This window comes from Sphingomonas sp. S6, assembly GCF_043498045.1.
In the GTDB taxonomy this organism is placed as follows: domain Bacteria; phylum Pseudomonadota; class Alphaproteobacteria; order Sphingomonadales; family Sphingomonadaceae; genus Sphingomonas.
Genome location: NZ_JBIEOE010000001.1, coordinates 226,061 through 282,061, shown reverse-complemented (window position 1 = coordinate 282,061; position 56,001 = coordinate 226,061). Strand labels below are relative to the sequence as shown.

The window sequence follows — 56,001 nt, the reverse complement described above, 5'->3', positions numbered from 1 at the left end:
GATAACCGTTCCATAGCGTTCGGAGAGCGGGTCCACGCGGTCACGCTCACCGATTTCATCGTGGATACGGATCGGCTGTAACGGACATCATCGCGTCTGCCAGTATCGGAAAGCCTCTGCCTGCCGTTCCTCCGCAAACGTCAACGCGTCAGGCCCCACCCATTCACCCGTATACCCTGCCTCCGCAGCGGTGCCGATCCACCAGCCCTGCCCCGGCAAGCCATCTGACTGCCGGACGACCAGCACCGCAAGGCCCGGTTCGCCGGCCGCCTCGCCATCAATGTCGATCCGGTCGAGCGTGGCGCACAGCGCGCGCATCTTAGGCCGGGTGAAGCGGTGGCCCAGCGCACTCAGCATTTCGCTGTAGGTCAGCGCCCGGCCCTCACGCGCCGCCGCCACCAGCAGCGCGCGGACCCGCGCGACATCGGCGATGCCGCCCGGCCCGTCCGGCGCGTCGAGACCGTTCGCCACCAGCCAGCCGCCAAGGGTATCCCCCGGCGACTGGCGGCCCGGCATCAGCGCGTCAGCTTCTTGTAGGCGAGGCGCGTCGGACGATCGGCGGCATCGCCCATGCGACGGCGCTTGTCTTCCTCGTAGCTCTCGTAATTGCCCTCGAACCATTCGACATGGCTGTCGCCCTCGAACGCGAGAATGTGCGTGCACAGGCGATCGAGGAAGAAGCGATCGTGGCTGATCACCACGGCGCAGCCCGCGAACGTCTCCAGCGCCTCTTCGAGCGCGCGCAGCGTCTCGACGTCGAGGTCGTTGGTCGGTTCGTCGAACAGCAGGACGTTGCCGCCCTCCTTCAGCATCTTGGCCATATGGACGCGGTTACGCTCACCGCCCGACAGCTGGCCGACCTTCTTCTGCTGGTCGGGACCGCGGAAGTTGAACGCGCCGACATAGGCGCGCGTGCCCAGCTCCTGCTTGCCGAAGCGGAAGACCTCCAGCTCGTCGGAGATTTCCTGCCAGACGTTCTTGTTGGGATCGAGGTCGTCGCGGCTCTGGTCGACATAGCCGAGCTTGACCGTCGATCCGACGCTGATCTCGCCCGCGTCAGGCTGTTCCTGACCGGTGATCAGCTTGAACAGCGTCGACTTGCCGGCGCCGTTCGGGCCGATCACGCCGACGATGCCGCCCGGCGGCAGCGTGAAGTCGAGGTTCTCGAACAGCAGCTTGTCGCCATACGACTTGGTCAGGCCCTTGGCTTCGATCACCTTGCCGCCGAGACGCTCGGGCAGCTGGATCAGGATCTGCGCCTTGCCGGCGACGCGATTTTCCTGCTTCGCCATCAGCTCGTCGAACGCGCGGATACGTGCCTTGGACTTGGTCTGACGCGCCTTGGGGGTCTGACGCATCCAGGCGAGCTCGTCCGCAATCGCCTTCTGCTTGCCGGCCTCTTCGCGCTCTTCCTGTTCGAGGCGCTTGGCCTTCTTTTCCAGATAGCCAGAGTAGTTCGATTCGTAGGTGTAGTAACGGCCGCGATCGAGTTCGAGCACCCAGTTGACGACGTTGTCCAGGAAGTAGCGGTCGTGCGTCACGAGGATGACGTTGCCGGTATATTCCTTGAGGTAGTTTTCCAGCCACGACACGCTTTCGGCGTCGAGGTGGTTGGTCGGTTCGTCGAGCAGCAGGATATCGGGCTTTTCGAGCAGCAGCTTGCAGAGCGCGACGCGGCGCTTTTCACCGCCCGAGAGCTTGGTGACATCGGCGTCGCCCGGCGGGCAGCGCAGCGCCTCCATGGCGACTTCGAGCTGGTTGTCGAGCGTCCAGCCGTCGACCGCGTCGATCTTGCCCTGCAGCTCGCCCATCTCTTCCATCAGCGCGTCGAAGTCGGTGTCGTCCTTCGGATCGCCCATTTCGGCCGAGATGGCGTTGAAGCGATCGACCAGGTCCGCGACCGGGCGCACGCCGTCCTTGACGTTGCCCATGACGTCCTTGGTCGGATCGAGCTGCGGTTCCTGCGCCAGATAGCCGACGCGCACGCCTTCGGCCGCCCAGGCCTCGCCGCTGAAATCGGTGTCCATGCCGGCCATGACCTTCATCAGGGTCGACTTGCCGGCGCCGTTCGGGCCGATGATCGCGATCTTCGCGCCCGGGATGAACTGCAGGTGGATGTTGTTGAGCACGGGCTTGTTGGCGCCCGGGAAGGTCTTGGTCAGACCCTTCATGACGTAGGTATACTGGACGGCCATGTGCCGACGGCTCCTGAAGGCTGGAAAGGGTTGGGAGATTTGCTCCGCCATGTAGCGATTGGCCGGCGCGCGTGCAAATGCCAGCCGCCGAGGCCCGTCGACGCTACCATCTACTGACCCGCTTGTGTGCCGGCGCCGGTTCGGGCACGCGTGAACCAGACCATAAAAACGACAAGGGGATTTACCGAATATGACGCGCGTCGCCCTCGCCCTGCTCTCCCTCGCCGCGACCACGGCCCTGCCCGGCCTCGCGCTCGCGCAGCGGACCGCCCCGCCCGTCCCCGCCCCCGTCGATCCCAAGGTCGCCGCGCTGCGCGATGCGGCGCTGACCGACACGCTGGCGTATGACATCGTCGAGGGGCTGACGACCGAGGTCGGCCAGCGGCTGGCCGCAACCGATGCCGAGGCGCGGGCGCGCACCTGGGCGGTCGCGAAACTCAAGTCGCTCGGCTTCAAGAACGTGCATGTCGAAGAATATCAGATGCCCGTGTGGCTGCGCGGGGCCGAAACGGCGGAGGTTCTCGCCCCCTTCCCACAACAGCTGAAGCTGGTGGCGCTGGGCAATTCGGGCGCAACGCCGGCGAACGACCTCACCGCGCCGCTCGTCGTATTCAAGACTTATGGCGAACTCGCCAATGCCGAGCCCGACAGCGTGCGCGGCAAGATCGTCTACGTCGGCAATGCGATGGAGTCGACGCAGGACGGGTCGAGCTATGGCGCCTATGGCCCGGCGCGCTTCGTCGGGCCGGCGCTGGCAGCGAAAATGGGCGCCGCGGCGATCGTGATCAAATCGATCGGCACCGATCCCCATCGCAATCCGCACACCGGCGGCACCAACTTCCCGGCCGGCACCGCGCCTATCCCCGCTGCGGCGCTCTCCGTATCCGACGGCGATCAGATCGAGCGGATCGCCGCCCGCGGCAAGCCGATCACGCTGAAGCTGACGCTCACCCCGCGCTTCGCCGGAACCGGCACCTCGGGCAACGTCATCGCCGAAGTACCGGGCAGCGACCCGAAGGCGGGCGTGGTGCTGGTGGGCGGGCATCTCGACAGCTGGGATCTCGGCACCGGTGCGATCGATGATGCCAGCGGCGTCGCGATCACCACTGCGGCGGCCAAGCGCCTGCTCGACGGTCCGCGGCCCCGCCGCACGATCCGCGTCGTCTGGTTCGGTGCCGAAGAGCCGGGCGGCTACGGCGGCAAGGAATATGCGCGCGTCCATGGGCAGGAACGCCACGCCATCGCCAGCGAGAGCGATTTCGGCGCCGACCGCGTCTGGCGGTTCGAGGTGAACCTGCCCGACAGTGCGAAGCCGGTGGCGGACCGCTTGCAGAGCGCGCTCGCGCCGCTGGGCATCGCACGTGGGGCCGGTGTTGGCGGCGACGGCACCGATGTCGGCCCGACGCTCGCGCTGGGTGTCGCGGCGGTCGACCTCAACCAGGACGGCACGCGCTATTTCGATACGCATCACACGCCCGACGACACGCTGGAGCGGATCGACCCCGTGCAGCTACGCCAGAACGTCGCCGCTTGGACGACGATGCTGGGCGTGGTCGCCAACGCGCCGGAGGAGATCGGGGCCGTCACGCCGCGTCGCTGATCCGCCGTCGCGGCCCGTCCTAACCCGCGGAGAAGGCCCATTTGCTTTCATTTCGATGAATTTCATGATTGACCGCGGGGAGTCGTGCGGTATTTGGGCTGCCTCGCGACGGCGATCGGGCCGGCCGCGATTTTTGCTTTGCTTGGGAGCATTCGAATGAAGAAGATCGCTTTCGTTCTCGCTGCCGCCGGCCTGATGTCCGTCGCTGCCTGCTCGAAGTCGCCTGAAGCCGCCGCCGTTGAGAACAACGCGGACATGCTGGCGGACAACATGGAAATGCAGGCCGACAACCTGGACGCCATGGCCGACAACACCTCGAACGCGACTGCCGAAGCGGTTCTCGAGAACAAGGCCGACAACATCAACGCCGCTGCGGACAACGTCCGTGACGCCGCTGAAGCCAAGGCGGACAACATGTAATCGCGCTGCGTCGGGCATTCGCTCGACGCGCCGATCTGCTGTTGCACGATCGAAAGGGGCGTTTCCCATGCGGGAGGCGCCCCTTTTCTATTGCCGTTTCTGTTGGGATCACGCGGTTCCCATCTTTCGCTTCCCGCGAAGCTGGGCTAGCGCACGGCCCAGCATCATGGCGGGGCCTGTAGCTCAATGGTTAGAGCTGGCCGCTCATAACGGCTAGGTTGCGGGTTCGAGTCCTGCCGGGCCCACCAAATGCTTGCGTCCACGGCATCCACCGCCTAGGCGCATTCCACGTCGGGGAGTGGCGCAGTCCGGTAGCGCGCCTGCTTTGGGAGCAGGATGTCGCAGGTTCGAATCCTGTCTCCCCGACCATCACCTTCGCGGTCTCACCGGAAGACCACAGGCTGCGGCATGCGACAGATGCCTCGCCGCTGCAGCATCCAGGAAAAACGGTTCGTACAGAACTGCGACCCTGCATTAAGCTCGGCTCGACCGTCGACGTCGTCCCCTTCCTCCCCGCGCTGGTGTATCCCGTTTCGGCGGCACGGCTGTGCATTATCGCACCCGATCTCGCGCCATCCCATAGCGATACTTGACTCCGTCAACTATTTCGAGGCAGCTTGGCAGCCAATGGAAGACGCAGACGTCACCGCCATCCGCCGGTTCAACCGCTTCTACACCCAGACGATCGGCGCGCTCGACGCCCGGTTCCTCGGCACCGAGGCGACTCTGCCCGAGGCTCGGCTGCTGTTCGAGATCGCGACGCGCGAGCCCGTCACCGCAACCGTGTTGCAGGATGCGCTCGGCATGGACGCGGGGTATCTGAGCCGCCTGGTCGCGCGGTTTGCAGCACGCGGCTGGATCGCGCGCGTACGGCGGGACGACGATGCCCGCGCGCGCGATCTCCGGCTGACCGAGGCGGGCCGCGAGGCGTTCGAAGTCGTCGACCATCGCCAGCGCGATGCGGTCAGCGATCTGCTGGCCGCAGTGGACGGACTGGCGCGGCGCGATCTGGTCGAGGCGTTAACGCGCGCTCGGTTGCTACTTGATCCGGCTTCGGGTGGCGCGTTCGTCATCCGCCCCTTCCGTACCGGCGAACCCGCCATGATCGCCGCGCGCCAGTCACTGCTCTACGCCGAGAGCCATGGTTGGGGTCGCGAACTGGAAACGCTCGAGAGCGAGGTGACCGCGGCCTTCCTGCGCGACTTCAATCCGGCGCGCGAGCAATGCTGGGTTGCGGAGATGGACGGGGTCATGGCGGGCGCCGTGTTCGTCACCGATGAAGGCGATGGCGTCGCTCGACTGCGTCTGTTGCATGTCGAGCCCTTTGCCCGTCGCCGTGGCATCGGCGATGCGCTGGTCGCCCGCTGTGTCGGCTTCGCACGGGACACAGGCTACCACACGCTCATGCTGTGGACGCACACGGTGTTGGAATCGGCCCGCCGTATCTATGCGGCGCAGGGCTTCGTGTGTGTCGAAACGGCGATGCACGAGGAGTTCGGCGTACCGCTGCAGGGTGAAACGTGGCGACTGGAGCTGGCAGCATGAGCGGCACCCTGACCATCCGCATCGCCACCGAAGCCGACCTAGGCACGCTGCGCAACCTAATGACGCTGTCGATCGATCGGGGTCAGGCAGAGGTGCTGACCCCGGCGCAGATCGTTGCCAGTCGGGCGGTGATGGGGCTCGACACGCAATTGGTGCGCGACGGCACCTATTTCGTCGTCGAGGACCATGGCGTGCCGGTCGGCTGCGGCGGATGGAGCCGGCGCGCGACACTGTATGGCGGCGACCATAGCAGCGAATTGCGCGACCCGGCGCTGCTCGATCCAGCGAAGGACGCCGCCCGCATCCGCGCCATGTACACCCACCCGGATCATGTCCGGCGCGGCATTGGCCGGCTAATCCTCGACCATTGCGAACAGGCGGCGCGGGCGGCGGGGTTCGCCGCCGTCGAACTGATGGGCACGGCGGGCGGCGTGCCGCTGTATGCCGCCAGCGGCTATAAGCCGATTGAGCGGGCCGATACGCACGTCGAGGGCGTCGTCGTGCCGTTAACGCGGATGCGCAAGCGGCTGTGACTCGAGGCTGGCAGGGCTGCGCGTCAGGCCGGACACACCCCGGCGTGCGGCCGACGGCGGAACGCCAGCAGCATCGCCAGCGCCATCGCCGCCATCGCCGCGCCCGCGAGCGATACCGCGGGTAGCCCCACCCCTGCCCCGATCACGCCGCCGCCCAGCGCAGCGCCGATCGCATTGCCGAGGTTGAACGCGCCGATGTTCATCGCGGAAGCGAGGTTCGGCGCGTCCGAGGCGGCGTCCATCACCCGCATCTGCAAGGGCGGTACGATTGCGAAGCTGGCGATGCCCCAGATCAGGATCGCGGCGGCAGCGGTTGCCGGCCATTGCATCAGCACGGTGAAGGCCAGCAGCGTGGCGGCCAGTGCCACCAGCATCATCGTCAGCGCCCGGTCCACCGAGCGGTCGGCAAGCCGCCCACCCCATGCGTTACCGATCGTCGCCCCCACGCCGAACAGCATCAGCATCGCGGTGACGTAGCCAGTGGAGCCGTGCGTCACGTCGCGCAGGATCGGCACGATATAGGTGAATACGGTGAACACGCCGCCAAAGCCGATCGTGGTCAGGGCCAGCGCCATCACCACCGGCCCGCGCGTCAGCACACGCAGTTCGGCGCGCATGTCGCCGCCCTCCGCAGCCGGCAGCGGCGGCAGCGCGAGGCGGAGCGACAGCATCGCGATCGCGCCGACGCCTGCGATCCCGGCAAAGGCGGTGCGCCAGCCGATCGCTTCGCTGACCCAGGTCGCCGCCGGCACGCCGCCGATGGTGGCGACGGTCAGCCCGGTGAACATCGCCGCCACCGCGCCCGCACGCTTGTCCGGCGGCACCAGGCTCGCTGCCACCACTGATCCGACGCCGAAGAATGCGCCATGGTTGAACGAGGTGACGACCCGCGCCGCCATCAGCATCCAATAGCCGCCAGCCATCGCCGACAGCGCATTGCCGAGCGTGAAGATGCCCATCAACGCGATCAGCAGCGTGCGCCGGTCAATCCGGCCGGTGGTGAGCGTCATCAGCGGCGCGCCGATTAGCACGCCCATCGCATAGGCGCTGACCAGCAGCCCGGCGGCGGGGATCGACACGTGCAGGTCGCCGGCGATCACCGGCAACATGCCCATCGGCGCGAACTCGGTCACGCCGATGCCGAAGGCACCGACCGCCAATGCGAGCAATCCGAGGTTGAACTTCATGATCGTGGCTCCCTCAAACCATCGGCGGCGCGAGGCGGGCGAAACCCTCCTGCTGCCGGTATGGCGTGTGTGGATAGGGCGGCAGCACGTCGCTCGCCGCATCCAGCGCGGCCACCTGCTCGGGCGTCAGCGCCCAGCCGACCGCGGCCAGATTGTCGCGCAACTGCGCCTCGTCGCGCGCGCCGATGATGACCGACGCCACGGTCGGCCGCCGCAGCAGCCAGTTGATCGCGACCTGGGGCACCGTTTTGCCCACCTCGGCCGCCACCGCCTCCAGCGCGTCGACGACGCGGTAGAGATGCTCGTCCTCGACCGGTGGCGCGAACTGGGCCGTCTCGTGGAGGCGACTGCCCGCCGGGATCGGCCGTCCCCGCCCGATCTTGCCGGTCAGCCGCCCCCAGCCGAGCGGGCTCCACACCAGCGCGCCGACGCCCTGATCCGCCGCCAGTGGCATGAGTTCCCATTCGTAGGCGCGGCCGATCAGCGAGTAATAGACCTGATGCGCGACTAGGCGCGGCCAGCCATGACGATCGGCCAGGCTTTGCGCCTTCATGATCTGCCAGCCGGGATAGTTGGAGACGCCGGCATAACGCACCTTGCCGTCCGCGATCAGCCGGTCGAGCGTGCCCATCACCTCCTCGGTCGGCGTTGACGCGTCGAAGGCGTGAAGCTGGAGCAGGTCGATCCGGTCAGTGCCGAGCCGCCGCAACGCCGCCTCGACCGCGCCGATCAGCCGCGCCCGCGACGCGCCCCAATCCTGCGGGCCGTCACCCATCGGGAGGCCGGTCTTGGTAGATATCAGGACGGCATCGCGCCGCCCCTTGATCGCCTCGCCCAGCACCTGTTCGGACGCGCCGTCCGAATAGACGTCGGCGGTGTCAAACAGCGTGACGCCGGCGTCGAGGCAGATGTCGACCAGCCGCCGCGCCTCGGCGGCGTCGCTTGTGCCCCAGGCGCTGAACAGCGGCCCTTTGCCGCCGAAGGTCCCCGCGCCGAACGACAAGGCCGGAACGCGCAGGCCGGATGATCCTAGTTGTCGATATTCCATGACACCTCCTTTGCGAATGTCATTCTCAGGCGCATAGATGGCCGTGGAAGAAGCGTGGCGGAACTGCCCGCCGGTGCAAAGGATCTATGCCTTGGATGCAAAGGTAACCGGCAACGACGATCGCGCCCGCTCGCTCGCCTTGTTCGCGAGCGTGGTGGAGCAAGGCAGCTTCTCCGCAGCCGGCCGGACGCTCGGGCTGACGCCGTCGGCGGTGGCGCGGGCGATCGACCGGATCGAGGTGCGGCTGGGCGTCCGGCTGCTGCTCCGCTCCACCCGCGCGCTGACGCTCACCGCCGAGGGGCAAGCCTATCTGCTCGCCGCCCGCCGCATCCTCGCCGATCTCGACGATGCCGAGCAGCAGATCGCCGACCAGGGCGCACCGCGTGGACGGCTGCGGATCAGTGCAGCGCTGGCGCATGGCCGGTTGTGCGTCGTGCCGCTGCTTGGCGACTTCGCGCGCGCCTATCCGCATATCCTGATCGATATCGCGTTGACCGACACGCTCGTCGATGTCGCCGCGGGTCAGGCTGATGTCGCGATCCGCTTCGGCCCGCTTGCCGACAGCGGACTCACCGCGCGGAAACTGTCCGAGGCGCGGCGGGTGATCGTGGCGTCGCCCGATTATCTGGCGCGCGCTGGCACGCCCCGGGTGCCGGAGGACCTGCACGCCCACAATTGCCTCAATTTCAACTTCCGCCGCGCCGAACCGATCTGGCCGTTCCGCCGCGACGGCCGGGATTTCGCACTGTCTGTTGACGGCGGCATCGTCGCCAACAATGGCGAGACGCTGGGCCAGCTCGCCGCCGCCGGGGTTGGCATCACCCGCGTCGGTCGCTTCAGCGTCGCGGCCGAGATCGCGGACGGGCGGCTCGTGCCGCTGCTGGAAGAGTACAATCCCGGGGACGTCGAGCTGATCCACGCGGTCTTCGTCGGCGGCACCGCCACGCCTGCGCGCGTGCGGGTGTTCGTCGACTTTCTCGTCGAGCGGCTTGCCAGCCGCTTCGAATAGCGGGCGCGACGCAGCCGAAGGGTATGGCCCGCCTCGAGCAGCCGGCCGTTGACGCGACACGCGTAGGCGGGTTCAAGCGGGGCATGACCGACACGCTTCTGTTCCGCCCATCCCGCCGTGCCTTCGTCGGCGGCGCGCTTGCGATGGGGTTGCTGCCGCGCAGCGGCATCGCGGTCCCCATCTCAGGGCTGTTCGCAGGCACCTACGCGCAAGAAGGCGGTGCAGGGCTTGTGTCGTTGGCGGCGGACCAGGGCGGCTGGACCGCCGGCGCCGCTCATCCCGCGATCCGCAACGCCTCCTTCGGCGTCGTGTCGCGACGTCACGGGCTGCGCTATCTGCTGGACGAGCAGCAAAAGGGCATGATGGGCGTCTATGACGCATCGCTGCGGCAGGTCGCCGTGTGGTCCACCATGGGCGCAGACCCATGCCACATCGCCCTGTCGCAGGACGGCAAGCTGCTGGCGGCGGCGAATTATTCGAGTGGCAGCGTCGCGCTATGGACGCTGAATCCGGCGACCGGGCTTCCGACGGACCGCCCGGCGATGGCGCAGCACCAGGGCAGCGGGCCAGATGCCAAGCGACAGGCCGATCCGCATGCGCATTGGGTGGGCTTCGATCGCACCGGCGACATCCTCCATTCGGTCGACCTTGGTGCCGACGCCGTCTTCTCGCATCATATCGATCGCGCGGCTGGCAGGATCGCGCAGACCAGCATCGCCTATCGTGCCGCCGCAGGATCGGGGCCGCGGCATCTGGCGCGACACCCTCGCCTGCCGATCGCCTATCTCGTCGCCGAGCTGGCCAACACGGTCACCGTATTGCGTGCCGAAACGGACGGCACCTTTGCCAAGCGAGCGGAGGTATCGACCCTGCCCGCCGGCTTCAACGGCGCGTCGTATGCGGCCCACATCGCGGTGAATGCAGCCGGAACGCGCCTTTACGTCTCCAACCGTGGCCACGACAGCATCGCGGTCTTCGCCATAGGCGCCGCCGGTGATCTTAGCCTGCTGCAGCTTGTCGGATGCGGGGGTCACTGGCCACGCTTCTTCCTGCTGCTGGAAGACCGGAACGCCATGCTCGTCGCCAATGAGCGATCGGGCGGCATCGCTCGCCTGCCGCTGGAGCGGGACGGTCGCCTGCGAGCCGCGGTCGGCACCACCCCAGTGCCGGGCGTCGTGTTTCTCACCGAATAAGATCGTCCGCTCTTGGGTGGAGACCTTCGGCGCCGACCGCGCGTTGATGCGATATGGCGCGCAAGCTGAAGGTATTCCGCACACCGATCGGGTTTCACGACGCCTATGTCGCGGCGCCGAGCCAGAAGGCCGCATTGCAGGCCTGGGGTACGGATACCGATCTGTTCGCCCGCGGCGTCGCAGAACAGGTGACGGACGCCGCGCTGATGGAAGAGCCGTGAGCGCACCCGGGCAAGGTGATCCGCAAGACGCGCGGCAGCGTGGACGACCATATGGCCGCCTTACCGGCCAACCCGAAGCGCAAGCCAGCGGATACTATGGATGTGCCCCCGGCCAAGCCCCGCCGCACGAAGCCCAAGCCCCGCCCGTCTCGCTCGAAGCTCGATCAGGCCGAACAGGCGATCGATGAGGCGGAGCAGCGATACGATGCGGCGCGGCGCGATCTCGCCGCGCGCGAGGCGGCGCTGCGCAAGGAACGGCAGGCGCTGGAGAACGACCGGGATCGCGAGCGCGACAGGCTGGAAACGGCGCGCGCAGACCAGGAACGACACTATCGCGAGGCCATGGCTGCGTGGCGTGATGGCGAGGGCGACTGACGGCCGCGGGACAGATCAAATGACGTTGAGATCCGTCACGAACTCGTAGCGATCCCCCCGATAGACCGAGCGGGTGAATTCGACGATGCGGCCATCGGGAATCCGCGTGCGGCGCTCGATCCGCAAGACCTCGGAATGCTGGCGGACGCTGAGAATACCCGCCTCGGTTTCGGTCGCGAGCGACGCGCGGATGCGCTGCGTGCCCGATGTCGGTCGAAAGCCATGGACGTCCAGCGCCTGATAGAGCGAATCGCCCAGCGCATCGAGATCAGGCATGAACGTCGCCGGGATCACCGCATGTTCGATCGCCAGCGGCTCATCGCCGGCCAGCCGTACGCGGCCCAGGCGTGCGACGCGGACATCCGGCGACACTTCCAGAACGGCGGCTTCCTCCTCGGTCGCCAGGGCATAGGATCTGTAGATCCAGACCACCCCCGGATCCTGTCCGCGCAAGCGCGTGTCGTCGCTGAAGCTGTTGAGCTTGGCGCCCGCCGCCTCGATCCGCCGCGCGACGAACGTGCCCGACCCATGTTTGCTGACCACCACGCCTTCGTCGATCAGCTGCTTGATGCCCTTGCGCACGGTGACGCGCGACAGGCCTGCCATTTCGCTGAGCTCGCGTTCGGAGGGCAGCGCGCTGCCGGGATCGATGCCGCCGCCGTCGATATGCTCGCGCAGCCGTTGGGCGAGTTGCATGTACAAGGGCGTCGCTTCGTCGCTGCGCGTCCAGGCGATATCGCGCACCGTTACGCCTCCCGCTTGCCGATGGCTTGCAGGACGTCGCGCAGGCTGCCGCGGTGGGCGTCGAGCAGCTGCGCCGCCGCCTCGACCGGAATCCCCATGGCGACGACGATGCCCAGCCGAATGTCGTTGTCCGCCAGCTCCAGCGAGCGCGCCGCGACCTCGGCATCCACGCCGGCGATATCCTGCACCATGCGGCGTGCCCGTACCAAGAGCTTCGCATTGGAGACGCGCATCGCCACCATGCGCCCGCGATAGACGAGGCCGAGCCGCAGCATCACCGCGGTCGACAGCAGGTTCAGGACCGCCTTTTGCGCGGTTCCCGCCTTCATCCGCGTCGATCCGGCCAAAACTTCGCTACCGGTGTCGGCGACGATCACGTGCTCGGCCCGCTCGGCCAGTGGCATGTCGGGGTTGTTGGTGATGCCGATCGTCAACGCGGCAAGTGCCCGCGCGCGTTCGATCACGGCGACGGTATAGGGCGTCCGCCCGCTGGCGGCGACGCCGATGACGACGTCGGATGCGGTGAGGCCGCAGGCGTCGATGTCGCGTCGCGCGGCCTCGACATCGTCCTCCGCCCCTTCTCGCGCTTCCGTCAGTGCACCCATGCCGCCCGCCATCAGGAAGACGAGGCGATCCATCGGCCAGCCGAAGGTCGGGTGAAGCTCGGTCCCGTCCTGAACCGCCAGCCGGCCCGATGTGCCCGCTCCGACGAAGATCAGCCGCCCGTCGTGCTCCAGCCGCGCCGCGGCCGCTTCCGCCGCCTCCGCGATCGCGGCGACCTGCGACTGGAGCGCCGCGATCGCCGCCATTTGCCCCTCCAGCATCGCCTCTACGGCGGACTGGGTCGGCCACAGGTCGAGTTCGAGGAACCGGGGATCGAGCGCTTCGGTGTTCATCATATCAACGACCTCGATGCGATGCCGGGCCGGCAGGCGCGGCGCAGACCAGGAAGGCGACGGCCGTTCCCAGACACAGCTGAAACGGAAAGGACAGACCGGTGAAGACCAGCGGCAGACCGATCGCCTTGGCGATAGCGGGTTGCAGCAACACGATCGTGACAAAGCCAATCAGCAGCGCGGCGATCGCCGATCCGGTCGTCCCGCGGGTGGTGAAAATCGCGGTGAAATAGACGCCAAGCAGCCCCGCATAGCTGAACACCATGACCTGCAACGCGAACTCGAGCAGGCCCATCGAACTATGCCGCTGCCAATAATAAGACACGACCGCCATCACGAACATCGCAAAGCCGATCACCCCCATGCCCGCGCGCCCGGCCTGGACGAAGTGATGTTCCTCCACCGGCCCGCGCCGGTCGCGCCAGGGACGATAGAAGTCCTGCACCAGCACCGACGACATGGCGTTGAGCGCGGAATTGGTCGTTGCGACCGCTGCGGCACAGATCCCGATCGTCACCAAACCGCGCAGGCCGCCGGGTAGCTCCGTCAGGATATAATGCATGAAGATGCTGATCTTCTCGCCGCCGAACTGGCTGGCCGCGACGGCACCGGTGCCGCCCATCAGGTCGGGGCGGTTGTAAAAAATATAGAGCAGCAGGCCGATGACGATGAACATGCCGACCGTCGGCACTGTCGCCAGGACGGACAGGTACAGGCTGCGCGCGCCCGTCTTGGCGTCCTTGCACGACAGCAGCCGCTGCGTGGTGTCCTGGTCCATGCCCGCATTCGCGATGTAGAGCAGCGCGATGCCGGTAACGATCGCCAGCATCGAAAACGGCCGGGATAGATCGAACGAGAAATCGAACAGCCGCAGCTTGTCGACTCCTTCCGGCGTGTGCGCCAGCGCATGCAGGATCTGGGCGTTGGACGCCGGGATCGACAGGCGCAGGAACACGATCACCGCCACCGCCGAGCCGATATACACGATGAACTGGATGAGGTCGTTCCACAGTACCGACTTCAGTCCGCCGACAAAGGTGAACGCAACGCTCGCGACGATCAGCGCGGCCGCCGCCATCATAATGCCCAGCGCCCCGACGCTCCCCGTGACGACCATCGCCAGAGCGATCGCGGCAAGATAGACCCGCGCCCCCCCGGCAAAGACCCGCCCGATCAGGAACATGCCGCCTGCCCAGCGCGTCGCCCGTTCGCTGAAACGCATCGTCAGCAATTCATAGGCGGTGGTGGCGCGGATCGCGTAGAAGCGCGGGATCAGCACATGGGCGACGAAGATCGCGCCGATCAGCGCACCGATATTGCCCGTCAGATAGGTCAGGTCGCCGCGATAGCCGTAATCCGGCCCGCCCAGGAACGTCGCGGCCGACTGGGTCGCCGACAGGACCGATAGCGCCGCTAGCCACGCAGGAACGTTGCCGCCGGCCAGGAAATAATCGTGGGCGGACTCGGTCTTGCGGGGCGTGAAAATCCATCCGCCCGCCACCAACAACAGCAGATAGGCCGCGATGACGAGCCAGTCGGCAACAAAAAAGGGCAACATCATCGAGCCATGCTCCGCTTACATTGGACCGGATGTCCGCGACCGATGAACGGCCCGCCCGCCCCTTCGATCGGGCGGGTGCGATCGCGACGCCGGGCGATCACAGATGCGCAGTCAGCGAAAAGCCGATCGTCCGCCCCAGAATGTCGTAGGTGTCGGGGAAGGTGTTGAAGACGCCACCGGACGACACGCGCGGCGGGTTGCGATCGAACAGATTGTAGACCCCGGCGCTCATCGTCACGGTATCGGTGAAGTCATAGGAGGCCGACAGGTCGAACGTGTCCTGTGCCTTGATCACCTCCGTCGATCCGACCGTGCTCGACCGAACCTTGCCGATGCGCTGCCAGTCGAACTGGATCACGCCCTTGTCGAGCAGCACGCCGATCCCGGCGGTGTGCCGATAGGCAGGCTGGACCAGCGTGGTCCCGTCGCTCGAGCAGGTGGCACCGAACGTGCCCTTGCACTGCACCGCCGACACGGTCGGGTTCGCCTGTATCAGATAGGAGGTGACGATATTGCCCTGGTAGCTGGCGCGCAGCCCCCTGCCCGGCAGCCAGTCCCCCCGCAGCGTATAGGCCGCCGAAATGTCGAAGCCGCGTTGCAGCAGCCGGCCGAGATTTTGGTTGTTGACGAAGGCGTCGGCGAAGCTGCCGTTCGGATTGCGCGTGACGAGCCCGCACAGCGGATTACCCGCGGTCGGATTGGTGATGTAGCAGCTGGTGATCGCCGCGATGGGCTGGATCACGCCCACCGCGCCGCGCAGGTCGAGATTGTAATAGTCGACCGTGACGGTCAACCCCGGGAGGAAGGTCGGCGTGAACACCGCGCCCGCGGTCGTCGTATAGCCCGTCTCCGGCTGGATCGCGGGGTTGCCGCCATAATAATAATTGCCGGTCAGATAGCTGGCGGCATTCGAATTGGTCGAGCCCACCGCCGGCGCGCCGAACCGCTTGCACTGCGCCGCATCGCCCGTGCCGATCACGCATGGGTCACCGCCGTAGCGCGGCTTCAGCCGATCGACGGTGACGAGGCTGCTGAACGGCAGCGACGAGGTGGTGGCGGCGAACTCGCCGAAATTCGGCGTGCGGAGCACGCGCTGATAGGTGCCGCGCAGCCGCAGATTGCGATCCACCTCCCAATTGCCTTCGACCTTCCACGTGCCGTGCGTGCCGAACAGATTATAGTCCGACAGACGATAGGCGCCGCCCACGGAGAGCTTGCGGATCAACGGCGTGTCGTGGATCAGCGGCACCAGCACTTCGCCGTACAGTTCGCGCACGTCGAACGCGCCGCTGTATGCCGCCTGCACGCCCTGGCGATAGGTGTTGCCGGTTAGCAGCGCGCTATCCTGCGTGATGCCCGCTGTTTCGCGGCGATACTCGACGCCGACGGCAAAGCCGATCGGTCCGGCGGGCAGCGCGAACAGGTCGGCAAGGCTGCCGCTGATCGTCGCGGCGGTGACGAACTGGTCGCGCTTGCGGTCGAAGCCATTGATCGGGCTGCCGAGCGCTGCGGCGAGGCCCGGCTGGCGCGGGCCGAAGATGTTCACTGTGTTGACGATCGAGGCGAAATTGTTCGCGCCCGCGGCATTGGTGACGAGCCCGTCGCCGGAGATCAGCGACGATTCGGTCGAGCGGCCATATTGCGCATAGACGTTCCACCGGATCGCATCGGTCAGCGGCCCGCGCAGGCCCGACTGGAACTGCAGCGTGTTGCGCTCGGTCGCATAGGTGATGAGGCCCAGCTCGGCGAGCGAGCGCGACACGTTCACCTGCGCAACACCATTGACGAAGGTCAGCTGGCTGCGAATCGCGTCGGTCAGGAACGGGTTGGTGGCGTTGATCCCGACGGTGCGGCTGACCGAGGCGGGCGCCGCGCCGGGCGTGCCCGTCTCTTCGGTGCGCGCGTTGGTGAACATGGCACGGCCGTACAGTTCGATCTGCGGCGAAATCGCATATTTGTAGAGCGCGGCGACATTGATCCGCTTCAGCGGCGAGATCAGCGGATAGCTGGCCGAGATGTTCGAGGTGGCGGATGGGCTGGTCGTGAACGTGCCATCGTCGGTGAAGCCGAAGCGCCGGCCGCTCGCGACGTCGGTGAAGACGCCACCGACGCTGGGGATGGTCTGATTGGGCGTCGCCGCCCAGTCGCGCTGTCCGGCGCGCACGCCATCGCGTTGCGTATAGTCCGCCGCGATCACCAGATTGCCGGCATCGCCGATCCCGGTGCCCATCATCAGCGAGGCGCCATATTGCGCGCCGCCATGGACCGACAAGCGGCTGGTCGCCGTTCCGCGGAGGCCCTTGTAATCGTCGTTGAGGATGAAGTTCACGACGCCCGCGACCGCATCCGCGCCATAGACCGCAGCGGCACCGCCGGTGAGCACGTCGACGCGTTTGATAAGCGAGGCGGGAATGGCGTTGACGTCGACCGAGTTGCGGAAGCTGAACGGTGCCGCACGCGTGCCGTCGATCAGCACCAGCGACCGGCTCTGGCCGAAGTTGCGCAGCTCCAGCACCTGCGCCCCGAACGCATCGCTCCCCTGCGAGCCCTGCCGCACGCCGCCCGACAGCTGCGGGATCTTGGTCGAGAAATCCTCGATCGTCAGCGCGGATTGCAGCTTGATCTGCTCCTCGCCGGTCGATGCGACGGGGCTGCTGCTGGTCAGGCCGGGTATTGCAATGCGCGTACCCGTCACCACGATGTCGTCGCCTGTGACAGGCGCGCCCGGGTCCGCCGTCGCGGGAGCGGTCTGCGCATGCGCCAAACCGGGCGCCTGCGCGAGGGCGATGGCCAGAGCCGCGACGGCTACGGTATGTCGGTACGACGTCACCATGATGGAGTCCCTCCCTTGAACCCGAACCCGGCGTAGCCGCCCGGTCACGACGTGACCCGACGAGACGCTGGCAAGGCGAGGATAATGCATACCTGTCTTATGCCTGTAAAGATGTGGTATGGCCTATTGGTATTATGACAGCGAACGGGGCTGCTTGCGCCAGCGTCAGTTCGGCATGTCCCAAGTGCAGACGATCAGGCTGGCGTCGTCGTGCCGCTTGACCCGCGTGTGACGGCGCAGGGAGTCTGGCTCGCGCTCGATGTCCCGCAATCGTGCCAGCCACGCCTGCGCGTCTTCCGGCGTACCGATCGCCAGCAGGTCTGCGGGCGTCGCGATGCCGAACAGTTCGACGAGGCGCAGGAAGCCGTCGCTGGCGATCGCGAAGCGCTGCCCGGGCTGCAAGGGAAGCCTTGCCTGCCAGACATGGTCCGCCGCCGTGGCCTCTGGCCCGATGACCCAATAACCGCCTTCGCAATTCTTCAGGCAGCGATTGGCGCGCAATCCGGGCAGGAGTCGCAACTTTAGAGCATCCGGGTCGATCGTCGGCTCCGCGTCATGGATCGCCTTCACTGCCGCCAATGTCCGCGCCTCGACGACATCGAGGTCGGAGGCGCCATACAATCGCGCCTCGCCTGTCTCATCGACCGCCGCCACGCGGCAATCGGCGAAGCTGGTGATTTCGACGGCGTCGTCGATGATGCGAACCATGGCGAAGGCGGCTGAGGGGAGATCGCAGGGATCGACATCGGCGCGCAATTGAACCCGCGCCTGCGCTTCGGCACACCCCGTCATGACGATGCGCAGCAGTTCGATCGTCGGACGGTCCGGATCTTCGACAAATGCTTCGGCGAGCAGCCGATTGGCGGTCCGCGCCAGCCAGGCCGCATCGCTCGGCGCGTCCAATATCGATGGGCCGATACCGGTGGCGCCATCGATCACCCAGGCGGCGTTGCCATGATGGCCGATCGCGTCCTCGTTCACATGGCCCTGCCCGTCGGACAGTGCGACGTCGATCCTTAGCATGACATGCTCCCAATCGTGCGTGTGGGAGGCTACCAACCTCACAGCCGGGGCGCAAACCAATATGATGCCACTTGCACGCCCTATCGGACTGGTATCTAGTGGATGGTGGCAGTTATGCCCTAACGCGCTCACGTGCGTTGACACCATTGGTCGAGTGACAGCGCTGGCAAAATGGCGCCATCGCGCATGCGACAGCGCACGAGATCATCGGCCGGCTGGACGGAGGGAATGTGATGACCGACCAAGAGGCGCAGACGCAATGACCCCGGTGCCACGGCCGTGACCGGCACCACGACGCTGCTGGCAACGCTGCGTGCCATCGTGGGCAGGCGCCATCTTCTCACCAGCCCGCGCGCCACGGCGCGGTTCCGCAAGGGGTACAGGACCGGCGACGGACCGGCGATTGCGGTCGTACAGCCGGCAAGTTTGGTCGAGCTGTGGCGCGTCGCGCAGGCCTGCGTCGCCGCAGATGTCTCGATCATCATGCAGGCGTCGAATACCGGGTTGACCGGCGGCTCGACACCCGATGGCGACGATTATCCGGGCGGCCTCGTCATCATCAGCACCACCCGGCTATCCCGGCTGCGCGTGATCCGGGGTGGCGAGCAGGTGGTGTGCCTGCCGGGTACGACGTTGCACGACCTTGAACAGACGCTGCGACCCTATGGGCGGGAACCGCATTCGGTGATCGGATCGTCCTGCTTCGGCGCGTCGGTCGTCGGCGGCGTCTGCAACAATTCGGGGGGATCGCTGATCCGGCGCGGCCCCGCCTATACGCAGCTCGCCCTGTTCGCCGCCGTGCAACCGGACGGCGGCCTGACGCTGGTCAATCATCTGGGCATCTCACTGGGCGACGACCCGGACACGATCCTGTCGCGGCTCGATGCCGGCGATTTCACCGAGGCGGACGTGGAGGCCACTACCGACCGCTGGGCGCACGATCACAGCTATGCCGACCATGTCCGGGCGATCGACAGCGACATGCCCGCCCGTTTCAACGCCGACCCGCGGTGCCTGTTCGAAGCGTCCGGCAGCGCGGGAAAACTGATCGTATTCGCGGCACGCCTCGACACCTTTGCGCGCGAAGAGGACAGCGCGACCTTCTATATCGGCACCAACGATCCCGATCGGCTGACCGACCTGCGCCGCACGATGTTGCGCCATTTCGACCGCTTGCCGATCGCGGGCGAATATATCCACCGGACCGCCTTCGACGTCGCAGATCGCTATGGGCGCGACACGTTTCTCGCCATCGAGCGACTCGGCACGCATCGGCTCCCTGCCCTCTTTGCCGCCAAGGCCCGGTTCGATGCGGCCGCGGATCGCGTGTCGAAGGGGTTGGGCGACCGCCTGATGCAATGGTCGTCGCGGATCATGCCCGATCATCTGCCCGGCTGGATGCGCGCCTATCGCGATCGCTTTGCGCATCACCTGATCCTGAAGGTGTCGGCCGATCAGCGCGCCGAGACCCGAGCGTTGTTGGCACGGCTGTTCCCCGACGATGCCGTCGGCGACCATAGGGAATGCAGCGCGGCGGACAGCGCCAAGGCCTTTCTCCACCGGTTCGTGGTAGCGGGAGCGGCCGTCCGATATCGGGCGGTGCATGCCGGCGAGGTCGCGGACATCGTCGCGCTCGACGTCGCACTGCCGCGCAATGCGCAGGCCTGGGTCGAGGACCTGCCGTCAGGGCTGGGTGACCAGGTGATCCACGCGCTCTATTATGGCCATTTCTTCTGCCACGTCTTCCATCAGGATTATATCGTCCGAAGTGGCAATGATCCCCTCGCCTTCGAACACGCGCTCTGGGCGCTGCTCGACGCGCGCGGAGCCCAATATCCGGCCGAGCATAATGTCGGCCACCTCTATGTCGCGCCACCTCAACTGGCGGATTTCTATCGCAATATAGACCCCCGGAATCAGCTCAATCCGGGGATCGGCCAGACTCCCCGCGCGCGTCACTGGGCCGGCAGTGACAGCAGTGATCACAAACGCGCCAACCTATAGGATCGATTTGGACAGGTCATGACAGCCCGTCGCTTTTCTGGCACCCCGCCTTATGGTCCGTTGGACCATAAGCACGTGTTCGGATTGGGCGAGGGACTTCGGGAATGAGCGACAGGTTCGACATTGTGATCGTCGGGGCGGGTCATGCCGGCGCGCAGGCCGCCATCGCGCTACGCCAGCGCGGCTTTGCGGGGACGATCGCGATCATCGGTGACGAGCCTGAGCTACCCTACGAACGCCCCCCGCTCAGCAAGGATTATCTGGCGCGCGACAAATCGTTCGATCGCCTGCTGCTGCGTCCCGAAAACTTCTGGCGCGAACGCGAGGTGACGATGCTGCTGGGAGTGCGCGTCACCGCGATCGATCCGGATCGCCATGTCGTCGCGCGCGCGGGCGGCGATGATATTGGGTATGGCACGCTGATCTGGGCGACCGGGGGCGCGCCACGCCGGCTGACCTGCCCGGGCCACGACCTCGCCCGCGTCCATGCCGTGCGCACCCGCGCCGATGTCGACCGCATGATGGCGGAGCTGGACGACACCACGCGCGTCGTCGTGATCGGTGGCGGCTATATCGGCCTGGAGGCCGCCGCGGTGCTGTCGAAGCTCGGCAAGTCGGTCACCCTGATCGAAGCGCTCGACCGGGTGTTGGCGCGCGTCGCGGGCGAAGCGGTGTCGCGTTTCTTCGAATCCGAGCATCGCGCGCATGGCGTCGATATTCGCCTGGGCTGTGCGGTGGAGTGTATTGAGGGCACGGACGGCGCGGCCTCCGGCGTGCGACTGGCGGACGGCGAGCTGGTGGCGTGCGACATGGTGATCGTCGGCATAGGCATCATCCCCGCCGTCGCGCCGCTCCAGGCGGCCGGCGCGGCGTGCGGCAATGGCGTGATCGTCGATGCCATGTGCCGCACCACTTTGCCCGACGTCTATGCGATCGGCGATTGTGCCGCCCACCCCAACCCCTATGCGGACGGCGCCGTCATCCGACTGGAATCGGTGCAGAACGCCAACGATCAGGCCACCACCGTCGCCCGTGCAATCCATGACGCGGCCGAACCCTATGACGCCGTCCCGTGGTTCTGGTCGAACCAATATGACCTGAAGTTGCAGACCGTCGGCCTGTCGACCGGCCACGACCAGGTGGTGGTACGCGGCGATCCCGCTTCACGCAGCTTCAGCGCCATCTATCTGAAGGACGGGCAGGTGATCGCGATCGACGCGATCAACAGCGTGAAGGATTACGTGCAGGGCCGCGCGCTGGTGGTCGCCCGCACCGCCGCTGATGCCGCGTCGCTGGCGCAAACCGACATACCGCTGAAGACGCTGCTGACGGCCTGAGCGGTCGCCTTCGAAGCCAGCGCTACAGCCGAATAGCGCGCCGCCGCTGGCGGTGGGCCCGGCATCTCGAAACGTTAAACCCTCCCCCGAGCTACGCTGGGGGAGGGCTAAACATCACACCAATCGGCTCTGCTTCACCGCGGCGGCGATGAAGCTGGCGAATAGCGGGTGCGGGTCGAAGGGCTTGCTCTTCAATTCCGGATGGAACTGCACGCCGACGAACCAGGGGTGGTCGGGACGCTCGACGATTTCCGGCAGCGTGCCGTCGGGCGACATGCCGCTGAACACCAGGCCGCCCTTTTCCAGCGCGTCCTTATAGTGCGTGTTCACCTCGTAGCGGTGACGATGGCGCTCCTGAATGGTCGTGCCGCCGTAGATCGACGCGACGACGCTGTTGCCGTCGAGCGAGGCTTCATAGGCGCCGAGCCGCATCGTGCCGCCCATGTCGCCCGACGCCTCGCGCTGTTCCAGCCCGTCCCGCCCCATCCATTCGGTGATCAGGCCGACCACCGGCTCGGCCGTCGGACCGAATTCGGTCGACGACGCATTGGCGATGCCGGCGGTATCGCGCGCGCCTTCGACGCAGGCCATCTGCATGCCGAAGCAGATGCCGAAATAGGGGATTTCGCGCTCGCGGGCGAACTTGACCGACTTGATCTTGCCCTCCGCGCCGCGCTCGCCGAACGCACCGGGGACGAGGATCGCGTCGCACGGTTCGAGCTGGCTGACGATCTCGCTGTCGTCATTCTCGAACAGTTCGGCGTCGATCCAGCGGACGTTGACCTTCACGCGGTTGGCGATGCCGCCATGGACCAGCGCTTCGTTCAGCGACTTATACGCGTCCTGCAGGCCGACATACTTGCCGACCACACCAACCGTCACCTCGCCCTCCGGGTTGGTCAGGCGATCCATGATGTCGCTCCAGCGCGACAGATCGGGTGCGGACGAAGGCGTGATGCCGAAAGCGCGCAGCACCTCCGCATCCAGCCCCTCGCCGTGATACTGCATCGGCACCGCGTAGATGCTCTTGGCGTCGAGCGCGGGGATGACCGCGGTTTCGGGGACGTTGCAGAACAAAGCGATCTTGGCGCGTTCCGACGGCGGCAGCGGCTGTTCGCAGCGGCACACCAAGACGTCGGGCTGCACGCCGAGGGCAGCCAGTTCGCGCACCGAATGCTGGGTCGGCTTGGTCTTCAGCTCGCCCGCGGCGGCGATATAGGGCACCAGCGTCACGTGGATGCTGATCGCGTTGCTGCGACCCTCTTCGTTGCGCAGTTGGCGGATCGCCTCGATGAACGGCAGTGATTCGATATCGCCTACCGTGCCGCCGATCTCGCACAGCACGAAGTCGAGGTCGTCCGTCTCCGCCCGCGCGAACGCCTTGATCGCGTCGGTGACGTGCGGGATCACCTGCACCGTCGCGCCCAGATAGTCGCCGCGACGCTCGCGCTCGATGATCGTCTTGTAGATGCGGCCGGAGGTGACGTTGTCCGACTGACGGCTCGCCACCCCGGTGAAGCGTTCGTAGTGGCCGAGGTCGAGGTCCGTCTCCGCGCCGTCGTCGGTCACATAGACCTCGCCGTGCTGATACGGGCTCATCGTGCCCGGATCGACGTTGAGATAGGGATCGAACTTCCGGATCCGGACGCGATAGCCGCGTGCCTGAAGCAGAGCTGCGAGAGAGGCCGCCATGAGGCCTTTGCCGAGCGACGAAACCACGCCGCCGGTGATGAAGATGTACCGCGCCATGGGAGGAATCGCCTAGCTTGGATGGGGGGCAAACGACAAGAGCGCGCGGGGGTCTCCCGCGCGCGATTTACGACGAAACGTTGTGCGACTTAACGCTGCAGCGGCACCGCGCCGTTATCGGCAGGCGCATTCGGCACCGCGTCCTGTGTCGGGGCGAGCGGCTGGGCCGCCGGAGCCGGCGCCGGCGCCGCGGGAAGCGGACGCGCGAGCGAGGTGTCGATCGTCTGCGTCTGGCGGTGCGCCGCGATGAAGGCGAGCGCGATCGACATGCAGACGAACACCGTCGCGAGGATCGAGGTCATGCGGGTCAGGAAATCCGCCGCGCCGCGCGCCGACATCAGGCCCGACGGGCTGCCGCCCATGCCGAGGCCGCCGCCTTCCGACTTCTGCATCAGGATCACCGTCACGAGCGCGGCGGCGATGATGGCATGAACGACGAGGAGGAAGGTGAACATCGACGACCTTGGGAAAAACGGATGAAGGCGCGCACATAGGCGAGGCGCGCCGAACGATCAACCGGCGTGGGAATTGGGTCTGCCACCCCGTACTCCGGGCATGTTCCTAAGTCTGCTGAGCGGCTTGGCGATTGGCAGTGGGCTCGCAGACCGCCCCTGCACCACAATGTACCCCGGAACGAGCCCGGGGTGACGGGGTGTTCGCAGTGGACGGCATCTCCCCCACCGTCATCCCCGCGTAGGCGGGGATCCAGACGCGCTGCCGTTCCGACTCGATAAATAGCGGTAGCGGTTATGGATTCCCGCCTTCGCGGGAATGACGGGCGAGGTGGCGGGACCGCCGACACGCCAAGCCCCGTCCCGATTATTCCGCCTGCCGTTCATTTCCCGGAAACCACCACCGCACCGCGGCGTTATGACCCCGAAACAAAGCCCGAAAATGGCGCAGAAACGGATATTTGCACGTGGGAACAGCCGCGCAATCACTCGCGACGTGGATGAGCGCCCTGGTGGATTACGTGCGGTCGGGCGAGCCCGATCTCACCAACCGGCAGATGGCGTTGCTCCTCCTCGTTTACCTCAATCCCGGCCCGCATACGGTGCGCGGCCTGGCCCGGGCGCTCAACGTGTCGAAGCCCGTCGTCACGCGCGCCTTGAATCGGCTGGGCGCCCTCGGCTATCTGCGCCGTCAGCGTGACGACAGCGATAAGCGCAATATCTTCGTCGCGCGTACTTCCGAAGGGGCAGAGTTTCTTGAAGAGTTCGGGCAATTCCTCGGCGACGGCGAATCACACGCACGCCAACCGGCCCTCGCGTAAAGCCTTTGCGCTGACCGGCCCTTCGGTCGATCTCGATCCGCGCACCCACGCCGTTCGCGGCGATCTGGCCGACGTCCGCCTCGCCGAGCAGGTCTTCGCGCCCCATTACGCCGCCCCCATGGTCACCGTCGTGTCACGCGCGATCGGGCTGTTCGGCGATCGCAATCTCAGCGAGCAGGTCGCCGATCTCACCGTCGGCGACGCGTTCGACGTGCTGGAACTCGCCGGCAACCACGCCTGGGGCCGCGCCACAGCTCAGAACCTGGTCGGCTATGTCGACCGCACCGCACTGGATATCGCCGTGCCGCAGGATGACGCGGCATGAGCGTCTCGGTCTTCATCGACGGTGCGGTCGGCACCACCGGCATCGACATCCGCGATCGGCTGAGCGGCCGCAGCGATCTCACCATCGTGACGCTGGACGAGGCGCGCCGCAAGGACGCCTCCGCGCGGGCCGAGGCGCTGAACGACTCCGATTTTGCGATCCTCTGCCTGCCCGATGAGGCTGCGAAGGAAGCAGCGGCGCTGGTCCGCGACGGTGGCGCGCGGATCATCGATGCCTCGTCCGCACATCGGGTCGCGGCGGGCTGGACCTATGGCTTCCCCGAACTCGACGCGGGCCAGTCGGAACGGATCGCGCAGTCTCCGCGCGTCTCCAACCCCGGCTGCTACCCCACCGCCTTTCTCGCACTCGTGGCCCCGCTTATCCGCGCTGGCCTTATCCCTGCCGACTGGCCGCTGACCTATAACGCCACCTCGGGTTATTCGGGCGGCGGCAAGGCGATGATCGCCGAGTTCGAGGAGGGCGGCACCGACACCGCCTTTCGCGTCTATGCGCTCTCCCTCGCGCACAAGCATCTGCCCGAAATGAAGATGCACGCCGGCCTCGCCCATGCGCCGATCTTTGCGCCGTCCGTCACGCGGCTCAACCGCGGCATGCTGTCCGAAGTGCCGCTACCGCTCGCGCAATTGCCCGGCAGCCCCAGCATCGCGCAGATCGAGGATACGCTGGCTGCGACCTATGCCGACACCGCACTGATTTCGGTCGCGCCGGGCGACGTCACCGCGATCGCCATCGAGGAAAATGCGGGCACCGACCGCATGACGCTGCGCGTCTGCGGCAATCCCGGCACCGGCCACGTCCGCCTGATCGCGACGCTCGACAACCTCGGCAAGGGCGCGGGCGGCGCGGCGGTGCAGAATCTCAACATCATGGCCGGGCTCGATCCGCTCGCCGGCCTCATCCTGTAACGTAAAGGATCGTCATGCAGCGCAATCCCGTCGGCAAGCTGCTCCTGTTCGGAGCCACCGGTGACCTCGCCAAGCGCATGTTGCTGCCCTCGCTGTATGGCCTGCACGCCGATGGCCTGCTGCCCAAGGATCTGACGATCACCGGCTCGGCGCGCGGCGACATGGACGACGATGGCTATCGGGACGTCGTGAAGAAGGCGCTCGACGAATTCCTACCGGCGGATCGCAAGGACGAAAGCGCGCTCGGCACGTTCATGGAACGTATCCAGTTCCAGCCTGCCGATCTGTCCGACCCCAACAGCTTCCAGCCGCTTGCCGACAAGATCGGCGACGTGTCGGGCGGCCTCGCAATCTACCTCTCAACCGCACCCTCGCTGTTCGAATCGGCGGTGCAGGGCCTTGAAAAGGTCGGACTGACCGGGCCGACGGTGCGCATCGCGCTCGAAAAGCCGCTGGGCTACGACCTCGCCTCGTCGAAGGAGATCAACGACACCGTCGCCAGTGCCTTCCCCGAAGAGCGGACGTTCCGCATCGACCATTATCTGGGCAAGGAAACCGTCCAGAACATCCTGGCCCTGCGCTTCGGCAATTCGATGTTCGAGCCGATCTGGAACGCGCAAGGGATCGACAACGTCCAGATCACCATCGCCGAAACGGTCGGCCTGGAAGATCGCGCCGGCTATTACGAGGGTGCCGGCGCGCTGCGCGACATGGTCGCCAACCACATGCTTCAGCTGGTCGCGCTGATCGCGATGGAGCCGCCGGCGCTATACGACGGCACGGCGATCCGCGATGAAAAGGCCAAGGTCTTCCGCAGCATGCGCAAGATCACGCCCGAGCAGGTGCCGCAATGCACCGTCACCGGCCAATATGAGGAGGGCGCGGTCGGCGGCAAGGTCGTCAAGGGCTATGACGACGAGCTGGGTTATGACAGTAATGTCGAGACCTTCGTCGCGATCAAGGCGCACATCGACAATTGGCGCTGGCAGGGCGTGCCCTTCTATCTGCGCACTGGCAAGCGCATGGCGAAGCGCCGCAGCGAGATTGCGATCCAGTTCAAGCCGGTGCCGCATTCGATGTTTTCCGGCCGCGGCGGCGTGTTGCAGCCCAATACGCTGGTGATCCGTCTGCAGCCCGAGGAATATATCCAGCTGCTGGTGATGACCAAGGAGCCGGGCCTCGACCGCGAAGGCCTGCGGCTGCGTGAGGTGCCGCTGAACCTCAGCCTCGACGCCGAATTCGCGGGCACGCGCCGCCGTATCGCGTATGAGCGCCTGCTGCTCGACCTGATCGAGGGCGACCAGACGCTGTTCGTCCGCCGTGACGAGGTGGAGGCGCAATGGACCTGGATCGACGCGATCCGCGCTGGCTGGGATGCGAACCAGACCAAGCCGAAGCATTATGCCGCCGGCACCTGGGGCCCCGCAGGCGCGATCGCGCTGACCGAACGCGACGGGGTGACCTGGCAGGACGATTGAGGCTCATTCGTCACCCCGGCCTTGAGCCGGGGTCCCGCTTCCTTTTGCAGTCCTGGGTGATAGCCAAAAAGCGGGACCCCGGCTCAAGGCCGGGGTGACGGAGCTCCTATGCGAACATTTCTGTCCCCCATACGTATGCGGGGGCACTTACCTTGCGTGGGCCACTCCGCTAAGCGAGCCCCGCGCGCCGACATGAAAAGGCTGTACCCATGACCGAGATCGAATGGTGGGAGTATGATGACGCGGGCGAACTCGCGGACGCGATCGCCGGCGACATCCAATTCGTCATCGAAAGCGCGATCGACGCGCGCGGCTCCGCGGTCATTGCGCTCGCCGGCGGCAAGACCCCCTTCCCGGCCTATGAAAAGCTCGCCAGCGCCAAGCTCGACTGGAAGCGGGTGACGATCGTACCGGGCGACGAGCGCATCGTGCCGCTCGGCGACCCGCTGTCGAACGTGACGCAGCTCGGCAAGCTGTTCATCCCCAAGGGCGCGCGCGTGATCCCGATCGTGCCCAAGCAGACCGAGGATTATAAGTCCGCCGGCCGCTCCGCCGATGCGCTGATGCAGGATCTGCACTGGCCGCTCGACCTGTGTCTGCTCGGCATGGGCGGCGACGGGCATACGGCCTCGATCTTCCCCGGCCCCGACTTCGACGAGGCGCTGAACGGCCCCAAGGAACGCCGCATGCTCGGCGTCATGCCCGATCCGCTGCCGCCTGAAGCACCGGTCGCACGCGTCACGCTCAGCCGCCAGGGCATCGTTACGGCGCGCGCGCTGATGATCGCTCTGACCGGCAAGGACAAGCGCAAGGTGCTTGAACAGGCGATCGAACAAGGCCCGTCGTCGCCCTATCCGATCGGTCGCGTCCTCGCCGACGCCGAACTGCCCGTCGACATCCACTGGGCGCCCTGACCCCGCCGCCCCTTCCCTCCCCAGGAACCCGCGCCATGAACCCCGAAGTCTCCGCCGTCACCGACCGCATCATCGCCCGGTCGAAGGACAGCCGCGCCGCCTATCTGTCGCTGATCGAGCGCGAGCGGGACAATGGCGCGCGTCGCCCGCAACTGGGCTGCGCCAACCTCGCCCACGCCTATGCGGGGACGGAGGAAGACCGCGACACGATGCGCGCCGGCCAGGCGATGAACATCGGGATCGTCACCGCGTACAACGACATGCTGTCCGCGCACGCCGTCTATTACCGCTATCCCGAGCTGATGAAGGTCTGGGCACGGGAGGTCGGCGCGACGGCGCAGGTCGCGGGCGGCGTGCCGGCGATGTGCGACGGCGTGACGCAGGGCTATCCCGGTATGGAGCTGTCGCTGTTCAGCCGCGACACGATCGCGCTGTCGACCGCGATCGCGCTCAGCCACGGCACGTTCGAGGGCGCGGCGCTGCTCGGCATCTGCGACAAGATCGTGCCGGGCCTGCTGATGGGCGCGCTGCGCTTCGGCCATCTGCCGATGGTGCTGATCCCCGGCGGCCCGATGCCCTCGGGCCTGCCCAACAAGGCCAAGGCGGCGGTGCGCGAGGCCTATGCAGAGGGCAAGGCAGGGCGTGAGGAACTGCTCGACGCCGAGATTTCGGCCTATCATTCGAAGGGCACCTGCACCTTCTACGGCACCGCCAACACCAACCAGATGATGATGGAGGTGATGGGCCTGCACATGCCGGGCGCTGCCTTCGTCAATCCCGGCACCAAGCTGCGCCAGGAACTCACGCGCGCCGCGGTGCATCGGCTCAGCGCCATGGGTTGGCGCGGCGACGACTATCGCCCGCTGGGCCATTGCGTCGACGAACGTGCGATCGTGAACGCCGCAGTGGGCCTGCTCGCGACCGGCGGCTCGACCAACCACCTGCTTCACGTGCCCGCTATCGCGCGCGCGGCGGGCATCGTCATCGACTGGGAGGATTTCGATCGCCTCAGCCAGGCCGTGCCGCTGATCGCCCGGGTCTATCCCAATGGTTCGGCCGATGTGAACGCGTTCGAGGCAGCGGGCGGCATGCCCTTCGTCATCCGCGAACTGCTCTCGGCCGGCCTGCTGCACGGCGACATCACGACGGTGAGCGGCGACAGCCTCGCCGCATATGCGCAAAAGCCGGTGATCGCCGACGACCGGCTGGCGTGGGAACCGGTGGGCGACAGCAGCGACACCAGCATCCTGCGCCCCGTCGCCGAGGCCTTCTCGCCCGATGGCGGCATGCGCATCCTCGCCGGCAATATCGGCCGTGCCTGCATCAAGGTGTCGGCGGTGGATCGCGAGCGTTGGGTCATCGAGGCGCCCGCGCGCGTCTTCCACGACCAGCTCGACGTGCTCGAAGCGTTCAAGCGCGGCGAGCTGGAGCGGGACGTCGTCGTCGTCGTCCGCTTCCAGGGCCCGCGCGCCAACGGCATGCCCGAACTGCACAAGCTCACCCCGCCGCTGGGTGTGCTGCAAAACCGCGGCTTCAAGGTCGCGCTGGTCACCGATGGTCGCATGTCGGGCGCGAGCGGCAAGGTGCCGTGCGCGATCCATTGCTCGCCCGAAGCGCTGGGCAACGGCCCGATCGGCAAGATCCGCGATGGCGACATCATTCGCGTCGATGCGGTGAACGGCACGCTCGATGCGCTGGTCGATCCTGCCGAATGGCTGGAGCGCCCGCTGTGCGACGCCCCCGGAGCGGCGACGGGCATGGGCCGCGAGCTATTCGGCATGTTCCGCGGCCTCGCCGATGAAGCCGAAAAGGGCGCGTCGGGGATGCTCGCGGCGGCTGGGTTGTAAGAGACTACCCTCACCCTTTCGGCGCTGCGCGCCGCCCTCCCTCTCCCCACGGGGCGGGAAGAGACGGCGAAGCCGGCGAAAGGGTAAGGGCAGGTCGGAACGATAAGAGAGGAAACGCAATGCAACTGGTCAGCGTAGACATCGGCGGCACCCACGCCCGCTTCGCCATCGCCGAAGTGGAGGACGGCCGCGTCGTGTCGCTGGGCGAGCCGGTGACGCTCAAGACCGCCGAACACGCCAGCCTGCAGACCGCGTGGCAGCATTTCGCATCGATCCACGGCACGCCGTTGCCCAAGGCCGCAGCGCTGTCGGTCGCCTCGCCGATCACCGGCGACATCATCCGCCTGACCAACAATCCCTGGGTGATCCGACCCTCGCTGATCCCCGAACGGCTCGGCGCCGACGTCTACACCGTCATCAACGATTTCGGCGCGGTGGGCCATGCCGTCGCCCAACTGCCGGCGGACGATTTCGAGCATCTCTGCGGCCCCGACACGCTCTTGCCGGCGCAGGGCGTCACCACCGTCTGCGGCCCCGGCACGGGCCTGGGCGTCGCGCAGGTGTTCAAGACCGCCGACCGCTACCACGTCCTCGCGACCGAAGGCGGCCATGTCGATTACGCGCCGTTGGACGGTATAGAGGACGCGCTGGTCAAGCGCCTGCGCCGCCAGTTCACCCGCGTTTCGACCGAGCGCATCTGCTCCGGTCCCGGTATCATCGCGATCTACGAAACGCTTGCCGAACTTGAAGGGCGCGCCGTGCCCAGCCGCGACGACAAGACGATCTGGACCGAAGCGCTCGACGGCACCGATTCGATCGCGCTCGCCGCACTCGACCGCTTCTGCCTGTCGCTGGGCGCCGTGGCGGGCGACCTCGCGCTGGCGCATGGTGCCAAGGCAGTGGTGATCGCCGGTGGCCTGGGCCTACGCATCAAGGATAAATTGATCCGCTCCGGCTTCGACCAGCGCTTCGTCGCCAAGGGCCGGTTCCAGACGCTGATGGCGGGCATCCCCGTCAAGCTCATCACGCATCCGCAGCCCGGCCTGTTCGGCGCGGCGGCCGCCTTCGCCCAAGACCACGCATAAAAAGGTAGCATCCAGCATGACCGATATCGCCACCATCATGCAGACCAGCGCCGTCATCCCGGTGCTGGTGATCGACGACGCCGCAACCGCCAAGCCGTTGGCCGAAGCGCTCGTCGCCGGGGGCCTGCGCGTTCTCGAGGTCACGCTGCGCACCCCCGCCGCGATGGAGGCGATCGCCGAAATGAAGACCGTGCCCGGCGCGATCGTCGGCGCCGGCACCGTCGTCAACGAAGCGCAGGCGAAGGCCGTGATCGACGCCGGCGTCGAGTTCATCGTCTCGCCCGGCCTCACCGAACGCCTCGCCCGGCCGATCGTGGACGCTGGCGTCGCCTATCTGCCCGGCACCGCCACCGCCGGCGATATCATGCGCGGGCTCGACCTCGGCCTGACGCACTTCAAATTCTTTCCCGCCGAAACCAGCGGTGGGCTGAAGGCGCTGAAGGCCCTCGCCGCGCCCTTCTACCAGTGCCGCTTCTGCCCGACCGGCGGCATCACCGAAGCGTCTGCGCCTGACTGGCTGGCGTTCGACCCCGTCCTGTGCGTCGGCGGCAGCTGGGTCACGGGCGGCAGCATGGCGGAAGTCGAGGCCAAGGCCCGCGCGGCAAGCGCCCTGCGGCGCTGAAGGCCGATCGCAAACGGCCAACCCGCGTCATCCCAGCACGGGCTGGGATCTGGCAGGTGTGACGCGCAGCGAAGAACCGCACTAAACCAGGTCCTTTGCGGCACTTTCGCAAACGCCTGCCCCGTCATGCTGCGTGTTCCGGCCGCCACCGCCCCGCACGCGCCGACGCTATCGATTAGGTGGCGCGGTGGCCCCCGGAATACGGTCGAGGTGACGGCTCGGACGAGGCAGACCAAATAGCCCCCGCAACCGTCCCGCTACCGCCGACGCAATATAACCGAACCCCGCCACTCGTTTAACCGATCCTCCATCGGATGGGTGCAAGGTGAAGGGCATGTACACCTTCGCCTTCGACGAACAGGCCCGCGTCTTCACGATACGGCTGCGCGGCTTCTGGACACCGCCGGTCCTGGCCGCCTTTGTCGACGAGGTAACTGCGCGCGGCGTCGAACAGTCCAAGCGATATGGTCGCTATGGCGTGTTCGTCGATTGCCGCGAGTATCAGGTACAGACCGGCGCGCTGGCCGAAGGCTTCGCCAGCGTGATCGGCCGCGCGAGCAGTCATGAGCGGCCGGTCTGCCTGCTGTTCGCTGCCATGCTCGTGAAAATGCAGGCGGAGCGCTCGCTCGGCACCACCGCAGCGGCGATCTTTCTGGACGAAGCCACGGCGCGCGCGTGGCTGGCGACGCAGCTCGCCGCCCCGCCGCAGGTGCTTAGCGCAGCCTGATCACATCTCGCCGCGCTGGCGGCGGATCGCGTACCATTTCTGCACATTGGCATTGTGCTGCGCCAGCGTGTCGGCGAACACATGCCCGCCGGTGCCGTCCGCAACGAAATACAGCGCGTTGGACTGCGCCGGATCAAGCACCGCATCGATCGAGGCCCGGCCTGGATTGGCGATCGGCCCGGCCGGCAAGCCGACCTCGGCATAGGTATTGTAGCCGTTCTTCGCCTGCAATTCGCTGCGCAGGATCCGCCGTCCGAGGGGGCGCCCCTTGGTGATCGGATAGATGACGGTCGGGTCCGCCTGCAATGGCATGCCGCGCTTCAGGCGGTTGCCATAGACCGCGGCGACCATGCGCCGCTCGGACGGCTTGCCCGTTTCCTTTTCGACGATCGAGGCGAGGATGATCGCCTGCTCGGGCGTCGTCACCGCAATGCCGGGCTTCCGCTTCGCCCAGGCCTGGGCCAGATACGTCTTCATCGCCGTCTGCATGCGGGTGACGACGGACGCGCGAGTGTCCCCGCGCTGGAAGGCGTAGCTGTCCGGCAACACCGATCCCTCGGCGGGCACCGGCACGCTGCCGGTCAAGCCATCTGCCTTGGCGAGCGCGTCATGCACCAGCACCGACGGATAGCCTTCGGGCACGACGACGAGGCGCTGCAGCACCTTGCCGCCCTGCAGCATCTTCAGGATATCGGCCTGGCTGGTGTGCGGCGGGATGCGATATTCGCCCGCCTTGATCGAGCCATCCGACCCAAACACGCGGGCGAACAGGCGGAAGCGGCCAGCGGAGGGGATCGCCCCGGCCTGTTCCAGTTCCCGCGCGGCGGCGGCAAGGCTGCTGCCTTCCGCCACCTGTACCGTCACCGTACGCTGCGCCGGGCCGCTGCCGCCCCAGCTGCGTACGACGACGACCGCCGCGATGATCGCGACGAGCCCGAGCAGCAGACCGAGGCAGCCGACCTTACGCATCGTATGGGGCTCAGATCGCCTTCATGACCAAGCTGGCGTTGGTGCCGCCGAAGCCGAACGAATTGTTCAGCACCGCCTTCACCTCCCGCTTCTTCGCCGTCAGCGGCACCAGGTCGACGCCTTCGGTGCCCTCGTCGGGATTGTGCAGGTTCAGCGTCGGCGGCACGATCTGGTCGCGCAGCGCCAGGATGCAGAAGATGCTCTCCACCGCACCGGCGCCGCCGAGCAGATGCCCGATCGCCGACTTGGTGCTCGACATGGACGCGCCCGACAGATCGTCCCCGAACACGCGCTTGGCTGCGGCGAGCTCGATCGTATCCGCCATGGTCGAGGTGCCGTGGGCGTTGATGTAATCGATGTCCGACGGCTCCATGCCCGCCTTGCGCAGCGCCATGCGCATCGCATTTTCGGCGCCCTTGCCTTCCGGGTGCGGTGCGGTGACGTGATAGGCATCGCCCGACAGGCCATAGCCGACGACCTCGGCATAGATCTTCGCGCCGCGTGCCTTGGCGTGCTCATATTCCTCGAGCACCACCACGCCTGCGCCCTCACCCATCACAAAGCCGTCGCGGTCCTTGTCATAGGGGCGGCTCGCCTCGGTCGGGCGATCGTTCATGCTCATGTTGAGCGCGCGCGCCTGGGCGAAGCCGGCGACGCCGAGCGGGTTGATCGTGCTCTCCGCGCCGCCCGCCAGCATGATGTCGGCGTCATCGTCGCGGATCATGCGCGCGGCATCGCCGATCGAGTGTGCGCCGGTCGAGCAGGCGGTGACGACCGCGTGGTTCGGGCCCATCAGGCCGTACTTAATGCTGACCTGGCCCGAGATCAGGTTGATCAAGCGACCATGGACGAAGTGCGGGCTGACCCGGCTGGGGCCACGCTCGTGCAGGTTGATCGATTCGATCTCGATGCCCGGCAGACCGCCGATGCCCGATCCGATCGAGACGCCCGCGCGCAGCTTCGTCGCCTCGTCCATCTCAGTGAGGCCCGCGTCTTCCAGCGCCTGGCCGGCGGCGTCGATGCCATAGATGATGAACGGATCAACCTGACGCTGGACCTTGTGGTCGACGCGCTTGTCGGGGTCGAAACCATATTCGTGATCCTTGGGCTTCACCTCGCACGCGATCGTGCACTTCTGCCCGGTGGTATCGAAGCGGGTGATCGTCCCCGCGCCGGACTTGCCGGCGATCAGATTGGCCCAGGCCGTCTCGACGTCCGCGCCGAGCGGCGTCACGAGGCCCAATCCGGTTACGACAACGCGCCGCATACCCTTACTCCATCCAGTCCATGTACGTCCCCGGCCGCGGATCACGCGCCCGGCTGTTACGAAAAACGGCCCCCCGCCCTCTCACAACGGGGACGGGGAGCCGCTTCAATCATGCCCTTGCGGGCGCGAGGCGAGGCGGAAGGCCCGGCCTCAGGCGATTACGCCTTATGCTCGTCGATGTAGGTGATCGCGTCCTTGACGGTCGTGATCTTCTCGGCGGCATCGTCGGGGATCTCGACCCCGAACTCTTCCTCGAAGGCCATGACGAGCTCGACGATGTCGAGGCTGTCGGCACCCAGGTCGTCGATGAAGCTCGCGTCCTCGGTCACCTTGTCGGCTTCGACGCCGAGATGCTCGACGACGATCTTCTTCACGCGGTCGGCGGTCTCGCTCATGTGTATTCCCTCTTCACGTTGGGGGGTTTTCAGTAATTCCCGACAGCCCGTAGAACGGGGCCGTCCGGCTGGCAAGCGTCTGTTAAGGGTTGGCGTCGGCCAACCGTCTTAACAAGAGGTTAGATCATCGCCATGCCGCCGTTGACGTGCAACGTCTGGCCGGTGACGTACCCTGCCTCCTTCGACGCCAGATAGACGACCGCGGCGGCGATATCCTCGCCCGTGCCGAGTTCGCCCGCCGGGATGCGGCCGAGCAGCGCAGCTTTCTGCGCATCCGGCAGCACGTCGGTCATCGCCGACCGGATGAAGCCGGGCGCGACGCAATTGACCGTGATGTTGCGGCTGGCCAGTTCCTGCGCCAGCGCCTTCGACATGCCGACGAGGCCCGCCTTCGACGCGGCATAGTTCGCCTGCCCCGGATTGCCGGTCTGCCCCACGACCGAGGTGATCGACACGACGCGGCCGAAACGCTGCTTCATCATCGGCTTGGCGGCGGCGCGGATCAGCCGGAATGCGGCCTCCAGGTTGACGCGGATCACCTGATCCCATTCGTCATCCTTCATCCGCATCGCGAGATTGTCGCGCGTGACGCCGGCATTATTGACCAGGATATCGATCCGCCCACCGAGCGCCTCGACCGCCTGCGGCACCAGCGCGTCGACCGCGGCGGCGTCCGACAGATTGCACGGCACCGCGACATGATCGCCGCCCAGCCCGGCGCGGAACGCCTCCAGCTTCTCGGCATTCGAACCAGACACCGCGAGCCGCGCCCCCTGCGCCGCCAACCCCTTGGCAATGGCGGACCCGATGCCACCCGAAGCACCCGTGACGAGCGCAGTCATGCCGGTAAGATCGAACATCGTTTAATCTCCAAACTCTAATTGTTTTCGCGAAGAGGCGCCGAGGACGCAGAGGGGCGGTGGTTGTTTACCAGCCGCCTCACACCCTCTTTGAGCGCCTCGCCGCCGAAATTAATCAGCAGCCCAACGGGCTGTTTTGTTAGCCGGAGATAGGTCAGAAGCTGTTTGGCGTGGACGGGCAACAAGCGCTCGACCGACTTGATCTCAAGGATCAAGCGGTTGTCGACCAGTAGATCGATCTTGAACGCGCCATTGATGCGGACACCCTCGAAGTCGATATCGACCGGCTGCTGACGAACCACCTCATAACCGATCTGCATCAAGCGCGCAGCAAGAACTGCCTCGTACACGCTTTCCAGCAAACCGGGGCCAAGATCGCGATGCAATCGGAGGGCCACGTCAAGTACGTCGCCACTGATCGCATCGATGTCCCTCACCCCGTCATCCTCTGCGCTCTCTGCGCCTCTGCGCGCAAAACCTTCTGCGCTTCCCGGTGATCAAATCCTCTTAAGCAAATCCTCGATGTCGTCCATCGTCACCACGCTGATCGCATCCGCGTCGGGTGCGATGCGCTTGACCATGGGGATGAGCACCTTGCCGCCGAATTCGACGAACTGGGTGACGCCCGCCTCGACCATCGCCAGCACCGATTCGCGCCAGCGCACCATGCCGGTCACCTGCGCGACCAGTGAGGCGCGGATCGCGCCCGGATCGGCGATCGCCGCCGCATCGACGTTGGCGAACACCGGCACCAGCGGCGCCCCGATGCGCGCGTCGGCCAGCGCGGCGTCCATCGCGTCCGCGGCCGGCTGCATCAGCGGGCAGTGGAACGGCGCCGACACCGGCAGCAGCACCGCGCGCTTGGCACCCAAGTCTTTGGCGAGCGCGACCGCGCGTTCGATCGCGGCACGGTGCCCCGAAATCACGACCTGCGAGGGGTCGTTGTCGTTCGCGACGGTGCAGACGAGTTCCTCGCCGCCCTCCGCCAGAATCGCATCGACCGCCGCCCCGGCGATCACCTGCGCCTTGTCACGATCGGCGCCGAGCAGCGCTGCCATCGCGCCCTCGCCCACCGGCACCGCCGCCTGCATCGCCTGCCCGCGCAGCTTCAGCAGGCGCGCGGTCGTGGACAGGTCGAACGCCTGCGCCGCACACAAAGCGCTATATTCGCCGAGGCTGTGGCCCGCGACATAGTCCGCCTTGTCGGCGAGCGACACGCCCCCTTCCCGCTCCAGCACGCGCAGCGTCGCGATGGCGTTGGCCATGATCGCGGGCTGGGCATTCTCGGTCAGGGTCAGATCGTCCGCGGGCCCCTCGACCATCAGACGGAACAGATGCTGCCCCAGTGCCTCGTCGACTTCGCCGAACACCTCGCGCGCCACCGGGCTCGCATCGGCCAGCGCCTTGCCCATGCCGACCGCCTGGCTGCCCTGGCCGGGGAAGATGAATGCCCGCATCTGGACTCTCCTTAATTCGCAGGAGGGCGCCACTAGGGCCGCGGCGGGCCTCACGCAACCTGAACGAATATCGCGGAGTTGCGACACCTTGCGACCGTTTTGACGGATCGGTGGGAGAGGCGTGCGACAGGTGGCGCCCATATCTCGTTCCGACGCCACGAAAAACGGCGCCAGTATCCAATGCATGTTCAACGGGAGTATGAACGATGAAGAAGCTGATCCTGAGCGCGATCGCCGCCACGCTGGTCGCCAGCCCGATGGTCGCCAGCGTCGCCGAAGCCGCGCCGCAGCAGCGCACCGTCACCACCGTCAAGGAGCGCCCCAACGGCCGCACCGTGGTGACGACGCGGACGACCGAGACCCGCGGCTGGCGCGCCGGCCAGCGCTTCGATCGCCGTCGCGCGACCAACTATCGCATCGTGAACGACTATCGCACTTATCGCCTCGCCCCGCCGCCGCGCGGTGCCTATTGGGCACGCTCGGGCCGCGATGCGGTGCTGGTCCGCAACAACGGCACGGTCATCCGCGTGATCCAGCGCTCGTTTCGCTGAGGCTGGCCGTTAAGCCTTGCCTTTTGGAGCGAACCCGTTAGGGGACGCCACATCCGGGGTGGAGAGCCAGTCTCTCCGCCCCGGTTCGTATTGCGATTTGATTGAGAGCGATACGGGGAAGACAGCCGGAGGGGCGTCGCATGGGGCGGCGTCAGCGATCGGCCAACGAAGGACAAGGCATGGCTCTGTACGAGCACACGTTCCTTGCGCGCCAGGATCTGGCACAGGCGCAGGTGGACGCGCTGGCGGAAACCGCCACGAAGATCATCGAAGACAACGGCGGCAAGGTCGTCAAGACCGAGACGTGGGGCCTGCGCAGCCTCGCCTATCGCATCGCGAAGAACCGCAAGGCGCATTACGTGATGCTCGAGATCGACGCCCCCGGCAACGTGGTGGCCGAGCTGGAGCGCCAGACCCAGATCAACGAGGACGTGATCCGCTACATGACCGTCAAGGTCGACGAGCTGGAGCAGGGTCCGACCGTCATGATGCGCAAGCAGGAGCGCGACCGTGAGCGTCGCAGCGACCGCGAAGGTGGCCGTGACGGCGCACCGCGCGGCGATCGCCCCGATCGTGGCCCCCGTCGTGACCGTGAAGAGGAGGCCGCATAATGGCTCGCCCGTTTTTCCGCCGCCGCAAGTCGTGCCCGTTCAGCGCCAAGGATGCGCCCCGGATCGACTATAAGGACGTCCGTCTGCTCCAGGGCTTCGTGTCCGAGCGTGGCAAGATCGTCCCGTCGCGCATCACCTCGGTGAGCGCCAAGAAGCAGCGCGAACTCGCCCAGGCGATCAAGCGCGCCCGTCACTTGGGCCTGCTGCCCTACGTCGTTAAGTAAGGAGTCCGAGACATGGACGTCATTCTGCTTGAGCGCGTCGAGAAGCTCGGCGCCATCGGCGACGTGGTGAAGGTGAAGGACGGTTTCGCCCGTAACTTCCTGCTGCCGAACAAGAAGGCGCTGCGCGCCAACGAAGCCAACCGCAAGGTGTTCGAGGCGAACCGCGCCCGCATCGAGTCGGAGAACGCGAACCGTCGCGGCGAAGCCGAGAAGGAAGCGGTCAACTTCAAGGACGTGTCGGTCACGCTGATCCGTCAGGCGTCGAACACCGGCCAGCTGTACGGCTCGGTCGCGGTGCGCGACCTGGTCGAGGCGCTGGTCGCCGACGGCCACAAGGTGACCAAGAGCCAGATCGTGCTCGACAAGCCGATCAAGTCGATCGGCCTGTACGACGTGCGCGTCGCGCTGCACCCGGAAGTCGCCGTGACCGTCAAGGTCAACGTCGCCCGCTCGCCGGAAGAGGCCGAGATGCAGGCGTCGGGCGTCGATGTCATGGCATCGATGTTCGAGCGTGACGAAGCCGGCTTCACCGAGGATTACGATCCCAACGCCGAGCCGGGCGCCACTGCCGAAGTGCAGGGCGACGATCGCGCCGAAACGGAGCAGACGCAGGGTTAATCCCCGCGTCGGCTTACGCCGATCTACGAAAAAAGGGCCGTCCGGTGCGTACCGGGCGGCCCTTTTTTCCGTCTGACGTGTAACGCCGACAAGTCTTGCGGCGGAACGCTCAGGGGCAGGTCACACAGGCGCTCACGACCGCAGCCAGCGGGATCAGGGCCAGAACGACGGGAAAAATCTGCTTCATCATCAGGTCCTTGAGATTCCCAATGCCCAATGCGCACCCGATGCAAAGGTTGCGTGTTCGTCAACGACCCCCGGCCGCAGCGTCTCGGGCGAGTCATGTTCCTTTAACCCGGGCCATTAACGTCCATGAAAGTCCACACCGATATGGACACATTCATGGGCCTGCATTCTCCTGCTCGATTTCGCGTGGAACCGGATACCGCTCGGGGTGTCACCTACATCACCCTGTCGGGGTTCTTCCTGTTGCCCGACGTGGCCGCCTTCGATCGGGAATGGGCACAGGCGCATGGCCTTCTGCGATGTGCGCCCAATGCGCATCTGACGCTCTGCGATATTTCGGACATGAGCATCCAGTCGCAGGATGTGGTCAACGCCTTCACCGCCATTGTGCGCGATCCGGTGCGGCAGGGCCGGCGGCTCGCGATGGTCGTCGGCATGTCGCTGTCCCGCCACCAAGCCAAACGGCTCAATCCGCCCGAGCGCGAGGGCGTCGCCCATTTCTTCAGCCGTGCGGAGGCGGAAGCCTGGCTGTTCAGCGACGACCGAACAGACGCTCAATATCTCCATGCGCCAGTTTCACCCATGTCGGCCGACCGTGGTTACATTGGCCCGAGTGCGGCGTAGCCTCCATCTCGCGCAGCAGCGCATTCATCTCGGCGACGCCCAGCACCCGCCCTGCCCGTACCGACCCATGGCACGCCATTGTGCCAGCCACGGCGTCCAGTCGCTCGCGTAGCGACAGCGCCTGGTCGAATGCGGCGAGTTCGTCCGCCAGATCGGTGATAAGCCCCGCCGGATCGGCCTGACCCAGCAAGGCCGGGGTCGCGCGTACCAGCATCGCCGTCGGCCCGAACCGCTCCAGCTCCAGCCCCAGTTCGGCGAGTTCGCCGATCCGCGATTCGAGGCGGTCGCAGGCGGGCTCGTCCAATTCGACCACCTCGGGGATCAGCAGCGCCTGTGCCGCGACCCGCCCACCGGCCAGTCCCGCACGCATCCGCTCGAGCACCAGCCGCTCATGCGCCGCATGCTGGTCGACCAGCACCAACCCATCTTCCGCTTCCGCGACGATATAGGTCCGCGCTACCTGTCCGCGCGCGACGCCCAGCGGGTGCGCGACGGTCGACGGCGGCAGCGCATAGGCCGGCTCGGCCCGCGCGGCGGGGGGCGGCGTGACGAACGTCGGGCGGGCATCGTTGACGTAGCGCTGCGCGAACAGCCCCGCGCCATCCGCCGCTGAATACGCGCCCACCTCCATCGACGGTGCAGACCCGCCCTCCGCCGCCACAACGCCCGACGGATGGAGCGCGACCGGCTCCGGCCGCCACATCGCGAGTGCGTCCTCGGCCGGTCGTTGCACGCTGCGATGCCCGGCCGCATCCAGCGCGCGCCGCAGCCCCGACACGATCATGCCGCGCACCATCGCGGGATCGCGAAAGCGCACCTCGGTCTTCGCGGGATGGACGTTCACGTCCACCTCCGCCGGTGGGACGTCGAGGAACAGCGCCACCACCGCATGGCGGTCGCGCGGCAGCATCTCGGCATAGGCGCCGCGGATCGCGCCCATCAGCAACCGGTCGCGCACGGGGCGGCCGTTGACGAACAGATATTGGTGGTCGGCGACACCGCGATTGTAGGTCGGGATGCTGGCCACGCCGCCCAGCACAATCGGCCCCGAATCGGTCGGCCGTTCCAGATCGATCGTCACCGCATTGTCGGCGAGCGCCCGGTCCGTCAGCCCGGCAACCCGTGCCGGCCGGTCCTCGGCCAGCATCGCGGCGAGCGCGCGGCGGCCGTCATGCTCCAGCGTGAAGGCGATATCGGGCCGCGCCATCGCCAGCCGACGTACCGTATCGAGACAGGCGGCATATTCGGCGCGGGGCGATCGCAAAAATTTGCGCCGCGCCGGCACGCGTCCGAACAGATCTTCGACGATCACGCGCGTGCCCGGCGGCAAGGCGGCGGGCCCTTCGCGCGCGACGATGCCGTTGTCGACCGTCCGCGCCCAGCCCTCTGCGCCGCGCACCCGGCTTTCGATCGTCAGCCGCGCGACGCTGGCGATCGAGGGCAAGGCTTCGCCGCGAAAGCCCATGGTCGTCACATTTTCAATGGCTTCGTCGGGCAGCTTGGACGTCGCATGCCGTTCGAGCGCCAGCGCCATGTCGGCTGGCGCCATGCCACAGCCGTCGTCGACCACCTCGATCCGCGCGAGCCCGCCGTTCGCCAGCATCACCGCAATGCGATTCGCACCGGCGTCGATGGCGTTTTCGACCAGCTCCTTCAACGCGCTGGCGGGCCTTTCCACCACTTCACCGGCGGCGATGCGGTTGACGAGATGTTCGGGCAGACGGCGTATTGACACTGCGCAAGCTCTATACCAAGCGGACGCATCCCGCGAGCCCTACGCAAGACGTGACGAACCTCCTGGCCGACACGGCCTGCGACGGATGAAGCGGTACTTTTTGTGCGTCCCGAACACGGAACCCTGCGCTCCATGGCTCTCCCCCGCTTCTTCAAATTCATGTCCCACGACATGGCGATCGATCTCGGCACCGCGAATACGCTGGTGTACGTCCGCGGGCGCGGCATCGTGCTCAACGAGCCGTCGGTCGTCGCGGTCGAGACGATCAACGGCGTCAAGCGGGTGAAGGCGGTCGGTGACGACGCCAAGCTGATGATGGGCAAGACCCCGGGTTCGATCGAGGCGATCCGGCCGCTGCGCGATGGCGTCATTGCCGACATCGACGTCGCCGAGGAGATGATCAAGCACTTCATCCGCAAGGTGCACGGCCCCCGCAAGTTCGCGCGCTGGCCGGAAATCGTGATCTGCGTGCCGTCGGGCTCGACCAAGGTCGAACGCCGCGCGATCCGCGACGCCGCGTCGAACGCCGGCGCCAGCCAGGTCTATCTGATCGAAGAGCCGATGGCGGCCGCGATCGGCGCCGACATGCCCGTCACCGAACCGATCGGCAGCATGGTCGTCGACATCGGCGGCGGCACCACCGAAGTCGCGGTGCTCAGCCTGCGTGGTCTCGCCTATACCACCAGCGTCCGCGTCGGCGGCGACAAGATGGACGAGGCGATCGTCAGTTACGTCCGCCGCAACCACAACCTCCTCATCGGCGAAGCCACCGCCGAGCGCATCAAGCAGGAAGTCGGCATCGCCCGCCCGCCGGTCGACGGCATCGGCAAGATCATCCACATCAAGGGCCGCGATCTCGTCAACGGCGTGCCCAAGGAGATCCAGATCAACCAGGGCCAGATCGCCGAGGCCCTGAGCGAGCCGGTCGCGACGATCGTCGAGGGCGTGCGCGTCGCGCTCGAAAACACCGCGCCGGAGCTGGCGGCGGACATCGTCGACCAGGGCATCGTGCTGACCGGCGGCGGCGCGCTGCTCGAAGGATTGGACGAGGTGCTGCGCGACGAAACCGGCCTGCCGGTGACCGTCGCCGAGGACCCGTTGACCTGCGTCGCGCTCGGCACCGGCCGCGCGCTGGAGGATCCGATGTTCCGCGGCGTGCTGCAAACCGGCTGAGCGCCCGCAACGACGTAACGGCTTACCCACACTTACAGGACGGGGGACCCGGCGCATGGCGCCTGCCCGCGACCGTCGCACCGGTTTTTCGCGGCGACGGCAATATTCGACGTTCATCGGCTACGTGCTCGCGGTGGCGGGCGCGGTGGTGGGGGCCGTGTTGCTCGTCGTGTCCTCGGTCCACCCGCCGGCGTTCGGCACGGCGCGCATGGCCGTGGCGAGCGTCACCGCGCCGATCGCCGGCGTGCTCGATGCGGGGGTGGATGCCGTCGCCTCCGTACCGCGCGCGATCGGCACGTGGATCGGCGTGCATGGCGAGAATGCGCAGCTTCGCGCCGAAGTCGCCCGCAGTCGCGCGCTGCTGACCCGCGCGCGGATCATCGCCTATGACAACCGCCGCCTGCGCGCGCTGCTGCGCGTCCGCGACCGCACGCCCGAGGCCGTCATCGCGGCACGGCTCGTCGGATCGACCGCCAGCAGCGGACGGCGCTTCGCGCTGCTCAACGCCGGGCGATTGCAGGGGGTGCAGCCCGGCATGCCGGTACGCGGGCCGGATGGCCTCGTCGGCCGCGTCCTCGAATCCGGGCCGATCGCCGCGCGCGTGTTGCTGATCACCGATCCCGAAAGCCTCGTGCCCGTCCGCCGGACCCGCGACGGCGTTGCCGCTATCGCCGCGGGGCGCGGTGACGGACGCGTCGATATCCGCTCGGTCGACGCGACCAACGTACGCTTCAACCGCGGCGACATGTTCGTGACCTCGGGCACGGGCGGCCTGTACGCGCCCGGGGTGCCGGTGGCGCAGGTCGATCGCAACGGCATGGACAGCGTCGCCGCGACGCCCTTCATGGCACCCGATGCGCTGGATTTCGCGGTGGTCGAGCGCCCCTACGTGCCGATGCCGCCGCCCCCGCCGGCCCGCCCGGCGGTGCCGTGATCCGGTGACGACCCGCAATTCGATCGACTATCGGCCCTTCCAGGCGCCGCTGCCCCCGGGGCGGGCCCGTGCGCTCCCTTGGGTCAGCGTATTGGCTGCGTCGGCGCTGACCGCAGTCGTACCGGTGGTCGCCAGCCTGCCACTGATGCCGCCGCTCGGGCTGATTCTGCTGCTTAGCTGGCGTCTGCTCGCACGCTTCGCGTTGCGCCCCTGGGCCGCAGCGCCGCTCGGCCTGTTCGACGATCTGGTGAGCGGTCAGCCGCTCGGATCGGCGATGCTGTTGTGGTCGCTCTGCTTTATCGCGATCGAGCTGATCGAGCAGCGCCTCGTCACCCGCGATTTCTGGCAGGACTGGCTGATTGCCAGCGGCGCAATCGTTTTTTGCACCGCAATAGGGCGCTGGATCGCGGTTCCCATCGGCGCGCACGTCGATACTGTGCTATTGGCGCAGACCATGATCTCCGTGATGCTGTTCCCCCTGTCGGCCCGTCTGGTCGCGTGGATCGATCGCAAGCGAGGGCCGACCGCGTGAAGCGTTCCTCCCGGATCGTCACCGAAGCGATGCAGGCGTACAGCTTCTCGCGACGGGCGTGGCTGCTCGGCACCGCGCAGGGCGCCGTCGGCGTCATGCTCGCCGGCCGCATGGGCTATCTCGCGATCGCCCAGAACGAAAAGTACAACCTTCTTGCCGAAAGCAACCGCGTCAACCTGACGATGATCCCGCCCCGGCGCGGCTGGATCGTCGATCGCCATGGCGCCGCTATCGCCGACAACCGCACCGATTTCCGCGTCGATATCATTCCCGATCGGCTGGAGGGCGGCGATGCGGGGCGCGACCGCGTGCTGGCGCGGCTCGCCAAGCTGCTCGACCTGCCGCCCGAGGAAATCGAGCGGATCCGCATCGACCTGAAAGGTGCCGCGGGTTTCCAGCCGGTACAGGTGGCCGAGAATATCAGCTGGGATCGCTTCGCCGCGATCAGCCTGCGCCAGCCCGAACTCCCCGGCGTTGCGCCGACGCGCGGCTTCGCCCGCAACTATCCCGCCGGCGCCGCGGTCGCGCATCTGACCGGCTATGTCGGCGCGGCTAACGCCGAACAATATAAGAAGACGCACGACCCCCTGCTCGTCACACCGGGTTTCAAGCTCGGCAAGGATGGTCTTGAGAAGCAGCTGGAAAGCGAGCTGCGCGGCACGCCCGGTGCCAAGCGCGTCGAGGTGACCGCGCGCGGCAAGGTCGTCGCCGAACTGCCTACCCGTGCCGATGTCCCCGGCAAGACGCAGAAGCTGACGATCGACGCCGGGCTGCAAGAATATGCCGCGCGCCGTCTCGGCACCAATTCGGGTTCGGCGGTAGTAATCGACTGCCGCACCGGCGAGATGCTGGCGATGGTGTCGATGCCCGCCTACGATCCCAACAGCTTCTCGGACGGCATCAGTCATCTCGAATGGAAGATGCTGTCGGACAACGATCACGTCCCCTTGATGAACAAGGTAACGCAGGGGCTGTACCCGCCGGGTTCGACGGTGAAGCCGATGAACGGTCTCGCCCTGCTCGCTGCGGGCGTCGGCGCGCATGACCGGGTCGTCTGCTCGGGCGCGATGCGCGTCGGCACCGGCGTCTTCCACTGTCACAAGCGCGGTGGCCACGGCCCGCTCGACCTGAAGGGCGCGATCGAGCAGAGCTGCGACATCTATTTCTACGAAATGATCCGCCGTGTCGGCTACGACAAGATCGCCCCGATCGCGCGGATGATGGGGCTCGGCCAGAAGTTCGATCTGCCGCTGGCGACCCAGCGTTACGGCACCGTGCCAGATTCCGAATGGAAGCTGCGCAAATACAAGACGAAGTGGACCGTCGCTGACGGCCTGAACGCGTCGATCGGCCAGGGCTATGTGCTCGCCAACCCCTTGCAGCTTGCCGTCATGGCGGCGCGGCTCGCTTCGGGTCGCGCCCTGCAGCCAAGCCTTCTCTCGCATCACCTCCACCTCGATGCGCCGGCGCTGCCGCTCGCCTCAGAGCATCTCGCGATCGTCCGCGACGCGATGTACGGCGTGGTGAACCAGGGCGGCACCGGCGGGGCGGCGCGGCTGCTGATCCCGGGCGTCGCCATCGCGGCAAAGACGGGCACGGCCCAGGTCCGCCGCATCACCATGGCGGAACGGCGCGCGGGGGTGCTCAAGAACGGGCAATTGCCTTTCAAACTACGCGACCACGCCCTGTTCGTCTGCTTCGCCCCCGCCGACAATCCCCGCTATGCCGCCGCGGTCGTGCTCGAACACAATGGCCACACCGTCCGCAACCTCGACACGCCGATGATCGGCCGCGACATCATGACGTGGCTGTTCGACCGCGACCGCGCGATGAAGAGCCTTGCCGACGTCGAGCCCACTTGGGGCGGCGACATCAAGACGCGCATGGCGGCCGAAGCCGCCGCCTATCGCGCCGCCCAGGCGCCGCAGCCCGCGGCCAACGCGACCAAGACCGATTCCACCGTCCCCAGCGATTCCGACGCGGTGGAGGCGGCGACCGATCTCGCCAATGCGACGCAGGCGGCGATGGGCCCCGCCGTCGCCAACGGCGACGTGCCGAGCGACACCGATTCCCCCGACGACGCTGCGGGCAACACGCAGTGAGCCGTGGCCATCTGATCCCCGATCCGATCGCGCGGCTGCCCTGGCGGGTCATCCTGCTGATCGTGGCGATCGGCACCTTCGGCCAGATCGTGCTCTATTCCGCCGCAGGAGGCTCGCTACAGCCCTGGGCACTGTCGCAGGGCGTCCGCTTCTTCATCCTGCTCGGCATGGCGCTGGCAGTGTCCTACGTGCCCGAACGCTTCTGGCGATCCGCGGCGCTGCCGGCTTATGTCGTCATCGTCATCGCGCTGGTGCTGGTCGAACTGGTCGGCGCGGTGCGCGGCGGCAGCCAGCGTTGGCTCGACGTCGGCATCAAGCTGCAACCATCCGAATTCATGAAGCCCGCCATCGTACTGGCCTGCGCGCGCTTCTATGACATGCTGCCGCCGGGCGAGACACGACGCTTTGGGGCGATCTGGCCTGCCTGTCTGCTGATCGGCATTCCTGCCGCGCTGATCGCCAAGCAACCCGATCTCGGCACCGCGCTGATGGTCACCGGCGGCGGCATCGCGGTGATGTTCCTGGCGGGCGTCCCAATGCGCCTGTTCGTCGGCGGAGCGCTCGGAATCGCGGTCGCAGGGCCCCTCGCCTTCCAATATGCGCTGCACGACTATCAGCGAAATCGCATCCTCATCTTCCTCGATCCCGAAAGCGACCCGCTCGGCACCGGCTACCACATCAGCCAGTCCAAGATTGCGATCGGGTCGGGCGGATTGTGGGGCAAGGGCTTCCTCAACGGCACGCAGAGCCACCTCGACTATCTGCCCGAAGGCCATACCGACTTCGTCTTCGCGACGATGGCCGAGGAATGGGGCCTCGTGGGCGGCTGCCTGCTGATCCTCGCCTTCCTCCTCGTGATCCGCTGGGGCGTGAACGTCGGGCAGCAGGCCAATACCCGCTTCGCGCGCCTGACCGCGGCGGGGCTGGCAACGACGATCTTCTTCTACGTCGCGATCAACCTGTCGATGGTGATGGGCTTGGCACCGGTCGTCGGCATTCCGCTGCCCCTGGTCAGCTTCGGCAGTTCCGCCCAGCTTACGGTGCTGTTTTGCTTGGGCATTCTGATGTCGATCGACCGCGAAAATCGTCGCCGCGTCCGCTGGTAAGCGAAAAAATCCGCCGCAACGCAAAAAAGGGTTTGCACGATCTAAAACGCCTGCTAATTGGCCGCCTCCCGACGGGGCCGGCGCCTCTCCAAAGCGCCACCAAACAGGCCAGGTCATGGACGCATAGCTCAGTTGGTAGAGCAGCTGACTCTTAATCAGCGGGTCCTTGGTTCGAGCCCAAGTGCGTCCACCACCTTCCTCGGTTTTTCCATATGAAAGCGGATACGGCCGGCATCGGGCGTCCTCCTATGTCCCGCGATTACGGTCGGGCGCGCGTTCTGCGCAACGCGTGATACGCCAGCTGCTTGTCTCACGCATACACTCGACAACATCACGGCGCCGTGGCGGAACACCAAGCTATTAATCGCCACGCGCAACCAACGCGGATGTAAGCGCCTGTCGTCAACGACCCCGGCACCGCCCGCCTCCGATCCCGAAATCGCTGGCAGGCGCGATGGCCCCGTGGCACATGAACGAACCGTCACATAAGGGGTTACGAATGCGCGCTGGTGCCTGCCTGATCGCTCTGCTGCTTGCCACCACGGCCCAGGCCCAGCCGGCCGGCACCACTTACCACCGCGCACCGGATGCGATCGCCAAGGCGCTGGAGGCGTCCCCCACCCCCGCGGTGGCCGTCAGCCCCGACCATAGCACGCTCGCCATCTTCGGGCGCGAGAACCTGCCGTCGATCGCTAATCTCTCCAAGCCGATTCTGCGGCTGGGCGGCTATCGCATCGACCCCGCGACCAACGGCCAGGCCGAGGTTCGCGTGCAATGGCTGAATGCGCTGAGCTTCAAGGATATTGCGAGCGGCCGCACGGTGACGGCGCGCCTGCCGGCGGGGTTGCGGTTCGCCGCACCGGATTGGTCGCCCGATGGCCGCCATGTCGCCTTTTACGCGCAGGAGCCCGACGGCCTGTCGCTCTGGATCGCGGAGCGCGACGGTAGCGCACGCGTGGTCGCCAAAGGGCTCAATGGCAGCTTCGGCACGCCGTTCGTCTGGGCGCCCGACAGCAAAGCCCTGATCGCCTATACCGTTCCCGCCGGGCGCGGGCCGGCGCCGGTCGCGACGACCACGCCGACCGGACCGGTCGTGCAGGAGAGCAACGGCCGCACCTCGGCCGCGCGCACGTACGAGGATCTGCTCGGCGACGCGCATGACGAGGCGCTATTCGACCATTATTTCACCGGTCAGCTGACCCGCATTGCGCTGGACGGAACTGCGCAGCCGATCGGAACGCCGGGGCTGATCACCGACTTCAGCGTGTCGCCCGACGGCCGCTATTTGCTGACTGAGCGGCTGAAGCGGCCCTATTCCTATCTGCTGCCCGCGCGCTTCTTCCCCACTGAGATCACGGTGTCGACGATCGACGGCAAGCCGGTGAAGACGCTCGTCGATCGTCCGCTGGCCGACGATCTGCCCGTCGACTTCGACGCGACCGTCAAAGGCCCGCGCGACGCGGAATGGCGTGCCGATGCGCCCGCGACGCTGGTCTGGGCCGAGGCGCTCGACGGCGGCAACCCGCGCGTGAAGATCGCCTTCCACGACAAGCTGATGATGCAGGCCGCCCCGTTCGATACCGCGCCGGTCGAGCTGGCCAAGACGCCCGCGCGCTATGCGACCACATTATGGGGTGATGACGGCTTTGCGATGGTGATCGACCGCGAATGGCGGTCGCGCACCGAACATCGTCAGGCCGTCGCCCCGTCGCGTCCGGGCGAGAGCCGGATGCTGCTCACCCGCAATTACCAGGATCAATATGGCGATCCCGGCGATCCGATCCTGGAGGACAATGCGGCGGGCAAGCGCGTGATGCGCTTCACGCCCCGCCATGACGCCGTCTATGTGAGCGGCGACGGCGCGACCAAGGCGGGGGCCTTCCCCTTCCTCGCGACCATGCCCCTCGCCGGCGGCGAACAGACCCGGCTGTGGACGGCCAAGGCGCCCTATTACGAAACGGTCGTGGCGCTGCTCGACGACACCGGGCAGCGCATCCTGACCCGTCGGGAAAGCGCCAAGCTCGCACCCAATTACGTCATCCGCAGCGTCAAGGGCGGCCAGGCGAAGGCCGTCACCGCCTTCGCCGATCCCGCACCGGTGTTTGCGGGCGTGACCCAGAAGACGATCACCTATGCCCGCGCCGACGGCGTGCCGCTGTCGGGGACGCTGTATCTGCCCGCCGGCTATGATGCCAAGCGCGACGGGCCGCTGCCGACGTTGCTCTGGGCCTATCCGGCCGAATATACCGATGCCAAGGTCGCCGGGCAGACGGTAGACCAGGGCAATCGCTTCGTCCGCCCGCGCGGGATCAGCCACCTGTTCCTGCTCACCCAGGGCTATGCGATCCTCGACAACCCCGCGATGCCGATCATCGGCGAAGGCGGCGCGGAGGCCAACGACACCTATGTCAAACAGCTGCGCGAGGATGCCGAGGCCGCCGTCGATGCGGTGGTGAAGCTCGGCGTCGGCGACCGCGATCGGATGGCGGTGGGCGGTCACAGCTATGGCGCGTTTATGACCGCGAATCTGCTCGCGCATACCGATCTGTTCCGCGCCGGCATCGCCCGGTCGGGTGCGTACAACCGCACGCTGACCCCGTTCGGCTTCCAGGCGGAGCAACGGACCTATTGGCAGGCAACGCCCACCTATACCGAGATGAGCCCGTTCACCTATGCGAACCGGATCAAGGCGCCGATCCTCCTGATCCACGGCGGCGCCGACGACAACAGCGGCACCTTCCCCATCCAGTCGGAACGGATGTATGCCGCGCTGAAGGGCAATGGCGCGACCGTCCGCTATGTCGTCCTGCCGAACGAGCCGCACGGCTATCGCGCGCTGGAATCGACCGAAGAGACGCTGTGGCAGATGACCGATTGGCTCGATCGCTACGTCAAACCGAAGCAGGCCACCCGATCCGCGCCGGCAGCAACGGCCGCGGACTGACCGGGCCGGAATTGCGACCGTCGGTGCGCTCCGGCGACGGTCGCAGATCGCCCGTCAGCGCGCGACCGCGCGGCCGATCCGATACGGGCCGGTGCGCGTGGGGAGCGGCTTGCCCTTCCAACTGAGCTGAACGCGGCCCCCCTCGACCAGCGTGTCGACAGCGGCATGGACCGACGGCATCGCCGCGCGCCAGGCCTCTGGCGCGATCGCGCGCGCGACCTCGCTCGGGCACACCGTCGCGCCCTCCGCTCGCGACGCGAGCAGCGCGAGCGCCGTGTCGCGAGGGCTTGCGGTCACGATCGCACGGGACCGCCTAACCCCGGTTCGGCCTCGGTCAAACGCGCGATACTCATATCGTCAGGCCGACGAAGATCGCGCCCGTCCGGCCGCGATCCTGCGCCACTTCGAACGCCTCATTGATCTGATCCAGCGGGAAGCGGTGCGTGATCAGCTCCTGCGTCTTCAACACCCCGCGCGCCGCGAGGTCGAGCGCCTCCACCTGCTCGGCGTGGATGTCGTGAAAGGCGAAGCTGGCGCTGGGGATCAGCGTGATCTCGGACATCTGGATACGCTGCCACTCCAACGGAATCGCGATCGCCCCGGCGTCGAAACCACCGACGATCACGACCGTGCCGCCCCGACGCACCAGACGCGTCGCGAGCGGTAACGTCTCGGGCATGGATTCGCCGCCTGCGCATTCGAAGACGATGTCCGCGCCGCGATCGTCGGTCATTGCGCGCACCACGGCATAGGGGTCCGCCTCGCCCGAATGAACGGTCCGATCCGCCCCCAGACGCTCGGCGAGCGCCAGCGCATGCGGCATCTTGTCGATGATCGTGACCGTCGCGCCGCTCGCCTTGGCGAGCATCAACTGGCCCAGCCCGATCGGCCCAGCCCCAATGATTGCCACGCGCGATCCGATGGTCAGACCCGACAGATGCTGCGCATGCAGCGCGACCGCATAGGTATCGAGCAGTGCGGCATCGTCGAGCCCCATGTCGTCCGGCAACCTGTGAAACTTGTGCTGCGGCCCGATCACATATTCGGCATAGGCGCGCGAGACGCTGGCGCGGCGGGTGGGATAGAGGTCCGGACAGCGATTGTATTGCTGCACCCGGCACCATTCGCAATGGCCGCAGCCCAGCACGGATTCGATCAGCACCCGGTCGCCGATGGCCACACGCTCCACCGCCGGCCCGATCTCGACCACCTCGCCCGCCAATTCATGCCCCATGATGCAGCAGTGCAGCTCTTCCTCCGCCTTCTCCCAATGGCGCAGGTCGGTGCCGCAGATGCCCGCCATGCGCACGCGCGCCTTCACCCAGTCGTCGGCGGGCAGAACGGGCTCGTCGACCTCGGCGATCTCGAAGCGACCATCGGCGGTTTTGCGCGCGGCTTTCATAGCACGTCTCCTGCTGTTGCGGCGGATGCGTCCGCCCTAGTGATCAAGCGCAGCCCGTGCGCCCCGAGCGCGATCCCCCCATCCGCCAGCCGCGCGACCAGCGCCCGGCCGTCACGCAGCCCTGCATCCCATCGTGCCCGCACCGATCGGGGTGAGAAATCCAGCGCCTTGCCCGCCACTTCGGCCTGCTGATCGGCATAGTGCAGCTGGAGGAGCGTCACGGACGCCACCGCCAGATCGGGATCGACGGCATACTGCGCCTGCCACCGGGCCAGGGTACGGCGCGATTGCGCGGCAAACAGCAGATCCTGCGTTCGCGCGATCATCCCGCCGATCGTCGGCGCAGACGCCCCGGCCAAGGGCAACAGGTCGACCGAAATGCACAGCAGCGGTCCCTCCCCCGGCTGCGACAGCACGGGATCGAGCGGCAGGTTGGCGGACAAGCCGCCATCGACGAACCGTTCGCCCTCGATCGCGACCGGCGGAAAGGCGGGCGGCATGGCGCAGCTCGCCCGGATATGATCGGGCGTCATCCGGACGTTCCGGCTGTCGAACGCCACCTCCGCTCCCGTATCGAGCGCCACCGCCTGCGCGGTATAGCGTACGGGGCCCTCGTTCAGCCGATCGAAGTCCACGAGCCGGTCGAGCGTACGGGCCAGGGGCATCGTATCGTACAGCGCCGGCGCGTTACGATCGGCCAGCGCGGTGCCCAGCGGCGCAAACACACCCTGCCGCCCACCGATCATCGTCGCCATCACCTCGCCGGTGCGACGCCAGCCGTCGAACGAAACATCCCACCATGGTGTGCCAAATGTATCGACGGTTTCGGGCCGCCACAGATCGCGCAGCCGCGCCAGACGATCGGCCGACGCATTGCCTGCAATGATCGCCGCATTGACCGCACCGACCGACGTGCCGACGATCCACTCCGGTGCGATTCCCGCATCGTGCAGCGCCTCATAGACCCCCGCCTGATACGCACCCAGCGCATTCCCCCCGGCGAGCACCAGGGCGACACGCGTGTGAGACGGGATGAGCGACGTCATCGCCGTTCGCTGGCCGGACGGGGGATCGGACGGGAACGGCATCGGATCGGCATTCGACGGGTCGGCCTCATGCGACGGGGACAAACGACAGGGCCACGGACCTGCCGCCACACGGGATCACAAACCCGCAATCGCCTGGATGGTGGCGCGCCATCTGCAATTATATCTATAGAACTCAGTGATATAGATCAGGCCGTGCCGAGCTCTACCGCAACCCGTGCTTCGGGTAGGACGTTGCCCCGCCCGCATGTCCCTGCAGCCACAACCAGAGCTGACGACAGCCGACCGCGAGCGCGGATTGCGCCTGCTCGTCATCGAAGCGGGCTTTTCCGGCGGCGCGGCGGCGTTGACCAGCGGGGTGATCCTGACCGCCTTCGCGCTGCATCTCGGCGCGTCGAACGTCATGATCGGCATCCTCGCCGCCATGCCGTTCCTCGCCCAGTTGCTGCAATTGCCCGCCATCCAGATCGTGGAGCGCTGGCGCCGCCGCAAGCTGATCGCCGTCCTCTCCAGCCTGATCGGACGGACCATGCTGGCCGTCATGGCGGTCCTCGCCTTTTCGAGCGGCACGTCCGCCCTGCTCGTCTTCCTGTGCGCGCAGATGCTGTTGTGCGGGCTCGGCGCGATCGGCGGCTGCGCCTGGAACGCGTGGATGCGTGATCTCGCGCCGGACGACCGACTGGGCGATGTCTTCGCCCGGCGCACGATCTGGCTGACCGCGATCAGCTTGATCCTGGGACTGGCGGCGGCGCTGGCGCTCGACTGGACGCCGGCCGGCTCGTCCGCGCGCGACAGGGTGTTCGCCGCGATGTTCGCCGCGGGCTGCGTCACCGGCCTGATCAGCGCACGCATCGTCGCGATGATGCCGGAACCAATCATGCCGCCGGCCAGCGGTGCCATCGATCTGCGCGCCTTGATCCGCCAGCCGCTGGGCGACCCCAATTTCCGCCGTTTGCTGGTCTTCGTGGCGAGTTGGCAGTTCGCGATCAACCTCGCGACGCCCTTCTTCACCGTCTTCATCGTCCGCCAGCTGCACTTCGCGGTCAGCTTCGTTCTGCTGCTCAGCGTCGCCAGCCAGATCGCCAACATCGCCGCGCTCCGCCTGTGGGGGCGGCTAAGCGATCGGTTCGCCAACACATCGGTACTCGGCGTCTGCGCACCCGCCTATATCCTGGCGATCGTCGCGATGATCGGCGCGTCGCAATTGGGTGACCGGCAGGCGGTGAAGCTGTGGCTGATCGCGCTTCACCTCGTCATGGGCGCGACGATCGCCGGCGTGACCCTCGCCAGTACCAATATCGCGCTCAAGCTGTCGCCCAAGGGATCGGCCACCGCCTATGTCGCGACCAATGCGATGACCACCGCGGTTGCCGCGGGGATCGCGCCGATCCTGGGCGGGCTGCTGGCGCAGTTCTTCGCCGCGCGGCAGTTCGAGCTGGTGGCGCGGTGGCGGAGCCCCAACGGTATCTTCACCCTGCCGATTACCCTCACTGCGTGGGATTTCTACTTCCTGCTCGCCGGGCTGATCGGGCTCTATGCCATCCACCGCCTCTCCCTCATCCGCGAGGAGGGCGAGATCGAGCGGCGGGCGATGATCGGACAGGTGTTGAACGAAACCCGGCGCAGCATCCGCAACATTTCTTCGGTCGCCGGGCTGCGGGCGGCGACCGACTTGCCGGGTACGTTGCTGCGCGATGCCAGGGCGCGCACGCGGCTGAAACGCGCCCGGCAGGCCAAGACGCCATAAATGCATTGACCTAGTTTACCGGCCAGCCATCGTGCCGGAACTCTCGACTTTCCAAGGCTTTGCAAGAAGGTCTGCCACCCTGTCGGAGTGATACGATGCCCCGAACGGCGACGGCCGAGGCGCCGCCCGCGATCAGCCCCCATCTCCTCGATCTACCCACAATGCTGCGGGATGGCGCAAAAGCTTTGGCGCAATTCGATGTCGGGGACCTGTCCATCGCGCTGCACCGCACCGAGGATTCCGTCTTCGCCATCGTCCGGCGCGCCTCCGGAGGCGGGCTCGCGGTGCGCGCCGCCTTCGTACCCACCGCCTTCGACTGCGCGGTGGTGCCACCCGGCCCCGGTGAAGCGGCGCGTCTGCGCCTCACTAGTGCTATGGGCGACCATGTCATATCCTGCGTCGCCGATCTCCATGCGGTGGAGCGTCTGCGTGTCACCACGCGCTTCACCCCTGCCCGCCCGACGATCCTGCCCTTCGCCCCGCGCGACCTATATCCGCTTGGCACGAACGACGATCCCCTGCGTGCGCAGGGCAATGTCGAGGCGTCGCAGCGCGGATTGAACACGGCATTGCTGTACTTCCGGATCGATGAACCCGCCTTCGGCAACATCCTCTACATCCAGAACCTGACCGCCTCGAACGACTATTTCCGCGCGACCGGCACGCGCCCGCGCGAGGTGGTCGGCGGCGCGTGGCCCGAACTCGGCTATGCTTTGCCCAGCCCCGATGCGCAGGCCGATCCTGCCAAGGTCGCGCTGGCGGCGGGTGAGCCGGTCACCCTGTCCGACACGATCCTCGTGTTCCGGCATCAAGCCCCACCGCACGAGCGTGAGTCGGCGCGACAATTC

Annotated in this window: 54 protein-coding genes and 3 tRNA genes (2 of these 57 only partly in view); 36 read left to right on the top strand and 21 right to left on the bottom strand. The window is 66.9% G+C overall.

The features are described from left to right. Window positions 1-81 carry the end of a Uma2 family endonuclease gene (locus ACGVWT_RS01355; protein ID WP_315461365.1) on the top strand. Its footprint begins 492 nt before the window's first position, so only the last 81 of its 573 coding nucleotides appear in the window; the start codon falls outside the window, past its left edge; its stop codon occupies window positions 79-81. Window positions 82-87: 6 nt separating this feature from the next. Here ACGVWT_RS01355 and ACGVWT_RS01350 read toward each other — a convergent pair whose 3' ends face one another. Further along, complete coding sequence (locus ACGVWT_RS01350) at window positions 88-516, bottom strand: ribose-phosphate pyrophosphokinase (protein WP_315461366.1); 429 nt, start codon at window positions 514-516, stop codon at window positions 88-90. Continuing rightward, entirely contained in the window at window positions 516-2,195 is a 1,680-nt protein-coding gene (ettA, locus tag ACGVWT_RS01345; RefSeq protein ID WP_394425130.1) for an energy-dependent translational throttle protein EttA, read from the bottom strand. Before ettA ends, ACGVWT_RS01350 begins: the two co-directional genes overlap by 1 nt. Before the next feature lie 190 nt (window positions 2,196-2,385). On the opposite strand from ettA, the gene ACGVWT_RS01340 reads away from it, so the two are divergent. The 6 genes from ACGVWT_RS01340 to ACGVWT_RS01315 all read left to right on the top strand — a co-directional run bounded on the left by ACGVWT_RS01340 (window position 2,386) and on the right by ACGVWT_RS01315 (window position 6,293). After that, the gene (locus ACGVWT_RS01340; protein WP_315461367.1) at window positions 2,386-3,795 is read left to right on the top strand and encodes a M20/M25/M40 family metallo-hydrolase; all 1,410 of its coding nucleotides are present in this window, start codon (window positions 2,386-2,388) and stop codon (window positions 3,793-3,795) included. A 156-nt stretch (window positions 3,796-3,951) separates the two neighbouring features. Next, window positions 3,952-4,215 (top strand): hypothetical protein, encoded by a 264-nt coding sequence (locus tag ACGVWT_RS01335; RefSeq protein WP_017978999.1) that lies wholly within the window; start codon window positions 3,952-3,954, stop codon window positions 4,213-4,215. Window positions 4,216-4,387: 172 nt separating this feature from the next. Further along, window positions 4,388-4,463: transfer RNA gene (locus ACGVWT_RS01330), tRNA-Ile, on the top strand. A 44-nt stretch (window positions 4,464-4,507) separates the two neighbouring features. Beyond that, window positions 4,508-4,584: transfer RNA gene (locus ACGVWT_RS01325), tRNA-Pro, on the top strand. A 258-nt stretch (window positions 4,585-4,842) separates the two neighbouring features. Next, window positions 4,843-5,760, top strand: a complete 918-nt coding sequence (locus tag ACGVWT_RS01320) for a helix-turn-helix domain-containing GNAT family N-acetyltransferase (RefSeq protein ID WP_315461368.1) — start codon at window positions 4,843-4,845, stop codon at window positions 5,758-5,760. Then, on the top strand, window positions 5,757-6,293 hold the full coding sequence (locus tag ACGVWT_RS01315; protein ID WP_315461369.1) for a GNAT family N-acetyltransferase: 537 nt from the start codon (window positions 5,757-5,759) through the stop codon (window positions 6,291-6,293). Before ACGVWT_RS01320 ends, ACGVWT_RS01315 begins: the two co-directional genes overlap by 4 nt. A 23-nt stretch (window positions 6,294-6,316) precedes the next feature. Here ACGVWT_RS01315 and ACGVWT_RS01310 read toward each other — a convergent pair whose 3' ends face one another. Together ACGVWT_RS01310 and ACGVWT_RS01305 are read right to left on the bottom strand one after the other, a co-directional pair. Further along, on the bottom strand, window positions 6,317-7,480 hold the full coding sequence (locus ACGVWT_RS01310) for an MFS transporter (RefSeq protein WP_315461370.1): 1,164 nt from the start codon (window positions 7,478-7,480) through the stop codon (window positions 6,317-6,319). A gap of 13 nt (window positions 7,481-7,493) precedes the next feature. After that, the gene (locus ACGVWT_RS01305) at window positions 7,494-8,528 is read right to left on the bottom strand and encodes an aldo/keto reductase (protein WP_315461371.1); all 1,035 of its coding nucleotides are present in this window, start codon (window positions 8,526-8,528) and stop codon (window positions 7,494-7,496) included. 91 nt (window positions 8,529-8,619) lie between these two features. On the opposite strand from ACGVWT_RS01305, the gene ACGVWT_RS01300 reads away from it, so the two are divergent. From ACGVWT_RS01300 to ACGVWT_RS01285, 4 genes are all read left to right on the top strand, one after another. Beyond that, window positions 8,620-9,537, top strand: a complete 918-nt coding sequence (locus ACGVWT_RS01300) for a LysR family transcriptional regulator (protein ID WP_315461372.1) — start codon at window positions 8,620-8,622, stop codon at window positions 9,535-9,537. Window positions 9,538-9,620: 83 nt separating this feature from the next. Next, entirely contained in the window at window positions 9,621-10,730 is a 1,110-nt protein-coding gene (locus ACGVWT_RS01295; protein ID WP_315461373.1) for a beta-propeller fold lactonase family protein, read from the top strand. A gap of 53 nt (window positions 10,731-10,783) precedes the next feature. Next, window positions 10,784-10,951, top strand: coding sequence for a hypothetical protein (locus tag ACGVWT_RS01290; RefSeq protein WP_315461374.1), 168 nt, complete (start codon window positions 10,784-10,786; stop codon window positions 10,949-10,951). Between the two features lie 51 nt (window positions 10,952-11,002). Further along, window positions 11,003-11,326, top strand: coding sequence for a hypothetical protein (locus ACGVWT_RS01285; RefSeq protein ID WP_315461375.1), 324 nt, complete (start codon window positions 11,003-11,005; stop codon window positions 11,324-11,326). Between the two features lie 15 nt (window positions 11,327-11,341). On the opposite strand, the gene ACGVWT_RS01280 is transcribed toward ACGVWT_RS01285, so the two are convergent. The 5 genes from ACGVWT_RS01280 to ACGVWT_RS01260 all read right to left on the bottom strand — a co-directional run bounded on the left by ACGVWT_RS01280 (window position 11,342) and on the right by ACGVWT_RS01260 (window position 18,383). Continuing rightward, on the bottom strand, window positions 11,342-12,070 hold the full coding sequence (locus tag ACGVWT_RS01280) for a GntR family transcriptional regulator (RefSeq protein WP_394425125.1): 729 nt from the start codon (window positions 12,068-12,070) through the stop codon (window positions 11,342-11,344). A gap of 2 nt (window positions 12,071-12,072) precedes the next feature. After that, window positions 12,073-12,966, bottom strand: coding sequence for an N-acetylmuramic acid 6-phosphate etherase (locus tag ACGVWT_RS01275; RefSeq protein WP_315461401.1), 894 nt, complete (start codon window positions 12,964-12,966; stop codon window positions 12,073-12,075). Window positions 12,967-12,970: 4 nt separating this feature from the next. Continuing rightward, window positions 12,971-14,527, bottom strand: coding sequence for a sodium:solute symporter (locus ACGVWT_RS01270; RefSeq protein WP_315461377.1), 1,557 nt, complete (start codon window positions 14,525-14,527; stop codon window positions 12,971-12,973). 97 nt (window positions 14,528-14,624) lie between these two features. After that, on the bottom strand, window positions 14,625-17,360 hold the full coding sequence (locus ACGVWT_RS01265) for a TonB-dependent siderophore receptor (protein ID WP_315461378.1): 2,736 nt from the start codon (window positions 17,358-17,360) through the stop codon (window positions 14,625-14,627). Window positions 17,361-17,525: 165 nt separating this feature from the next. Then, complete coding sequence (locus ACGVWT_RS01260) at window positions 17,526-18,383, bottom strand: protein phosphatase 2C domain-containing protein (RefSeq protein ID WP_315461379.1); 858 nt, start codon at window positions 18,381-18,383, stop codon at window positions 17,526-17,528. Between the two features lie 279 nt (window positions 18,384-18,662). Between ACGVWT_RS01260 and dld the strand changes: the two genes are divergently transcribed. Together dld and ACGVWT_RS01250 are read left to right on the top strand one after the other, a co-directional pair. Further along, a complete protein-coding gene (dld, locus tag ACGVWT_RS01255) occupies window positions 18,663-20,387 on the top strand; it encodes a D-lactate dehydrogenase (RefSeq protein ID WP_315461380.1) in 1,725 nt (574 codons plus the stop codon). Between the two features lie 104 nt (window positions 20,388-20,491). Continuing rightward, the gene (locus ACGVWT_RS01250; RefSeq protein WP_315461381.1) at window positions 20,492-21,724 is read left to right on the top strand and encodes an NAD(P)/FAD-dependent oxidoreductase; all 1,233 of its coding nucleotides are present in this window, start codon (window positions 20,492-20,494) and stop codon (window positions 21,722-21,724) included. 114 nt (window positions 21,725-21,838) lie between these two features. Here ACGVWT_RS01250 and ACGVWT_RS01245 read toward each other — a convergent pair whose 3' ends face one another. Both ACGVWT_RS01245 and secG read right to left on the bottom strand, forming a co-directional pair. Then, window positions 21,839-23,473, bottom strand: a complete 1,635-nt coding sequence (locus ACGVWT_RS01245; RefSeq protein WP_315461382.1) for a CTP synthase — start codon at window positions 23,471-23,473, stop codon at window positions 21,839-21,841. Between the two features lie 89 nt (window positions 23,474-23,562). After that, complete coding sequence (gene secG, locus ACGVWT_RS01240; protein WP_315461383.1) at window positions 23,563-23,928, bottom strand: preprotein translocase subunit SecG; 366 nt, start codon at window positions 23,926-23,928, stop codon at window positions 23,563-23,565. Window positions 23,929-24,425: 497 nt separating this feature from the next. On the opposite strand from secG, the gene ACGVWT_RS01235 reads away from it, so the two are divergent. The 9 genes from ACGVWT_RS01235 (at window position 24,426) to ACGVWT_RS01195 (ending at window position 32,670) form a co-directional block, all read left to right on the top strand. Next, window positions 24,426-24,746 carry a MarR family transcriptional regulator gene (locus ACGVWT_RS01235; RefSeq protein WP_043059634.1) on the top strand — a complete coding sequence of 107 codons (321 nt, stop codon included), beginning with the start codon at window positions 24,426-24,428 and terminating at the stop codon, window positions 24,744-24,746. Then, window positions 24,682-25,071: an SH3 domain-containing protein gene (locus ACGVWT_RS01230; RefSeq protein ID WP_315461384.1), complete on the top strand. Its 390-nt coding sequence runs from the start codon at window positions 24,682-24,684 to the stop codon at window positions 25,069-25,071. Before ACGVWT_RS01235 ends, ACGVWT_RS01230 begins: the two co-directional genes overlap by 65 nt. Further along, window positions 25,068-25,997: an N-acetyl-gamma-glutamyl-phosphate reductase gene (gene argC / locus ACGVWT_RS01225; protein ID WP_315461385.1), complete on the top strand. Its 930-nt coding sequence runs from the start codon at window positions 25,068-25,070 to the stop codon at window positions 25,995-25,997. Before ACGVWT_RS01230 ends, argC begins: the two co-directional genes overlap by 4 nt. Before the next feature lie 14 nt (window positions 25,998-26,011). Further along, complete coding sequence (gene zwf / locus ACGVWT_RS01220) at window positions 26,012-27,475, top strand: glucose-6-phosphate dehydrogenase (protein ID WP_116732673.1); 1,464 nt, start codon at window positions 26,012-26,014, stop codon at window positions 27,473-27,475. Between the two features lie 209 nt (window positions 27,476-27,684). Then, complete coding sequence (gene pgl / locus ACGVWT_RS01215; RefSeq protein WP_116462172.1) at window positions 27,685-28,389, top strand: 6-phosphogluconolactonase; 705 nt, start codon at window positions 27,685-27,687, stop codon at window positions 28,387-28,389. Window positions 28,390-28,424: 35 nt separating this feature from the next. After that, window positions 28,425-30,236, top strand: a complete 1,812-nt coding sequence (gene edd / locus ACGVWT_RS01210) for a phosphogluconate dehydratase (RefSeq protein ID WP_315462128.1) — start codon at window positions 28,425-28,427, stop codon at window positions 30,234-30,236. Window positions 30,237-30,355: 119 nt separating this feature from the next. Further along, window positions 30,356-31,321, top strand: coding sequence for a glucokinase (glk, locus tag ACGVWT_RS01205; RefSeq protein ID WP_315462129.1), 966 nt, complete (start codon window positions 30,356-30,358; stop codon window positions 31,319-31,321). 16 nt (window positions 31,322-31,337) lie between these two features. Continuing rightward, on the top strand, window positions 31,338-31,943 hold the full coding sequence (gene eda, locus ACGVWT_RS01200) for a bifunctional 4-hydroxy-2-oxoglutarate aldolase/2-dehydro-3-deoxy-phosphogluconate aldolase (protein ID WP_315462130.1): 606 nt from the start codon (window positions 31,338-31,340) through the stop codon (window positions 31,941-31,943). Between the two features lie 334 nt (window positions 31,944-32,277). Continuing rightward, window positions 32,278-32,670, top strand: a complete 393-nt coding sequence (locus ACGVWT_RS01195; protein ID WP_315462131.1) for a hypothetical protein — start codon at window positions 32,278-32,280, stop codon at window positions 32,668-32,670. Here the strand turns inward: ACGVWT_RS01195 and mltG are convergent, their stop codons facing one another. The 6 genes from mltG to fabD all read right to left on the bottom strand — a co-directional run bounded on the left by mltG (window position 32,671) and on the right by fabD (window position 37,618). Beyond that, a complete protein-coding gene (gene mltG / locus ACGVWT_RS01190; protein ID WP_315462132.1) occupies window positions 32,671-33,639 on the bottom strand; it encodes an endolytic transglycosylase MltG in 969 nt (322 codons plus the stop codon). It abuts the gene before it with no gap. A 10-nt stretch (window positions 33,640-33,649) separates the two neighbouring features. Further along, entirely contained in the window at window positions 33,650-34,906 is a 1,257-nt protein-coding gene (gene fabF, locus ACGVWT_RS01185; RefSeq protein WP_020486511.1) for a beta-ketoacyl-ACP synthase II, read from the bottom strand. Between the two features lie 158 nt (window positions 34,907-35,064). Further along, window positions 35,065-35,301, bottom strand: a complete 237-nt coding sequence (locus ACGVWT_RS01180) for an acyl carrier protein (protein ID WP_017979028.1) — start codon at window positions 35,299-35,301, stop codon at window positions 35,065-35,067. 119 nt (window positions 35,302-35,420) lie between these two features. Beyond that, complete coding sequence (gene fabG, locus ACGVWT_RS01175) at window positions 35,421-36,161, bottom strand: 3-oxoacyl-[acyl-carrier-protein] reductase (protein ID WP_315462133.1); 741 nt, start codon at window positions 36,159-36,161, stop codon at window positions 35,421-35,423. Between the two features lie 17 nt (window positions 36,162-36,178). Beyond that, the gene (locus ACGVWT_RS01170) at window positions 36,179-36,598 is read right to left on the bottom strand and encodes a GxxExxY protein (protein ID WP_315462134.1); all 420 of its coding nucleotides are present in this window, start codon (window positions 36,596-36,598) and stop codon (window positions 36,179-36,181) included. 60 nt (window positions 36,599-36,658) lie between these two features. Further along, window positions 36,659-37,618 (bottom strand): ACP S-malonyltransferase, encoded by a 960-nt coding sequence (gene fabD, locus ACGVWT_RS01165; RefSeq protein ID WP_315462135.1) that lies wholly within the window; start codon window positions 37,616-37,618, stop codon window positions 36,659-36,661. A 206-nt stretch (window positions 37,619-37,824) separates the two neighbouring features. Between fabD and ACGVWT_RS01160 the strand changes: the two genes are divergently transcribed. The 5 genes from ACGVWT_RS01160 to ACGVWT_RS01140 all read left to right on the top strand — a co-directional run bounded on the left by ACGVWT_RS01160 (window position 37,825) and on the right by ACGVWT_RS01140 (window position 40,432). Further along, entirely contained in the window at window positions 37,825-38,169 is a 345-nt protein-coding gene (locus ACGVWT_RS01160; protein WP_315462136.1) for an RcnB family protein, read from the top strand. 179 nt (window positions 38,170-38,348) lie between these two features. Further along, window positions 38,349-38,780 (top strand): 30S ribosomal protein S6, encoded by a 432-nt coding sequence (gene rpsF, locus ACGVWT_RS01155; protein WP_116462182.1) that lies wholly within the window; start codon window positions 38,349-38,351, stop codon window positions 38,778-38,780. Next, window positions 38,780-39,004, top strand: coding sequence for a 30S ribosomal protein S18 (gene rpsR, locus ACGVWT_RS01150; RefSeq protein ID WP_007403456.1), 225 nt, complete (start codon window positions 38,780-38,782; stop codon window positions 39,002-39,004). Before rpsF ends, rpsR begins: the two co-directional genes overlap by 1 nt. 12 nt (window positions 39,005-39,016) lie before the next feature. Beyond that, complete coding sequence (rplI, locus tag ACGVWT_RS01145; RefSeq protein ID WP_116462183.1) at window positions 39,017-39,622, top strand: 50S ribosomal protein L9; 606 nt, start codon at window positions 39,017-39,019, stop codon at window positions 39,620-39,622. 312 nt (window positions 39,623-39,934) lie between these two features. After that, complete coding sequence (locus ACGVWT_RS01140; protein ID WP_315471927.1) at window positions 39,935-40,432, top strand: hypothetical protein; 498 nt, start codon at window positions 39,935-39,937, stop codon at window positions 40,430-40,432. Here the strand turns inward: ACGVWT_RS01140 and mutL are convergent. Next, a complete protein-coding gene (gene mutL, locus ACGVWT_RS01135; protein ID WP_315462138.1) occupies window positions 40,341-42,167 on the bottom strand; it encodes a DNA mismatch repair endonuclease MutL in 1,827 nt (608 codons plus the stop codon). The genes ACGVWT_RS01140 and mutL overlap by 92 nt on opposite strands. A 132-nt stretch (window positions 42,168-42,299) precedes the next feature. On the opposite strand from mutL, the gene ACGVWT_RS01130 reads away from it, so the two are divergent. The 7 genes from ACGVWT_RS01130 (at window position 42,300) to ACGVWT_RS01100 (ending at window position 50,958) form a co-directional block, all read left to right on the top strand. After that, the gene (locus ACGVWT_RS01130; RefSeq protein ID WP_018250722.1) at window positions 42,300-43,340 is read left to right on the top strand and encodes a rod shape-determining protein; all 1,041 of its coding nucleotides are present in this window, start codon (window positions 42,300-42,302) and stop codon (window positions 43,338-43,340) included. Between the two features lie 55 nt (window positions 43,341-43,395). Then, a complete protein-coding gene (gene mreC, locus ACGVWT_RS01125) occupies window positions 43,396-44,274 on the top strand; it encodes a rod shape-determining protein MreC (RefSeq protein ID WP_315462139.1) in 879 nt (292 codons plus the stop codon). Window positions 44,275-44,278: 4 nt separating this feature from the next. Continuing rightward, a complete protein-coding gene (gene mreD / locus ACGVWT_RS01120; protein ID WP_315462140.1) occupies window positions 44,279-44,806 on the top strand; it encodes a rod shape-determining protein MreD in 528 nt (175 codons plus the stop codon). Next, window positions 44,803-46,908 carry a penicillin-binding protein 2 gene (gene mrdA / locus ACGVWT_RS01115; RefSeq protein ID WP_315462141.1) on the top strand — a complete coding sequence of 702 codons (2,106 nt, stop codon included), beginning with the start codon at window positions 44,803-44,805 and terminating at the stop codon, window positions 46,906-46,908. Before mreD ends, mrdA begins: the two co-directional genes overlap by 4 nt. Further along, the gene (rodA, locus tag ACGVWT_RS01110) at window positions 46,905-48,014 is read left to right on the top strand and encodes a rod shape-determining protein RodA (RefSeq protein WP_315462142.1); all 1,110 of its coding nucleotides are present in this window, start codon (window positions 46,905-46,907) and stop codon (window positions 48,012-48,014) included. Before mrdA ends, rodA begins: the two co-directional genes overlap by 4 nt. A gap of 117 nt (window positions 48,015-48,131) precedes the next feature. Further along, window positions 48,132-48,207: transfer RNA gene (locus tag ACGVWT_RS01105), tRNA-Lys, on the top strand. Window positions 48,208-48,513: 306 nt separating this feature from the next. Beyond that, a complete protein-coding gene (locus ACGVWT_RS01100; protein ID WP_315462143.1) occupies window positions 48,514-50,958 on the top strand; it encodes a prolyl oligopeptidase family serine peptidase in 2,445 nt (814 codons plus the stop codon). Between the two features lie 54 nt (window positions 50,959-51,012). Here ACGVWT_RS01100 and ACGVWT_RS01095 read toward each other — a convergent pair whose 3' ends face one another. Genes ACGVWT_RS01095 through ACGVWT_RS01085 form a run of 3 tightly spaced genes read right to left on the bottom strand, consistent with a single transcriptional unit; the run spans window position 51,013 to window position 53,406 of the window. After that, window positions 51,013-51,255 carry a DUF3253 domain-containing protein gene (locus ACGVWT_RS01095; RefSeq protein WP_315462144.1) on the bottom strand — a complete coding sequence of 81 codons (243 nt, stop codon included), beginning with the start codon at window positions 51,253-51,255 and terminating at the stop codon, window positions 51,013-51,015. Between the two features lie 52 nt (window positions 51,256-51,307). Continuing rightward, window positions 51,308-52,360 carry a zinc-binding dehydrogenase gene (locus ACGVWT_RS01090; RefSeq protein WP_315462145.1) on the bottom strand — a complete coding sequence of 351 codons (1,053 nt, stop codon included), beginning with the start codon at window positions 52,358-52,360 and terminating at the stop codon, window positions 51,308-51,310. After that, window positions 52,357-53,406 carry a patatin-like phospholipase family protein gene (locus ACGVWT_RS01085; protein WP_315462146.1) on the bottom strand — a complete coding sequence of 350 codons (1,050 nt, stop codon included), beginning with the start codon at window positions 53,404-53,406 and terminating at the stop codon, window positions 52,357-52,359. The genes ACGVWT_RS01090 and ACGVWT_RS01085 overlap by 4 nt, the downstream gene beginning before the upstream one ends. A gap of 247 nt (window positions 53,407-53,653) precedes the next feature. Between ACGVWT_RS01085 and ACGVWT_RS01080 the strand changes: the two genes are divergently transcribed. Both ACGVWT_RS01080 and ACGVWT_RS01075 read left to right on the top strand, forming a co-directional pair. Further along, window positions 53,654-55,153, top strand: a complete 1,500-nt coding sequence (locus tag ACGVWT_RS01080; protein ID WP_315462147.1) for an MFS transporter — start codon at window positions 53,654-53,656, stop codon at window positions 55,151-55,153. Window positions 55,154-55,248: 95 nt separating this feature from the next. Further along, window positions 55,249-56,001 carry the start of a hypothetical protein gene (locus ACGVWT_RS01075; RefSeq protein ID WP_394425113.1) on the top strand. 1,470 nt of this gene lie beyond the right edge of the window, so 753 of the gene's 2,223 nt are visible here — the first part of the coding sequence; the start codon lies at window positions 55,249-55,251; the stop codon falls past the right edge of the window.

Coding starts and splice junctions, on each gene's coding strand:
- ACGVWT_RS01305 (WP_315461371.1), bottom strand. CDS start 8,528: ATGGAATATCGACAACTAGGATCATCCGGCCTGCGCGTTCCGGCCTTG.
- ACGVWT_RS01195 (WP_315462131.1), top strand. CDS start 32,278: ATGTACACCTTCGCCTTCGACGAACAGGCCCGCGTCTTCACGATACGG.
- mltG (WP_315462132.1), bottom strand. CDS start 33,639: ATGCGTAAGGTCGGCTGCCTCGGTCTGCTGCTCGGGCTCGTCGCGATC.
- fabD (WP_315462135.1), bottom strand. CDS start 37,618: ATGCGGGCATTCATCTTCCCCGGCCAGGGCAGCCAGGCGGTCGGCATG.
- ACGVWT_RS01340 (WP_315461367.1), top strand. CDS start 2,386: ATGACGCGCGTCGCCCTCGCCCTGCTCTCCCTCGCCGCGACCACGGCC.
- ACGVWT_RS01270 (WP_315461377.1), bottom strand. CDS start 14,527: ATGATGTTGCCCTTTTTTGTTGCCGACTGGCTCGTCATCGCGGCCTAT.
- glk (WP_315462129.1), top strand. CDS start 30,356: ATGCAACTGGTCAGCGTAGACATCGGCGGCACCCACGCCCGCTTCGCC.
- ACGVWT_RS01180 (WP_017979028.1), bottom strand. CDS start 35,301: ATGAGCGAGACCGCCGACCGCGTGAAGAAGATCGTCGTCGAGCATCTC.
- secG (WP_315461383.1), bottom strand. CDS start 23,928: ATGTTCACCTTCCTCCTCGTCGTTCATGCCATCATCGCCGCCGCGCTC.
- fabG (WP_315462133.1), bottom strand. CDS start 36,161: ATGTTCGATCTTACCGGCATGACTGCGCTCGTCACGGGTGCTTCGGGT.
- argC (WP_315461385.1), top strand. CDS start 25,068: ATGAGCGTCTCGGTCTTCATCGACGGTGCGGTCGGCACCACCGGCATC.
- rpsF (WP_116462182.1), top strand. CDS start 38,349: ATGGCTCTGTACGAGCACACGTTCCTTGCGCGCCAGGATCTGGCACAG.
- ACGVWT_RS01130 (WP_018250722.1), top strand. CDS start 42,300: ATGGCTCTCCCCCGCTTCTTCAAATTCATGTCCCACGACATGGCGATC.
- ACGVWT_RS01275 (WP_315461401.1), bottom strand. CDS start 12,966: ATGAACACCGAAGCGCTCGATCCCCGGTTCCTCGAACTCGACCTGTGG.
- ACGVWT_RS01260 (WP_315461379.1), bottom strand. CDS start 18,383: ATGCTAAGGATCGACGTCGCACTGTCCGACGGGCAGGGCCATGTGAAC.
- ACGVWT_RS01245 (WP_315461382.1), bottom strand. CDS start 23,473: ATGGCGCGGTACATCTTCATCACCGGCGGCGTGGTTTCGTCGCTCGGC.
- mreC (WP_315462139.1), top strand. CDS start 43,396: ATGGCGCCTGCCCGCGACCGTCGCACCGGTTTTTCGCGGCGACGGCAA.
- ACGVWT_RS01100 (WP_315462143.1), top strand. CDS start 48,514: ATGCGCGCTGGTGCCTGCCTGATCGCTCTGCTGCTTGCCACCACGGCC.
- ettA (WP_394425130.1), bottom strand. CDS start 2,195: ATGGCCGTCCAGTATACCTACGTCATGAAGGGTCTGACCAAGACCTTC.
- ACGVWT_RS01335 (WP_017978999.1), top strand. CDS start 3,952: ATGAAGAAGATCGCTTTCGTTCTCGCTGCCGCCGGCCTGATGTCCGTC.
- zwf (WP_116732673.1), top strand. CDS start 26,012: ATGCAGCGCAATCCCGTCGGCAAGCTGCTCCTGTTCGGAGCCACCGGT.
- ACGVWT_RS01235 (WP_043059634.1), top strand. CDS start 24,426: ATGAGCGCCCTGGTGGATTACGTGCGGTCGGGCGAGCCCGATCTCACC.
- ACGVWT_RS01295 (WP_315461373.1), top strand. CDS start 9,621: ATGACCGACACGCTTCTGTTCCGCCCATCCCGCCGTGCCTTCGTCGGC.
- ACGVWT_RS01090 (WP_315462145.1), bottom strand. CDS start 52,360: ATGAAAGCCGCGCGCAAAACCGCCGATGGTCGCTTCGAGATCGCCGAG.
- ACGVWT_RS01265 (WP_315461378.1), bottom strand. CDS start 17,360: ATGGTGACGTCGTACCGACATACCGTAGCCGTCGCGGCTCTGGCCATC.
- ACGVWT_RS01310 (WP_315461370.1), bottom strand. CDS start 7,480: ATGAAGTTCAACCTCGGATTGCTCGCATTGGCGGTCGGTGCCTTCGGC.
- ACGVWT_RS01140 (WP_315471927.1), top strand. CDS start 39,935: ATGAAAGTCCACACCGATATGGACACATTCATGGGCCTGCATTCTCCT.
- ACGVWT_RS01160 (WP_315462136.1), top strand. CDS start 37,825: ATGAAGAAGCTGATCCTGAGCGCGATCGCCGCCACGCTGGTCGCCAGC.
- ACGVWT_RS01290 (WP_315461374.1), top strand. CDS start 10,784: ATGGCGCGCAAGCTGAAGGTATTCCGCACACCGATCGGGTTTCACGAC.
- ACGVWT_RS01350 (WP_315461366.1), bottom strand. CDS start 516: ATGCCGGGCCGCCAGTCGCCGGGGGATACCCTTGGCGGCTGGCTGGTG.
- ACGVWT_RS01250 (WP_315461381.1), top strand. CDS start 20,492: ATGAGCGACAGGTTCGACATTGTGATCGTCGGGGCGGGTCATGCCGGC.
- ACGVWT_RS01315 (WP_315461369.1), top strand. CDS start 5,757: ATGAGCGGCACCCTGACCATCCGCATCGCCACCGAAGCCGACCTAGGC.
- ACGVWT_RS01085 (WP_315462146.1), bottom strand. CDS start 53,406: ATGACGTCGCTCATCCCGTCTCACACGCGTGTCGCCCTGGTGCTCGCC.
- ACGVWT_RS01080 (WP_315462147.1), top strand. CDS start 53,654: ATGTCCCTGCAGCCACAACCAGAGCTGACGACAGCCGACCGCGAGCGC.
- ACGVWT_RS01285 (WP_315461375.1), top strand. CDS start 11,003: ATGGCCGCCTTACCGGCCAACCCGAAGCGCAAGCCAGCGGATACTATG.
- pgl (WP_116462172.1), top strand. CDS start 27,685: ATGACCGAGATCGAATGGTGGGAGTATGATGACGCGGGCGAACTCGCG.
- fabF (WP_020486511.1), bottom strand. CDS start 34,906: ATGCGGCGCGTTGTCGTAACCGGATTGGGCCTCGTGACGCCGCTCGGC.
- ACGVWT_RS01320 (WP_315461368.1), top strand. CDS start 4,843: ATGGAAGACGCAGACGTCACCGCCATCCGCCGGTTCAACCGCTTCTAC.
- rpsR (WP_007403456.1), top strand. CDS start 38,780: ATGGCTCGCCCGTTTTTCCGCCGCCGCAAGTCGTGCCCGTTCAGCGCC.
- edd (WP_315462128.1), top strand. CDS start 28,425: ATGAACCCCGAAGTCTCCGCCGTCACCGACCGCATCATCGCCCGGTCG.
- eda (WP_315462130.1), top strand. CDS start 31,338: ATGACCGATATCGCCACCATCATGCAGACCAGCGCCGTCATCCCGGTG.
- rplI (WP_116462183.1), top strand. CDS start 39,017: ATGGACGTCATTCTGCTTGAGCGCGTCGAGAAGCTCGGCGCCATCGGC.